Raw genomic sequence first — 53,488 nt, 5'->3', positions numbered from 1 at the left:
CGGTGGCAGGAGGCCCGCGCTCCGGTGACTGTCCGGGAGCGGCCGGGTGGGAATAGGGAGTGCGGTGGCCGAGTTGCTCGTTCGAACGCGTCGGCGGGGGCCGGGTGGTCGCCCGGCCCGCCCTCGGCATCATCGAAAGGATGGCCCCCAGCATGTCCGTAACGTTCGTGATCGGCGCCGGGCCCGGTATCGGCCAGGCAGTCGCCCGCCGGTTCGCCCGCGAGGGCTCGTCGGTCGCCGTACTGGCCCGCTCCCAGGCCACCGTTGACGGGGCCGTGACGGCCGTCGAGGAGGCCGGCGGCACGGCCCTCGGTCTGCTCGCCGACGCGGCCGACGAGGTGTCGCTGCGTTCGGCGCTGGACGCCGCCGTGGAGGGGTTCGGCGTCCCGGACGTGCTGGTCTACAACGCCGCCTGGGTCCGCTACGACCGGCCCGGTGAGCTCTCCGCGGCGGAACTGGCGGCGACGTTGCGGGTCAACGTGGTCGGCGCGGTGAGCGCGGTGGCGCACCTCGCCCCGCGGATGGCGGCCGCCGGCGGCGGCACGGTGCTGCTGACGTCCGGGATGCCGGCGCCCCTCGCCGCGGCGACCAGCCTGTCCATCGGCAAGGCCGGGCTGCGCGCGGCCCGTGCCGTGCTCGCCGAGGAGTTCGGGCCGCGAGGCGTCCACATCGCGGCCGTCACCGTCGCCGGCCCGGTGTCCCCGGGTTCGGCGCTCGATCCGGACCGGATCGCCGAGCACTACGCGCGGATCGCGGCGCAGCCTGCCGGGCAGTGGGAGGACGATGTCGTGTTCGACGGCGAGACCGTGAAGTAGGGAGCGGCCAGGGCGCCGGCAAGCGGGGCCCCGGCCGGGGCGCACCGTCCCGCAGGAAGCGGCGCGCCCTGGGCTGCCGGGCAGCGGCTCGGGTCAGTGCTCCTGGTCGGGCAAGTCGCGCAGGAAGTCCCGGAGGAGGTCGTTGAAGAGGTCCGGGCTTTCCATGTTGGGATAGTGGCCGGCGCCGGGGACGGCCGTCGCGCGGCCGTTGGCGACCAGGCCGATGAGGCGTTCGGCCATGCCGATGTGGTCCGGCGAGTCGCTCGCGCCGTTGATGGCCAGCACCGGGACCGTGATCTTCGTCGCGCGGTCCCAGGTGTCGGCCACCGGCACCCGGTGGTCCGGTTCGTCCGCGGTGTGCTTGGTGATGGTCCGCCGGGCCATTTCCCGCAGCCTGCGGACGACGTCGTGGTCCATGTCGTCGAGCGTGCGGTGCGGTCCGGCGCCGAGCCGGGTGAACGCCTCGACCCAGCCCTCGATGTCGCCGGCGGCCAGTGCGCGGGCCTCCTCGTCCCGCGTCTCGCGCACCCAGGGGTCCCGGAATTCCGGTTCGCTGGTGCCGACGCCGCTGACCACCAACGCCCTTACCAGCTCGGGGTGTTCGAGCGCGGTGTCGACGGCGATGGCGCCGCCCATGGACACGCCGACCAGGATGGCGGGACCGGTTTCGAGGTGGCGCAGCAGGGCCGCGAGGTCATCGGTGTAACGGAACGGCTTGGTCGCGTTGGCGGACGCGCCGTGCCCGCGGACGTCCGGCGCGATCACCCGGTGGTCCGGCGCCAGGGCCGGTATCTGGTCGTCCCACATGCGGTGGTCCAGGAAACCGCCGTGCAGCAGCACCAGCGGCGCCCCGTTTCCCGCCTCGCGGTAGGCGAGACGGCCATCGGACGTGTCGAGGAAGGACATGCCTCCAGCATCAGTCATGACAACCAAGGTGCCATCTTCACGAGCTGCTTGGCAACCAAGGTGTCAAAGATGTCATCCTGGTGGGGTGACTGATTCCCGCCCCCGCCCCCGTTCGCACGCCCACCCGGCGTCCGACACTCCCCTCCCTCCCGACGACCTCGCGCGCCGGCTGACCGAAGTGTTCGACCTGGTGGGCCCGTTGTACCGGCGCGTGCAGCGCAAGGTGGAACAGGCCGCGCCCATCGAGGGCCTCTCGGTCGGCGTGCGCGCCGTCCTCGTCATGCTGCTGGAGCACGGGCCGATGACCGTGCCGCAGATGGGCCGCGCCCAGGCACTGAGCCGCCAGTTCGTGCAGCGCATGGTGAACGACGCGGCGGCCCGCCACCTGGTCGAGACCATCCCCAACCCGGCCCATCAGCGGTCCTCACTGATCCGGCTGACCGAGGACGGCCGGGCGGCCATCACCGCCGCGACCGCCCGCGAACACGCCCTGCTCCGGCAGGTCGGCGGCGAGCTGACCGACGCCGACCTGACCGCCTGTGTGCGGGTGCTCACAGAGATGCTTGAGCTCTTCGATCACGTGGAGGTGAGTTGAGGCAGGCCGTCCCGAACGGCGGCGCCTGCCCCGTCAGGGCCGTTCGACGCCCGGCGTGCGCCAGTGGTGTTCGGGCAGGAACTGCACGTCGTACCGTTCCGGAACGGTGGCGAACGCCTGGGGAGTGGGGACGACCGGGCGGTGCGGAAGGCCGAACTCCTCGGTGGCGGCGCCCATGTTCTCGAAGAACCGCTCGAAGGTGCCGCCGGGGCCCGCCGCCACGCCGACGACCCGGGTGAAGTGGCGTTCCATGCGGTAGGCGTGCGGGCAGTTCTTCGGTACGAAGCCGAAGTCGCCCGCGCTGAGCAGCCGCTCCTGCTGGTTGCCGTCGGTGTCCTCGACGAACAGCCGCACCGCGCCCTGGGTGACGTAGAAGACCTCGTAGGTGTCCCGGTGCAGGTGGGCCGGGATGATGTCGCCCTTGGGGCCCTCGCAGGTGAAGAAGTTGAAGGCGTTCTCGGTCTGCTCGCCGCCGGCGTAGACGGTGACCAGGTCCGCGAAGAGGTGGGCGCGATCGCCTTCACCCTGCTCGATGAAGTACGGGCGGCCCGGTTCGGCGGGGATCCGGGAGGCCCGGCGGTAGCGGGTGGCGAATTCGATGGTCATGGGGCGCCGCCTTTCACGGGGACAGGGAAGGACACGGGCACAGACAGGGGACCTTTAATGTCAGGTAGCCTGACATGGGAGAGTGTGGCACGGCAAGCGGCCGTCCCGAAACCGCGCCGCCCGGCCGGTCCCGCCCCGGCCCGCCACTCACCCGCCGGCCCGCCCGTCCAGTCACCCCGCACCCGCCAGGAGAGGACCCTTGGAATCCCGACACCCCGACCACGGCACACGCCCGCCCGCCGGCCGCCGCAGCCTGGCGCAGCTGCTGGGCGACGCCCGCCGCTGGTTCGATGACGCGCTGCTGGCCGCGATGGACGACGCCGGAACCCCGCCGGTCACCCCGACCCAGGTCCAGCTCTTCGCCGTGCTGGACGACGCCGGGACCACCGTCTCCGAGCTGGCCCGGCGGATGGGGGTGACCCGGCAGACCGCGCACCAGGCGGTCCACGGCCTGGTCGCCGCCGGACTGCTGGAGCAGATCCCGCATCCCGCCTCCGCCCGGCAGCGGCTGATCCGGCGCACCGCGGACGGCGAACGCGCCCACCGCCAGGCCGAAGCCGTCCTCGCCCGGCTCGAGGAGTGCCTGGCCGAACGCATCGGTCCGCAGGCCGCCACCGCCCTCCGCGCCGCCCTGGAACAGCCGTGGGGCCAGGCACCGGGGCCGGGAGGCCGGGCACCGGTCAGCCCGTAGCCGGGACGCTCCCTCCCCCTGGAGGATCCGCAACGGATCGAGGGGCACCTTGTTGTGCGCGACGGTGGTGCAGCGGCGGCGGGGCCGTGCGGTGGGCGGTCGGCTGACCGGGCTGCTCGCGCCGCTCCAGGCCATCGCGGCGATCATGGCGGTGTCCACCACCGCGCCGAGGGCGGCGCCGCGGCGGCGCACTTCCCGCGCGGAGTGGTGCAGGGGTCGTTCGCGTTCGCCGGCTTCTTCGTCGTCCTGACGCCGGCGCTGCCGCGCTGGGGCGCCGTCCCCGCGGTGCTGCTGGCGTGCAGTGCCGCCGTGCCTGTGCTCAGCCGGCCAGTTCGCCGAGGAGCTGCCAGGTGCGGCGGCGGGCGGCCTCGCCGGCCACCTCCGTGGCGGAGAAGACCACCTCCGTGGCGCCCGCGTCGCGGTAGCGGCGGATCTCCTCGGCGACCGCCTTCTCGTCGCCGACCACCGCCACATCGGCGGCCCGGCGGCCTCCGGACAGCTCGATCACCCGGGCGTAGGAGGGTATCTGCTCGTAGAACGCCAGGTGGTCGGTGAGCCTCGCGCGCACCGCGTCGGCGTCGTCGGTGACGATGCCGTTGACGAGCGCGACGATCCGGGGGGCCGGCCGGCCGGCGGCCTCGGCGGCGGCGGTGACCGCCGGGACGATGTGGTCGGCCAGGGCGCGCGGTCCGGCGATGTAGGGCAGGATGCCGTCCGCCAGCTCGCCGCTGACCCGCAGTGCCTTGGGTCCCATGGCGGCGACGAGCAGCGGGACGCCGGCCTCCGCGCCGGGCACCCGGGCCGGGAGCGGGGTGGTGGCGGTGAGCAGCTCGCCGTGGAAGTCGGCGCTGCCGGTCTCGGTCAACTGGCGCAGGGCGGTGAGGAATTCCCGCAGCCGGGCGACGGGCCGGGTGTACGGGATGCCGAAGCCCGCCTCGGTCAGGAGCTTGGTGCCGAGGGCGAGCCCGAGGTGGTAGCGGCCGTGGGTGGCCGCCTGGGCGGTCTGGGCCTGGCTGGACAGGACCAGGGGATGGCGTCCGAAGACGGGGACGGCGGACGTGCCGACGTGCAGCTCCGGCACCTCCCGGCCGACGACCGCGGCGAGCAGCGGCGAGTCCGCGCCGAAGGTCTGCCCGAACCACGCCGAGCACAGGCCCGCGGCCGCGGCCTCCTTGGCGAGGCGCACGCTGGCGTCGATCTGGTTGGCGGGGTCGGTCGGGTTGAGGGCAACTCCAATGGTCATGTCTGGTGAAAACGCCGGGGGTTGGCCACGCATTCCCGAAGGGGGCGTTCCCGGGCGGGTGTTCCCGGGGCGAGTGCCTCCGGTGGGGCGTTCCCGAGGGCGGACGCGCCGCGAGGGGCGCGCCCGCCGGCCCGCTTCCGGGCAGACCCGCCCCCGTCAGTCACGATCCCGCGTCGCCGCCGCTACACCCCGTCGGCGGCCGGTCGGCGCGGCTCGCGCCACATCGACCACAGCACCGGGCCACCGTCCGGCAGCCGCACCTCGCCGCGCACGGTGAAGCCGAAGTGCTCGTAGACGGGGAGGTTTTCCGGCTTGGAGGACTCCAGGTAGGCGGGCTGCCCGGCCGCGTCGGCCTTGGCCAGGCCCGAGCGCAGCAGGGCGGCCCCCTGCCCCTGGCCCTGGGCGGCCGGGTCGGCGCCGATCACGGCGAGGTACCAGTGCGGTTCCTGGGGCGTGTGCTGCGCGGCGGCCTCGACGGCGCCCTGGAACGCCCCGGCCCGGTCACCGAGGATGTCCAGGAGTTCCTTGATGGTCTCCTCGTCGGGCACGGCCTTGGCCTGCGCCTCCGGCGGCACCCAGAACGCGGCCGCCGCGCCGGTCCGTTCGCAGACGCCGTGGTGGGCGTACTGCCGGGTGAAGAGGGTGGTGTAGTAGCGGCCGAGCGCCGCCTCGCGGGAGGCGTCGTCGGGGAAGAACCAGCGCATCATCGGGTCGTCGACGAAGGCGCGGGCCAGGGTGCGGCTGACCATGGGGGCGTCGTCGAGCATCGCCGTCTCGGGCGTGTTCATTATCGGCATACGGGTCATTCTGCACCCGATGATCTTCGGCACCCGGACCGGGTCCGGGTCAGCCGAGCTGGTCCAGCAGCGAGGTGAGGAAGGCGCCGGTCTGCTGCGGGGTGTCGGCCTCGGTGCACAGCCGGTCCATCACCGCGGTGTACTGGTCGACGGCCTCCTGCTTGTCCAGATACAGCGCGCTGGTCAGCTGCTCCAGATAGACCTTGTCGGGGAGTTCCGGTTCGGCGAAGCGCAGGATGCTGAACGGTGCCCCGGCCGCCGCGTTGGCGCCCACGCTGAACGGTGCGATCTGGAGGGTGACGTTGGGCATCTCGATGGCTTTGAGGAGGTGGCGCAGCTGGGCGGCCATCACCTCGGTGCCGCCGAACGGGCGCCGCAGCACGGCCTCGTCCACCACCGCCCACAGCCGCGGCGCCTCCGGCCTGGTCAGCAGCTTCTGGCGGTCCATCCGCAGCTGGACGAGGCGGTCGATCCTGGCCTCGGGGGCGTTGGGGTAGCCGATGCGGGTGACGGCGTAGGCGTACTCCTCGGTCTGGAGCAGGCCGGGCAGGAACTGCACCTGGTACGTGCGGATCAGCGCGGCGGCTTCCTCCAGTCCGAGGTGGAGCTCGAACCAGTCCTCCAGGACGTCGCTGTACTCGTGCCACCAGCCCGGGGAGTTGGCCTGGTCGGCCAGCTCGACGTATTCGGCGCGGCGGTCGGGGTCCAGGATCTTGTAGAGGGTCAGCAGATCGGCGAGGTCCTGTCTCTTGAAGCCGACCTGGCCTCTTTCCAGCCGGGTGATCTTGGCGTGCGAGCCCCGGATGGCCTTGCCCGCGTCCTCGCGGGTGATGCCGGCCGCGGTGCGCAGCTTCCGGAGCTGGGCTCCCAGCACGATACGCGCGGCGGTCGGCCCGACCTGCGATTCCCTGAGGTAGCGCGTTATCGGCCGTTCGCCTTCCGGCCGCATCATGGCGGTCATCCCAACTCCCGTGTGCGACAGTGCTGATCCCCCAGTGTCGCACTTACCGGCCGTCAGGTACAGAAACAAGCCAACGTCACCGGGACCGCGAACGGGCCCGCCGCAGCGGCGCGACGGGCCCATGGCGTCCGGGCTCAGCCCATACAGGCTCGACCCAGACGGGCTCAGCCCAGCATGCCGTCGAAGTCGCCGTCCTTGGCGCCGCCGACGAACGCGGCCATCTCGGAGCGGGTGTAGATCAGCGCCGGCCCGTGCGGATCACGGGAGTTGCGGACGGCGAAGCCGCCGTCGGCCAGCTTGGCGACCTCGACGCAGTCGCCGCCGGGCGCGCTGCGCCGGCTCTTCCTCCACTCCGCCCCCTCGATGAGGTCCGCGGCCACACCGTTGTCGAACTGCTGCATACCGCCAACTCCTCTGCTCTCCGCACACGTTTCCCATGGGCACCGGAAGCCGCCGTACGCGCTGGCGCACGTACCGCTGCACTTACCGATGCAATTACGTTCGCTCCGAATGTAATTGCAGATGCACTTGCAGCGCTACAGATCCCCGGGAGATAGTGGTGCCGGATCACCGTTCGTGACGAAGGTCTGAGAGGCGACGCGGAGTTCGTGATGACCATGCGCCCGGCAGGACCGGCTGCCGTCCCCTTCCCCGCCCAGTCCTTCAGCCACTGGCTCGCGCAGGCACCCCGGCACCTTCCGCTCGACGACAGCGGCGGCACGGCCCGCCCGGACGGCCTGGCCGCCCGCGCGCTGACCGCGGACGGGCGGGCGGCCGCGGAGGCCCGCCGGTTCACCGGCACCACTCTCAGCGGCTGGAATCTCGGACCGCTGGTCGACAACGCCGTCCTGGTCGTCACGGAGCTGCTGTCCAACGCGCTGCGCTACGGCCTCGCCAAGCCCGCCGCCCAGCCCCGGGGCGGTGCCGCGCATCCGCTGTGGCTGGGCCTGCTGCGCTGCCGGGACCTCGTCCTGTGCACGGTCTGCGACCACAGCAGCGACGTCCCGGTACTGCGGGAGCCGGATCACTTCGCGCAGAGCGGGCGGGGGCTGCACATCATCGACTGCCTCAGCGCGTCCTGGGGCTGGACCACCCCCACCGCCGCCGGCAAGGCGGTCTGGGCGGCGCTGCCGGCCGCCAACTGACGTACAGCGCCGCCCAGTTACTTACTTACCCTGACTCCTCGTCAGGACTTCCGGGCAAGTCCCGCGTAGAGCGGGATGTCCTCGTCGGACAGGGCGTCGGCGCCCACGTCCACCGGGTCCGGGCGCCAGCGGTGGACGACGGTCAGGCCGGGGTCGGCCAGCTCCAGGCCGTCGAAGAAGCGCAGCACTTCCTGCTTGGTGCGCGCGTTCACATGGGAGCCCTTGGCCTCGAAGGTGTCCGACACCTCGCGCAGCGCGGCCGGTTCGAAGTCGGCGGTGACGTAGGTCAGAGCGAGATAGCTGCCGGGCGCGAAGGCGTCGAGGAGTTCCCGCACGATGGCGTACGGATCGTATTCGGCCGGGAGCCAGTGCAGTACGGCGATCAGGGTCAGCGCCACGGGCTGGGAGAAGTCGAGGGTCCGGCACAGGGTTCGGTCGCGCAGTATCTCCCCGGGGTGGCAGAGGTCGGCCTGGATGTAGGCGGTCCGGCCCGCGGGGTGACTGGTGTGCAGGGCGCGGGAGTGGGCCAGCACGATCGGGTCGTTGTCGGCGTAGACGATCCGGGACTCCGGCGCGATGGCCTGGACGATCTCGTGGAGGTTGGGGGAGGTCGGGATGCCGGTGCCGATGTCGAGGAACTGCCGGATACCGGCCTCGGCCGCGAGGTGGCGGGCGACGCGCTGCATGAAGGCGCGGTTCTGACGGGCGATCATCGCCGCGTTGGGCAGCGCGGCGAGGGTCTGCCGGGCCGCCTCGCGGTCCGCGGGGTAGTTGGTCTTGCCGCCGAGCAGTACGTCGTAGACCCGGGCGGCGTGCGGCCGGTCCGTGTGCAGTTCGACCGGCTGCTGAGGCCGGGCGCCCATCCAGTCCTCCGGCACCGCCATATCCAGCCCATCCCTTCCGTTCCCGTCGCGCACTTCCGCAACTCCCCTGCGTACCTTAGTCCGTTGGCCAGGGGCTTACGGGAATCCGCCCGAACTCCGGGCTACCGCTGGGCGGTCAGGAAGCGGCTGTGGACGGCGGTGCGCGCCGCACCGTGGGCGGGCGCCGAGCCGGTCGAGTACCGCGTCCTTGAATTCCAGCACCGTCGCCCGGTCGATCTCGAACAGGTCGACGCCCGGCGGCCACTCCAGGCGGAACGCGCGGACGTCCAGCCCGGCGGCGACCACCACCTGGCCGGTCCCGCCGAGCGCCGCCTCCATGAGGTACTGGTCGCGGTCAGTCCGACTCCGGTGACGATGTCCCACTCCTCGGACTGCGGCATGGGGTCCTCCTGCACCGGCGGCGACGGGTGAGAGCAGCTGACTGGGGGCGCGGCCCCGGTGGCGCCTGCGCGGCCCCCACTCCCCCGCCCCGCCTTCCCCGTGTCAGCCGCGCAGGAACGCGAGCACCGGCGTGGTCTGCCCGAAGAGCGAGTGCCCGGCCTCCGGCAGCACCCGCACGGTCGCCCCGGGCACGCACTCCCGCACCCGCCGGGCCGTCTCCGCGGAGTCGAAGAGCACGTCGCGGCCCCCGACGATCACGAGCAGCGGCGCGGCCAGCCGGCGCAGCTCCTCGTCCGGGAACACCGGCAGCCGTTCCGTACGCGGCTTGAAGTGGGTGAAGGTCAGCACGACCGTGTCGAGGACGGGCTCCAGCTCCGCCCCTTCGAGGCCCGCGACCATCCGCGCCGACCGGCGCACCCCGCGCCGCCCGAGGGCGCGCAGCAGCAGCGCCTTGACCAGCCAGCCCGTCTTCTGCCGGCCCACACCGCCCGGGCAGAGCAGCGCCAGCCGGGTCACCCGCTCCGGTCGGCGCAGCGCGTAGTCCAGCGCCAGCCAGCCGCCGAACGAGGTGCCGACCAGCGCGGTCCGGGTGAGACCGAGGCCCGCCAGTACGTCGTCCAGCCACTGCGCCGGGGCTTCGGAGGCCAGGGCCGGGCGGGACGGGGCGCTGTGGCCCGGTTCGCCGACGAGGTCGACGGCGTAGGTGCGGAAGTGCCGCGACCAGGCGGCGATATCGCCCTGCCACATGGTGGCGTTGGCGCCCGAGCCGTGCAGCAGCACCAGCGGCGGTGCGTCCGGCGGACCGGAGACGACGACGAAGGTCTCCCCCTCCCTGGTCGGCACCCGGACGTGCTCGGCGGGCACCGGCCAGTCCGCCAGTGCCTGGCGGTAGCGCCGCAGGATCGCTTCGGCTCCGGCCGCCGTGGTGTAGATCCGGGACGCGCCGGCGGGCGGGGCCGGAGCCGTGCCTGTGCCGGTCCCGGTGCCGGTGTCTGCCCCGTTGCCTGCCCCTGCGTTCGTGCTCACGAGGCGAGCACCCCCTCCACGTAGTCGAAGAGCCTGGCCGTGTCGGCCAGACCGCCGAGAACGATCACCTTCATCCGCGCCCGGTCCGGGTCGTAGACCGTCTGGATCCGCAGCGGCCGTTCGCCGCTGCCGCGACCGGCGGCCGCCGCCGTGAGCAGGGTGGAGAGCCGGTCGGCCGTCCTGGCGTCGACGTCCTCGATCTCCACGATGCTGGACGCCTCGGCATACCGCGCCCGTCCCGCCGTACCGCTCTCGGGGACGTCCATCGGGCGGCCGGTGAAGGACTCCAGATCCTCCCGCGCGATGCGGTACTGCTTGCCGATGCGGACCGCGGGCAGCCGGCCGTCCCGTACGTAGTTGCGCACCGTCCGGACGTGCAGTCCCAGCCGCTCGGCCACCTGCTCCACGGAATAGAAACGTTCTCGATCGGTCATGAGATTACCTTAACCTTCCCTATCGAGCGGCTGGATAGGGAACTTTACGGAAGTCAGCGGGAGGGGAGGGAAGCTGAGGGGCGCGGGCCGGGTAGGGCGCGTCGCGGCAGGGCGGGCGGATATTTCGGATATCGGTGTGGCGGACGTTGTTCCGGGTGCGAATGGCGGGAAAGGGACGAGGAGTGCGTGAGGTAACCGATCCCCTGCTGGACCTCGTCCGGCGGCACCGCGAGCCCGTGGTGGCCCAGACCCTGCGGTCGACGGTCGCCGCCGTGATCTCGTACGTCGTCGCCCGGCTGCTGAGCAGTGAGCCGGCCCCGCTGACCGCGCCGCTGACCGCGCTGCTCGTCGTCCAGGTCACCCTCTACACCACGCTCACCACCAGCATGCGCCGGGTGAATTCGGTGGTGGTCGGGGTGCTCATCGCCATCGGCTTCAGCTCGCTGGTGGGACTGACCTGGTGGAGCCTGGGGCTGATCATCCTGGCGTCGCTGGTGATCGGCCGGTTCGTCAAGGCCGGGGAGTTCGTTCCGGAGGTGGCGATCAGCGCGATGCTGGTGCTGGGCGTGACCACGACCCGGGTGGCCGCGACCGCCTGGGACCGGGTGCTGGAGACGCTGATCGGCGCGGTCGTCGGGATGCTGTTCAACGTGCTGTTCGTACCGCCGGTGTGGGTGCAGCCGGCCAGTGAGGCGATCGAGGGACTGGCCGGGCGGATGCGGGACCTGCTGCTGCGCCTCGGCGACCAGGTGCTCGGTCATGTCGCGGTGGCCGACGCGGCGGACCGGCTGCACGAGGCGCGGCGGCTGGACCACGACGTGGTGCAGGTGGACGAGGCGCTGCGGCAGGCCGAGGACAGTCTGCGGATGAACCCGCGCGTCAAGGAGGGCCTGCTGTCGCGGGTGGTGCTGCGCACCGGGCTGGACACGCTGGAGATCTCCGCGGTGGTGCTGCGCACCGCGTGCCGGACGCTGACCGATCTCGCCAAGGCCCGGACCGGCGAACCGCTGTTCCGTGGCGACATCGCCCACGCGCTGCGGGAGCTGTTCTGCCATATGGCACGCGCCGTGGAGAGCTTCGGGGTGCTCATCACCACCCAGGTCAGCGCCAGTGCGGAGGAGGCGGAGGACCGGCTCGTCCGGGAGCTGGCCGCGAGCCGCGCCAGCCGCGAGGTGGTGGCGCATCTGCTGCTGGACGGGGTGCGCCGGCATCCGCGCCAGTGGCAGTTGCACGGTGCGCTGCTGGCCGAGATCGACCGGATCCTGGACGAGTTGGACGTCGCCAAGCGTTCGGAACGGCTGGTGGAGGAACTGAACCGCCACTCACGGGAGCAGCGGGAGAAGTACCCGTGGGTGGCGAAGCTGCGCGCGCGGCTGGGCGCCTCCCCGGAATACGGCCTGGAGCCGCACCGGCTTCCTCCGGAATAGCGGATGGCGGTGCCTGGAGATCCCTCGGACTCGGCTTGTCCGGGAGTGCCTCGGGGTGCCTGAGCATGCCTCGGGGTGCCTGGGAGCGGTCGTTCCTCTACAGTCCTGTGCCATGCTGCGGAAGCACATCATCGTGACCGGGCGGGTGCAGGGAGTCTTCTTCCGCGACACCTGCCGTCAGCAGGCCCTGGCGCGCGGTGTCGCGGGCTGGGTGCGCAACCTGCCCGGCGGTCAGGTCGAGGCGGTCTTCGAAGGCGCGGAGCCGGCGGTGGCCGGGATGGTCGACTGGGCGCGCCAGGGTCCGCCGGCCGCGCGGGTGGACACCGTGGACGTCCGCGACGAGGCGCCGGAGCGCCTGGCCGGCTTCGAGGTGCTGCCGACGCCGCGCGGCTGACCGGGCCGGTTCACCGCGCGGGCGCCCTGGTCACGCCGACGCACCGGGGGCCGGTGCCTGGGCGGCCCGCCGCCGTGCCTCCTCGATCTCCGCGTATGCCTGGTCGCGGCCTTCCCAGTGCGACCCCTCCACCGACTTGCCTGGTTCCAGGTCCTTGTAGACCTCGAAGAAGTGGGTGATCTCCAGGCGGTCGAATTCCGGTACGTCGCCGATGTCCTGGACCCCGCCGTAGCGCGGATCGTGCGCGGGCACGCACAGGATCTTCTCGTCCGGGCCCTTCTCGTCCCGCATCACGAACATCCCGACCGCCCGGCACAGGATCACGCACCCGGGGAAGGTCGGCTCGCCGACCAGCACCAAGGCGTCCAGCGGATCGCCGTCCCGGCCGAGGGTGTGGTCGATGTAGCCGTAGTCGGCCGGGTACTTGGTGGAGGTGAACAGCAAGCGGTCGAGCCGGATCCGCTCCAGCGTGTGGTCCATCTCGTACTTGTTGCGCGACCCCTGGGGGATCTCCACAGTCACGTCGAATTCCACCACTACCTCCTCGACGACCGCGGCGGACGACGGCCGCGGCGGTCAGAGTTGACTGGCAGCCGCCCGCCCGGCCGGTGTCACGGCCGCAGCAGCGTCTTGATCATGCCGTCCTCCTTCGCCTGGAACGTCCGGTACGCGTCCGGCCCGTCCTCCAGCGGGAGTTGGTGGGTGGCGAAGCCCTCGACGCCGAGCGGGTCCTCGTCGGTGAGCAGCGGGAGGATGTCGTCCACCCAGCGCCGGACGTTGGCCTGGCCCATCCGCAGCTCGATCTGCTTGTCGAACAGGGTCAGCAGCGGCATCGGGTCCATCGCCCCGCCGTAGACGCCGACGATGGAGATCGTGCCGCCCCGGCGCACCACGTCGATCGCGGTCTGGAGGGCCGCCATGCGGTCCATCCCGATCCGGGTCATCAGCTTCTCGGCGATCGCGTCCGGCAGCATGCCGACGGCCTGCTGGGCGGCCCGGATGAGGGGCGCGCCGTGCGCCTCCATCCCCACCGCCTCGATCACCGCGTCGGCCCCGCGCCCGCCGGTCAGCCGGCGGATCTCGTCGCCCAGCCCGTCCCCGTACGCCGTCAGGTCCAGGGTGTGCACCCCGCGTGCCTGGGCGCGGGCCAGGCGCTCCGGCACCAGGTCCACGCCGATGACCTGCTCGGCGCCGCGGTGCAGGGCGATCCGGGCGGCCATGTCGCCGATGGGGCCGAGCCCGAGGACGACGACGTTGCGGTGTTCGGGGACCTTGGCGTACTCGACCGCCTGCCAGGCGGTGGGCAGCACGTCGGAGAGGTAGACGAACCGCTCGTCCGGGGGCCCGTGCGGCACCTTGACCGGCAGTGTGTTGCCGAACGGGACGCGCAGGTACTCCGCCTGGCCGCCGGGTACCTGCCCGTAGAGCTTGGTGTAGCCGAACAGCGCGCCGCCCGAGCCGTACTCCTTGACCTGGGTGGTCTCGCACTGGGAGTGCAGTCCGCGGTCGCACATCCAGCACGAGCCGCAGGAGACGTTGAACGGCACCACCACCCGGTCCCCGGCCGACAGCGCGGTGACCTCGGGGCCGGCTTCCTCGACGATGCCCATCGGCTCGTGGCCCAGGATGTCGCCGGGTTCCATGAACGGCGCCAGCACCTCGTACAGGTGCAGATCGGAGCCGCAGATGCCGGTGGAGGTGACTTTGACCAGGACGTCGGTCGGCTCCTTGATCGTGGGGTCGGGGACGGTGCTGACGCGGACGTCCCGCTTGCCCTGCCAGGTCAGTGCCCGCACGGTGATCTCCCCTTCGGTTCGCCTGTCTGCGTCGGGTTCGGCGGTCTGCGTGGTGGTGCGCGCCGGTTCCTGCCATGCACCGCTTTGCCGGGTATCGCGGGTGCCACACGTGGGGGCTGGTGGGGCGGCGCGCGGGGCCGCGCGATGCCAGGGAACGGACAAGGCCGCGCGCGCTCAGCGGGCGGCCGCGGACGTCCCGCCCGGCCCTCCGGGGCCATCCCCTCAACGATAGGTTCGGCGGCCGGGGATCGCATGGCATCGGGCGCTGACCTCGGAGAACGCCGATCGTCCGCCGCCGTCCCGGCACCCGCCGTCCGCCCGATTCGCCGCCGACCGCCGGATCGGGTGGAGTGGAGTGGAGGAAACGGGGGAGCGGAAAATGGAGGAAGGGAAGGAGGCTGTGATGCCTGGTTCCGAAACTCCGGACGAACCTCCCAAGGTGAGCAACCCGCCGCCCATGACCGGCCCGCTGGTACCTCCGTACGCCGACCGCGGCGCGGACGACGACGGCCACGGTCACGGCACCCGCGGCCGCGAGCACGGCTCGCTGAAGTTCGCCGAACTGGCGCGCCGGAAGGCCCGCCAGGCGATGGAGAAGCTCCGGCCGCATCAGCCCGGCGGCGGTCGGAAGCCGGCGGGGGATTGACCTCCGGCACCGACCCACCGAACAGACACCGATCCATCCACCGAAGGACAGATTCCGAACACCGGCCCACCGATGGAATACGCCGGGAATACGGCCCACCGATGGGAATACGCCGGGAATACGCCCCGACTGCGCGTGACTGCTGAGCGGACGCTACGGTTGCGCGGACGCTACGGCAGCATGCCGTCGGGGCGTCCGCGCTGGTTGAAGCGGTCGGCGGCCCGCTCGTTGAAGACTCCCAGCACACCCCGGAAGCGCGGTGCGGGTGACTGGTCCTGGCCCTGGATCTCCGCCCCCTCGGACGTGCCCGACCCGCCGCCGCTCGGCAGCAGGCGGCCCACGGCCGTGGTGAGCCGGGTGGTGGTGGCCGGCGCCACCCCGTGCGCCAGCGCGCCGAGCTTGGCGGCCGGGGTCAGGACGATCCGGGCGCGCCGCCGCTGGACCGCGGTCACGATGCGGTGCGCGGCGCGTTCGGCGTCCATGGACAGTACGGGCGCCCCGGCCAGTGCCTGGAACCACGCGTACTCGCGGCGCCGGTCGCCGCCGAACCGCGCGTGCAGATGCGATCCGGTCCGCATCAGCCCGGGGTGCACACCGGTCACCGACACACCGTGCGGGGACTCCTCGGCGTGCAGCCCTTCGGCCAGCGCGGCGACCGCGGCCTTGGCGCAGGAGTACGGCAGGAGGTGCGGCACCGCCAACAGGCCGCCGACCGAGCCGACCAGCGCCAGCCTGCCTCCCGCCGGGCTGCGCCGCAGATGCGGCAGCGCGGCGAACGCGGTATTGAGCGTGCCGTTGAAGATGGCGTCGATGGCGTCGTGGAAACCCTCGGTGCCGAGTGCGTCCGCCGGTCCCACCTGGATGATCCCGGCGTTGGCGATGACGATGTCCAGGCGGCCGCGTTCGGCCACCGCCTCGTCCAGGCACCGCTGGACCGCGTCCTTGTCCCGCACGTCGCAGACGGCGCTGCGGACCGATCCGGTGCTGCAGGGGGTGAGCCGGCCGATGGCCCGGTGGAGTTCGGCGTCGTCCCGGGCGAGCAGGACGACATGGCAGCCGCGGGCCATCAGTTCGCGGGCCATCAGCAGGCCGAGCCCGCGCGAACCGCCGGTGACGACCGCGGTCAGTCCCTCGATCGAAGGCGGGGTCGGAAGAATTCCCATGACGTGACGTCCCTTTCCGCCGGCCGTTCACCGGCGCGCGTCGGTGTGTGCGCGTTCGCCGCTTCCCGGTCCGGCCGTCAGCTCGCCGCTTCCCGGTCGTCCGGGCTGTGCGGCCGTGACCGCGACCGTGACCGCGACCGCCGGCACAGCAGCCGGGCCAGGCAGGCGAGGGCCAGTCCCGATACCGACGCGCACGCCGAGACCAGGGCCGTAGCGGTGGCCCTGGCGGCCGGGATCAGCACTCCGCGGGTCACGGCTCCGCATACGCGCACGGCCAAGCAGCCGTCACGCCACGGTGGGGTCTGGGGCGCGGGCGGTGGTGGTGGCGGCGGGACGTCCCATCGCATGGTCGTCAGACGACGGTCCAGCTCCGCGTCGTCCGCACGCAATTCCTGCTCGATCTGTGCCAGGAGAAAGCGTTCCCGGCGGGACAGTGCCTCAGTCATGGCGGTCGCCTCCGTGAGAAAGCGCCAACGCCTCCCGTCCTCCCTCCACTCTGGTCCCGGGCGGCCCTCCCGGCAATCGGGCCGGTGGGCCGGGCACGGGCCCCGTGTGCCTGGCCGGTCCCGGGGAAGGTGCCAGGCATGCGTGACCGCTACGGGACGGTGTGTTGCTCTGCGCGTGGGCGCCTGGCCCCCCGCGTGCGGACGTCCGCGAACGTTCGTACGGTCGAAGTCGAAGAGGCCGGGCACATCCCCTCCACTCGCGCATTCACTCCCCCTCACACCCCGTCACTCACCCCGCTCACCGCTCGGCCCACGCCCCCCGCCTTCCCCGGCAGCACACCGACCCGAAGCAGGCCGCGCCCGAGCCCGAAGCCCGAAGGCCCGCAGCCGCCCCTCGTGGAGGACGCCCCATGCCCGACTACGGCTACTTCCTCTCCTGCGAAGAGCACGGACCGGCCGCTCTCGTCGAGCAGGCCAGGATGGCCGAACAGGCCGGATTCACCTCGCTGTGGATCTCCGACCATTTCCACCCGTGGAACGACGAGCAGGGCCAGAGCCCGTTCGTCTGGTCGGTGATCGGGGCGCTCTCCGAGGCCACCTCGCTGCCCGTGGAGACCGCCGTGACCTGCCCCACGGTGCGGCTGCACCCGGCGGTCACCGCCCAGGCGGCCGCCACCGCGGCGGTCCAGACCGGCGGCCGCTTCCGCCTCGGGGTGGGCAGCGGCGAGGCGCTCAACGAGCACATCCTCGGCGACCGCTGGCCCCAGGCGGCGGTCCGCCTGGAAATGCTGGAAGAGGCCGTCCAGATCATGCGGCAGCTCTTCACCGGCCGGGAAGTCAGCCACCACGGCAAGCACTACACCGTCGAGAACGCCCGGCTCTACACCGTCCCCGCGAAGCCGATCCCCATCGACGTCTCGGGTTTCGGCCCGGCCGCGACCGAACTGGCCGGACGGATCGGCGACGGCTTCGTCACCATGGCTCCGGACGCCGAGGCAGTGGAGCGTTTCCGGCGCAGCAGCCGCGGGACGAAACCGGCCATGGGCGGGCTGAAGGTGTGCTGGTCCGCCGACCGCGAGGAGGCGGTACGCACCGCCCACCGGCTGTGGGCCAACGAGCAACTGCCTGGCGAACTGCCGCAGATCCTGCCCACCCCGCGCCACTTCGAGCAGGCGTCCACGCTGGTCACGCCGGAACGCGTCGCCGAGAACGTCCCCTGCGGAGACGACCCCGACACCCACCTCAAGGCGATCAACGCCTACACGGAGGCCGGTTTCGACACCGTGTACATCAACCAAATCGGCCCGGACCAGCGGGGCTTCTTCGACTTCTACCGCACCAAGGTGCTACCGCAGCTGACCGGCTGACGGCACGGAGCCGGGTCCCGCGCCGGTCCTGCGGCGGGGACGCGACCTGCGGCGAGGGCGATACCGCCGACGATATCGACGAAGACGATATCGACGAACGGGACCGGGAGACCTTCCGTATCTGGCAGCGGCTGACCCGCAAAGCAGGGACGAAAGTTGTGATCGATATCGTCTCGGGCACCTCCGCGGGCGGCATCAACGGCCTGATCCTGGCCACGGCGATGCCCCGCGGTGCCAGACTCCCCGCGCTCAGCGACCTGTGGACCCATGCCGCTTCATTGAACCGGCTGCTGAATCCGCCGTCGGAGAAGAGTGTGCTGAACGGCGACACCTTCACCGCGGAGGTGGACAAGGCGGTGCGAGGTATGCGGGGCAGCCCTGGCAGCAGCCCCCATCCGGTCACGCTTTTCGTCACCGCGACGGCGCTGGACGGGCGCAATCAGACCTACCGGGACGGCTTCGACACGGAATTCCAGATCCGCGATCACCGGCGGCTCTACCGCTTCCAGCAGGAGGACGTCCACGTCACCTACGAGACCGACGATCTGCGCAACTGGGGATTCAAGAAGCGGCCGGTGTCGCATTTCACGAATGACGACCTCCCGGCGCTGATCCAGGCCGCCCGGGCCACCGCCGGTTTCCCGGTGGCTTTCCAGCCGGTTTCGGAGTATCCCATGCTGGACCGCCGGGTCATGCCGGACCCGGATCTCGACTTCCCGGCGAGCTGTGTGATGGACGGCGGCGTCCTCAACAACGCACCGTTCGGACCGGTGCTCGCGGAAATCACCCGTCGGAAGCTCGACGGCCCCATGAAGCGGGTCGTGGTGTACGTCGTCCCGTCCGTCGGACGACTGGCCCAGGAGAACACCAAGCAGAACCTGTGCGGAGAGGTCGGGTGGTACGTCGCGGCGATGAACGCGATCCGCTATCCGCAGGAGGTGAATCTCCGCTCCGGAACAGAAGACCTCGCCGCGCGCCTCGGATCGAGCATCCGGGATCAACAGCTCGACCTCTTCCAGCGGTTGAGCGACCCGCGGAACCACGGCGAAGGAAATGTCTACCAACACCTCCGGAACGTGGCCCGGAATCTCAACAACGAGTACCGCCACAGCCGGGCCGCCGCGCTCCTCTACGATCTGCGCAGACGGGTCAGCGAGAGCAGCGATATCAGTGCCCTGATCGCGGCGCCGGAACTGGACAGTGCGCGGCTCGAGGCCATTCTCGGCGCGTGCCGGGGCGACGACGATCAGTGGACGCATCCGAGCTGGATCCCGCGCTACGACCAGCCGTTGGAATTCCATGCGGATCAGCCGTGGAACTGGGGAATCATCGCCGCGGAACGCGTCATCCAATGCCTCATCGGCCACCTTCTCGATTTTCTCGACCGGGAGAACGGCGAAGCCGAGCGGACAGCGCTGTCCGAGGGCGGGCAGCACATCAGTGAATGCCTGCGCGAAGTGATGGCTCTCGGGGACGCGTTGGATTCCGGGATACGGTCGGCCGCCGATCCGAACGATCTCGCGGAGGAGGGCGCCGCCCACCTCTACGACGAGGTCTTCACCCGGCTCGGCGTACCGGAACGCCTGCGCGGGATCGTCGTAACGGCAAGCGAAAGCTATGTGCGTGCGATGTCGTCGGCGGGTCTCCACAACGGCTGGAGCAGCGAGGAAGTCGTAACGGCCGGTCTGACCGTGGAAGTCCTCACCCGGGTCTATGCACCACCATCGAAACTGGTGGAACCGCTCACCCCGAAGTTCGCCTTCCTGCGACTCGGCCCGGACACCATGAGCCCGCTGTTCCATGAGGACCATCTGGATGATTTCGGCGACCGGAAGCTGTACGGGACACGCCTTTCCCACTTCGGCGCCTTCGCCAACCCTTCCTGACGGAAGTCCGATTTCACCTGGGGACGTCTGGACGCCGCCCACCATCTGCTCTGCCTGCTCGGCGGCCTGAGCAAGGAAGAACGCAAGCAGGCGGAGAAGGAGCTGCATTGGGCCATCCTGACTTCCGAGGCTCCCCCGGACGAGGCCGCTGGAGGGCGGCGGACCCCGGAAGACGCCCGGACGTGGATGGAGCAGCATCTCCGGGAACTGCGGCAAAGTGATGGCGAATTGATCTCGCAGCACGCCGGGACACCGGAGGGGAAGACCAATATCACGCAGACCGCCGCTGCCGTGTTGAGGTTGCTCGATTACGCGGGGAGCCCGGACGAGCCCGGAATTCCCGGTTGGCGCAAGGTGTGGCGGATGGCCGTGGAATACGGCCGGTCGGCCTTCGCCGAACGGACCGATCTGCGCAGTGCCGACCCGGAATTGGCACGCCGCCGGCAGAGCCCGCTGCGCCGGGTGCCGACGGCCTATGTCCGCCACTGCGCCCGGGAAGCGTACAAGCGCAACCCGCGCGACGTACCGCTGGCGGTGAAGAAGGCCGGCGAGCGGACCGCCGGGGCACTGCTCGGTCTCTCCTTCCTGGGCGGCGGCCTGGCCGCGCGCCTCCGCCGCGCCTCCCGCCCCGGCCACGCCAGTAGCAACACGCCGTCCCGGGGGCGGTCAGCGGGCCCCTGAACGCCGGCAGGCACGGCCACAGCCACACGTGCCGTTTACGGAGAGGCCGGGACAGCAGCCGCCCGGTGCGCCCCGCCTCGACCAGCCCGTTCCGCCGCGTTGGCCGCGTGCGCTGGTGGCCGTACGGCCGCGACCGCCTGCCCGGGGCGGCGGGCGCTCAGGCATCGGGGCCGGGCGACTTCCCCCAGCGCAGGGTCACGGCGAAGTTCACCTCCGTGGTGCCCTTGGCGACGATCACCGTGCCGCTACCGCCCACCTTGAGCCCGAAGGTGATCTGCGTGTCGTCCGGATCCAACTCCCGTACGGTCTGCGCGACCTTGGCCAGCGCCGGACGGACGTGCGCGAGTGCCTCCTCCAGGGTCACTTTGGCGCGGGCGATGTCCCCTTCCTGGCCGGCGAAGTCCTCCCGTTCGGTCTCGGCCGGTTCGGCGTCGGTCTCGAAGACCACCACCTCCCCGTTGCCCTCACCGTCAACCGGAACGGCTACCAGTTCCGCCACGTTGCTCTCCCAGGGATCGTCGCTTCCACTCCACGCGGGGAGCGCGGCCCGCCCGCAGCATCACGGTGGGTTGCGCCCGCCAGGGTAGGCGACGGCCTCCGGCCCCACAGCCGCTTCCCGGCCCTCGTCCGCCGCACCGTCCCCTCGCGCCACCGGACTGCCGCTGAGGCGCCCCACCCCTCAGCCGAACATCCCCGCACAGGGGTCCGGTTCCCCCGTCATCCCGGCGGTCCGGATCGGCGTCGTTCATCAGCCAGCCCAGCTCATTGGCGTTGCACCCGGTGCTCGCAGCGCCTCGACGTCCCCGCGACCCGCCATGGCTCTCGCCCTCCCTTGCCCGCCCGCATCCCTCTGCCGGGATCTGTCCGCTGGAACCCGTCTGCCGGAATTCCTCTCCCTGAATTCATCTGCCTGCCACCGTAACGGCAGCCACTGACAATGCCGCTCCGATGCCCGCGCCCGCGCCGGGAGTTGGGTCGGCCCCGCCGTGATCCGCGCGCCGGATATAGGGTCATGACCATGACGACCCGACCCGAACCCACCATCCTCGCCACGTCCGGAGGGCACCGCGCGGGGGGCCGCACCATGGTGACGTTCAACTCCCTGGTGCACCATGCGGTCGAGCTCTCCGGTGCGCACGGCCGGCGCCCCCGCGTGCTGTACGTCGGCACCGCCATCGGGGATGCCGAGCACTTCACCTCCCGGATGACCGAGGCCGCCAGAGTGGCGGGATTCGATCTGACACCGCTGCATCTGTTCCCCATGCCCAATGTCGAGGACGTGGAGGGCACCGTTCTCGACCAGGACGTGATCTGGGTGATGGGCGGCTCGGTGGCCAATCTGCTGGCCGTGTGGCGGGTCCACGGATTGGACCGCGTCATGCGGCGCGCCTGGGAGGCGGGGGTGGTACTGAGCGGGGTGAGCGCGGGGTCGCTCTGCTGGTTCCAGGGTGGCGCGACCGACTCGTTCGGACCGGAACTGCGTCCCCTCACCGACGCGCTCGGCTTCCTCCCGTACGGCAACGGCGTGCACTACGACGTCGATCCGGGCCGGCGGCCGCTGATCCACCGGATGGTCGCGGAGGGCGCCGTACCGTCCGCGCACTGCACGGACGACGGGGTGGGCCTGGTCTACCGCGGCACCGAGCTGGTCGAGGCGGTGACCGAAGTCCCGGGCAAGGGCGCCTACTTGGTCACCCGGGACAGCGACGGCACGGTGGTGGAGGAACGCATCGAGCCGCGCCGGCTGCCCGCGGTTCCGTAACGCGCTCCGCAACGCGCGTCGTCGTATCGCCCCGGGCACTCACACTCCAAGTGGCCGGCAGTCACGCGGCGTGTCGTAACGAAGGCGGCCAGGTAGTCCCGTGACGCGGAACGAAGTGATCACGTGAGGAAGACGTGACGGGGTGAAGAAGAAGTGACGGAGTGAGGACCGCGTGGGGGCGGTTGGGTGCGTAATGGGGTCGTCATGAGGGTGTGGTGAGTGCGCCGCGGTCGGGGTTCCCGGCCGCACCGGCCGTACGCACGCGGGGGCGCCTGCCCGGGGTAGGTATCCGGGAAGGTGGAGGTAAGCGAGGGGAGTTGACCGGCGGTGATCGCCGTCGTTGGGCACAGTGATCTCACCGCGCCGACGCTGAAGCTGCTCCAGGACGACGTGCGGGAAACGCTCCGGCGGATCGCACCACCGGGCGCGACCGTCGTGGTCCGCGCCGGCCGGGGGCTGCCGCTGGCGGTCGGGCGGGCGGCCCGGAGGAGCGGCGTGCCGATGGTGGCGGTGCTGCCGGCCCAGGAGTCCGAGCCCGCGCTGCTCCCGGAGGCCGACCGCGCGGCCGCCGGGGAACTGCTGTATCTCTCCGCGCACGTCCGGCTCATGGCGTACGACCCGGCCGACCCGGTGGAGTGCGTCGCGGCCGATGAGCGCCTGATCGCCTCCTGCGCCACCCTCCTCGCGGTCTGGGACGGCTCCCCCGATGGCGAACGGGACGCCATGGCACACCTGGTGCGGTACGCCCGCCTCCAGGGCGTCACGACGGAAGTGCTGTGGTCGCCGGAGTACGCCCGGGAGGGCACGCCCACCCGGTCACCGTGACCGGGGCCCGTAGCGGGTAGCGGTGCCGGCGCTGCCCGGCCTCGTACCCCGGGTGTGCCGGGCCGGTGCCGGGGCTCCGCCGTGCGGACGGGCGTGGGCGCGGCCATCCTGGGGTGCATGGCGGGTCGCACCGGCGCCGACGGCCGTGCGGACGGCCCGGAACGGGGCCGCGACGGGACGGACGGCCAGGGTCGCAACGGCGCGGGCGGTCATGGCCGGGAGCGGGCCCGGCGCAGGCGGTCCGATTACGGGGGCGCGGTCTACGGGTCCTTGCAAGCGGCGTCCGTGGTGGCCGGGACCGCCGCCTTCGGTCCGTTCCCCCGGCTCGGGCTGATCGTGCTGCTGCTCGTCACCGGGCTGGTGTTCTGGGCCGCGCACATCTACGCCCGCCTGGTCGGCGGCCTGGCGTCGTACCGGGAGCTGTCGTGGGCCACGGTCCGGCGGGTGGCGGGCCATGAGTGGCCGATCGCGCAGGCATCGCTGGGCCCGGCCGCCGCCGTGGCGATCAGCCCCCTGCTGCGGCTGGATCTGGCCGGCACCGCGTGGTTCGCGCTGTCCGTCGCCGTCGCCGAGCAGATCGGCTGGGGGACCACGGCCGCCGTCCGGGCCGGGGCGTCCCGGCGGCTGGTGCTGGTGTCGGCCGCGGTCAACCTGGTGCTCGGGCTGGCCATCGTGGTGGCCAAGGCGGAGTTGCATTGAGGATGCGGTGAACTGGGGCGGGGGGTGGGTCGTCCGGGCACGCGGGGTGGTGGGGCGCGCCTGGATGGCTCCGGAAGGCTCAAGCCGGGGGCGGTGAGCCGCCCTGCGTACCGCCCGGATCGCCCGGGTCGCCCGCCGCGCCCGTTCCACCGGGTCCGCCCCAGCGATCCTGCCTACCGGGGCCACCGGGCCCGCCTGGGCCGCTCGGCGCGGCTGCCTGCCCCGGTCCGGCCTCCCCACCCGGCGCCCCCGGTCCCGCCGCCGCCCCGCCGTGACCGGCCCCGCCATGCGACGACGTACGGAGGACGGACAGGCGCCGGTGGTACTCCTCGTCCTCGATCTCGCCGCGGGCGTAGCGCTCGGCGAGGATCTGCTCGGGGCCGGGCGGTCCGGCCGCCGGGGTGCCGGGCTGGGTCCCGGGGTGCCATCCCGGGAAGCGGCGGGCCTGTTCGTCGCCAACGGGCGGCCCCGGACGCGCCAGGGCGCGGAACACCAGAATGCCGACCGTGATCACCAATGCCCAGAACAGCACCATGCCGATCATGGCGGCGAGCCACCCCCAGCCCCCGCCGCCGTGGCCGTACCAGAACATCATCGGGCGTCACCTTCCCAGCTCGGGGCGGGCGCGGGCCCTGCCGTGGGCCGCCGTCCGGCCTTGCCGAGGGCCACCGTCGGACCCCGCCGAAGACCGGCTCGGGCGGGGCGGTCGAGGGCCACTTTCGCGCAACCGCCCTCCCCTCGATTCTCACTCGCCGCGGGCCGGACAGGCGCATGCTGGAGGGGAGGGGCGGCGGCCCCCGTGCGCGGGACCGGTGGGACCGTGCCCGGCGGGCCGCTACGCCCGCGGGCCGTCCTGGTGGTGGCGATGCGACTGTCCTTCCTGGAACCGCTCTACAAACAGCCGGGCCCGTTCGCGTCCGTCTACGTGGACACCTCGCGGGCCGGCGCCCAGGGCGACCCGGACGCGGCCCTGGCGCTGCGCTGGCGGCGGCTGCGCAACGTCCTACTGGCCGAGGGCGCCGACGAGAACTCGATCGCGGCGGTGGCCGGCACGGTGGGCAGCGACGCCGACGTGCCGGGGCTGCACGGCCAGGCGCTGTTCACCGCCCACGGCGCACTCGTGCTCCAGGGGGAACTGCCGGATCCGCCCGTCCGGGACTCCGCGCACTTCGGCGCGCTGCCGGACACCATGCCGCTGATCGCCCAGCACGCGCCCGAGATCCCGTACGTGGCCGTCTACGTCCACTACTCGGGGCGCCACACGACGGACGCCGGCGGCACGGTCCGGGTGGAGTCCGAGGCGGGCAGGTGGCCGCTGACGAAGGTGGCGCCCGGCGAACGGTGCGACGAGCGGGTCCCGGTCGCCGACTGGCCGCGCGCCGCCGAGCGGTTCGGGCGGCGGCTCGCGGCGCAGGCCGACCGGATCGGTGCGGACGCCCTGGTGCTGGCCGGTGACACCTGGGCCCGGGGCATCCTCGCCCGCCGGCTCCCGGCGCGGCTGCGCGGGCGGCTGACCGCCGTGGGGCCGGGCGGAGCGCCGCGGCCGGGCCGGGCGCTGCTGGAACACCGGCTGGACGGCCTGTTCAACGGCCGGCTGGCGGCCCACGACGAGGCCCTGCTGGACGCCTTCCTGGCCCAGCGGGCCCAGCGCGGGGCGGCCGCCGAGGGGCTGCCGGCCACCATCGCGGCGCTCCAGCGGGGCCAGGCCGCCGCGCTCTTCGTCAACGAACGCCGCGAGCCGCCCGCCGCCCTGTGGGTGGGCCCGGAGCCGGCCCAACTGGCGCTGACCGAGGGCGAGCTACGGTCGTACGGGGTCGGGCCGGTGCGCCGGGAACGCGCGGACGCCGCCCTGGCCCGGGCGCTGGTGGGGACGGGCGCGGAGCTGGTCCTCGTACCGGAACGGCGGCTCCGGCTGCGGGACGGGGCGGGCGCGTTGCTGCGGTACGCGGACCCGCCGGGGGCCGGACGCCCCGCACAGCCCGCACCCGGCGGCGGCCGTCAGCGCCTCTGAGGGGCGGCCTCAAGCGCCTTGACGCCCGGCACGATCGGGAGGCCGGCCGGGAGGGCCGCCGGGATCCTCGCCGGGAGGCACCTCGGGAGGAGCCCCACCGGAATGGCCACCGGAATCGCCACCAGCCAGCCCCGGGCCCGGCTCCGGCCCCCGCCCCCGCAGGACGTCGAGGACCGCCGAGCCGTCGACGGTCTCGCGGGTGGTGAGCAGATCGGCGAGGTGGTCGAGGGCGGGGCGGTGGTCGCGGAGGAGGTCGGTGGCGCGTTGTTCGGCCTGGCGGACCAGGCGGGTGATCTCCTCGTCGATGAGGCGCTGGGTCTGCTCGGAGTACGGGCGGTGCAGGGTGTCGCCGGAGGGTTCGTCGCCGAAGCGCTGCGTGAGGCCGGTGGTGGCGTAGCCGACCGGGCCGAGGCTCGGCGAGAGGCCGAACTCGCGGACCATCCGGCCGGCGATCTGGGTGGCGCCGGCCAGGTCGTCGGCGGCGCCGGTGGAGCCCTCTCCGAAGACGACGAGTTCGGCGGCCCGGCCGCCCAGCCGGACGGTCAGCAGATCGGTCAGATAGCCCTCGCTGTAGAGGCGCCGCTCGGCCTCCGGGAGCTGTTCGGTGGCGCCGAGCGCCGGTCCCGAGGGCAGGATGGTCACCTTGGCGACCGGGTCGGCGTGCGGGCACAGCGCGGCGACCAGGGCATGTCCGGACTCGTGGACGGCGACCGCGTGCCGCTCCTCGGGGAGCAGGGCGTTGGAGGTCTCCCGCCGGCCGAGCAGGACCCGGTCCCGGGCGCTGTCGAGGTCCCGGGCGGAGAGGACCGAGCCGCCCGCGCGGACGGCGTGGATGGCGGCCTCGTTGACGAGGTTGGCCAGGTCGGCGCCGGAGAAGCCGGGGGTGGCGCGGGCGACCACGTCCCAGTCGACGTCGGTGGCGAGCTTCTTGCTGCGGGCGTGGACGGCGAGGATGGCCGCCCGTTCGGCCTGGTTGGGCAGCGGGACGGTGACGTGCCGGTCGAAGCGGCCGGGCCGCAGCAGGGCCGGGTCGAGGGCCTCGGGGCGGTTGGTGGCGGCGAGGACGACGATGCCGCTGCTCTGGTCGAAGCCGTCCATCTCGGCCAGCAGCTGGTTGAGGGTCTGCTCGCGTTCGTCGTTGCCGCCCAGGTGGACGCCGCTGCGGCGGCTGCCGACGGCGTCGATCTCGTCGATGAAGATGATCGAGGGGGCGCGTTTGCGGGCCTCGTCGAAGAGGTCGCGGACGCGGGAGGCGCCGACGCCGACGAACATCTCGACGAACGCCGAGCCGGTCACCGACAGGAACGGCACCGCCGCCTCGCCGGCCACGGCCCGGGCGATCAGGGTCTTGCCGGTGCCCGGCGGCCCGACCATGAGCACCCCGCGCGGGCCGGTCGCGCCGACCACCGCGTACCGCTCGGGGTTGCGCAGGAAGTCGACGATCTCGCTGATCTCCTGCTTGACGCCCTCGTAGCCGGCGACGTCGCCGAAGCGGGTGGTGGGGCGTTCGGCCTCGATGATGCGGGCCTTGGAGCGGCCGATTCCACCGAGGCCGCCGAGCCCGCCGGAGAGGGTGCGGGCCGCCTGGCGCCCGGTCCACAGGAACAGCGCGCCGAGCAGCACCAGCGGCAGGAGGAGCGCGGCCAGCGGGCCGACCCAGCCGGTGCCGCCGCCGCTGCCGGAGGCGGTGATGTCGACGTGCTGGGCGCGGAGCTGCTGCGCCAGGCCGGTGTTGCCGAGCGCGGTGGGGATCCGGGTGGTGAACTTCCGGCCGTCCTTCAGCGTGCCGTCGACCCCGCCCTTGTCGTCGATGTCGACGGTCTTGACCTGGCCGGCGTTGACCTTCCCGAGGAAGGCGCTGTACGTGAGGGCGGTGCCCGAGGAGCCGTGGGTCCGGCTGAGCAGCAGGACGAAGACCGCGAGCAGGATGATCGGCAGCAGCCACGGCCGCCTGGCCGGCGGGCGCGGTTCGGCCGGTGCCTTGGGCGGCTCGCGGGGCGGCCCGGGCTTGGCCGAGCGCGTGGCGTGGCGCCCCGGCGCACGGCGGCGGTCTCCGGTGATCACGATGGCTCCTGAAGGTTCTCCTTCCACCATCCGCGCTCGGGGCGGGTTCCGCAGGGCGGTGGGGGCGCGGGCGGTGTTCGGCGGGCAGGAGCCGATGCTTGCGGGTTCGGGGCCGGTGTTCGTTGGGGGGTGGGGCGATGTTTCACGTGAAACACCGCCGGCTCACCGCCGCCTCGTTGTGAAACACCGCCGCCTGGTTGGGACACACTGCCGCCTCGTTTCACGTGAAACACGGCCGTCCTGGGGTCCCGGCGCTCGAAGTCGCATGGCCTTGGCGTGGGAGCGGACGGCGAGGTGTGCGACGCTCGAAGTGCAGGCGAAGGGGGTGCGTGCGTGATGCCTTTCGGGAAGCTCCGTCCGCCCTGGCGGCGCGGTCCGCTGCGGCGGGGGACGGATGTGGCCCAGTCGTGGATGGCCCTGGTCGCGGGGGTGTTGATCGCCGTGTCGGCCCCGGCCGCGGGCGTACTGACCGCGGACGCGGTGGACGCGGCGGCGCACCGCCAGAGCGCCGGCTGGCACTCCGTGTCGGCCGTGGTGGCGAAGGAACCCGCGGCCCGGATCGGCGTCGACAGCGGGAACGGCGCGGGCGGCCGGGTGCAGGCCGTGGTCCGCTGGACCGCCGCCGACCACTCCGTACGGTCCGGCGAGACGACGGTGCCGACGGGGGTGCACGTCGGGGACCGGACGACCGTCTGGCTGGACCGCGGCGGGGCGCTGGTACGGGACCCCGGCAATCCCGCGGACTCGCTGGCCGAGAGCGTGGTGGCCGGCAGCGTGGCCGCGACCGGCACCGGGCTGCTGGTGTTCGGCGCGCACCGGGCCGGCGTCCGGCTGCTGAACCGGCGGCGCTACGCCCAGTGGGAGAAGGAATGGGCCGAGGCCGACGACCGCTGGCGGCACCACCAGCAGTGAACGGAAGCGGTGGCGGCCCGGAACCGTCCCTGCCAGGCTGAAATGAGGGCCGGCGGTCCGTGCGGCGCGGCGCGCGGAGCCTGCGCCCGGCGCCGCCCAGGTGGCGGCCGGACGGCCCGGCCGGCGCCCGGCGCTGCGTGCCCGTTGGCACGGCCGCTCGCGCGGCTGCTGCTGCCCGGCCCCGCTCGGCTTGCCCCGCTCGGCCGACCACGCGCCGGCCGCGGCGCAACCCTCGACCGCACATCCCTCAACCGCGTCCCCGACCAGGGAGGTTCCCATGACTTCAGCGACCGGGCATCCGTCCGGCACACCCCACCCGGGCTACGGGAGAGCGGCCGCACCGACCGCGGGGCACCAGCGCCACGGTCTGGTGATGTTCGCCGGGGTGATGCTGGCCCTGCTGGCGCTCTTCAACGGCCTCGACGGCATCGCGGCGATCGCCAACTCCCATGTCTTCGTGGGCAACGTCCAACTCGTGCTGGGCGATCTGCGGTCCTTCGGCTGGCTGATGCTCGCCCTGGCCGTCCTCCAGGCCGCGGCGGCGGTCGGCGTGCTGTCGAGGGGTTCGGAAGCGGCCCGCTGGTTCGGGGTCGTGGTGCTGGGTCTGAACGCCTTCGCCCAGATGTTCTTCATCCCCGCGTACCCGGTGTGGTCCGTGCTGATCATCGCGCTGGACGTCCTGGCCCTCTACGGACTGAGCGTGTACGGAGGGCGCGCCCCCGGTACGCCGGAAGGCCGGCCCCCGGAAGCCTGACGGCGAACGGGCCGCCGAGGCGCGGGCCAGGCGGCCCGGACCCCCAGCACCGGGCGGCACCGGCCCCCGGCCACCGGCCCGCGTCGAGCGGAAATTGCCGTGCGGCCGCCCCGCCCGGTCCGCATCATGACGATCATGAACAGTTGTGTCACCGCCCCCGCCCGCCTCGGTGAAACGCCCTTGCCCGACGGGCGGTTGCTCGCCTGGGCCGAGTGGGGGCCGGAGGACGGCATCCCGGTCCTGCTGTGTCCCGGTGCGGCGACGAGCCGGTGGCTGGGGTGCGGCCCGGACGCGGTCGCGGCGCTCGGCGTACGGCTGGTGTCCGTGGACCGGCCGGGCCTCGGAGCCTCCTCGCCACTGCCCGGGCGCACGTTCGCGGACTTCGCCGCCGATATCGGCCGGCTGGCGGCGGCGCGCGGCCTGGGCCGCCCGCCGGTGATCGGCAACTCGCAGGGTGCGCCGTTCGCGTTGGCCTGTGCGGCGGCGGGCGCGGTCGGCGCGGTGGCGGTGGTCTCGGGTGCCGACGAGATCGCCGCACCGGAGTTCGCCGGCGCCCTCCCGGCCGAGGTACGGGGACTGGTCGAGCGAACGGCCGCCGACCCGGGCGGCGCCGAGGAGTTCTTCGCGGGTTTCACGGCGGACGCGATGGCGCGGCTGGTGCACGGGAACAGCCCGGACTGCGACCTCGCCGTCTACCGCGAGCCGCCCTTCGCGGCCGCCTACCGCCGCGCGCTGGACGAGGGCTTCGCCCAGGGGGCGGCGGCCGGATACGCCCGCGACACCGTACTGGCCATGAGCCGCTGGCCGTTCGCCCTCGACCGGATCGCCGTCCCGGTGGACCTCTGGTACGGCGCGCATGACACCAGCCACTCCCCCGACCACGGCGCCTTCCTCACCACCCGCATCCCCGGCGCCCGCCGCCATCTGATCCCGGAAGCCGGCGGCGCCCTGCTCTGGACGCACACCGAGCCGATCCTCACGACCCTGCTGCACCGGGCCGCGGGGACGGCCTGACCAGGCACGCGCGCGGGCCGCCCGGGTCAACCAGCCCCAGGCGGCCCGCACCGGCCCGCACCGGCCCTCACCGCGTCGTATAGCCACCGTTGGCGAAGACCGTCTGCCCGTTGAGCCACCACCCATCCGTGAGGAGGAAGAGCACACACGGGGCGATGTCCTCGATCTTCGTCAACTCCCCGTTCATCGAAGAGGACTTGTGGTATGCGACGGAGTCGTCGGTCTCGGCCGGGTAGAAGAACGAGGTGTCCATCGGGCCGGGAGCGATGGTGTTGACGTTGATGTTGCGGCCGAAGAGTTCCTTGGAGAGCGCGCGGGTGAAGTGCTCGACGGGGGCCTTGCTGCCGGCGTAGACCGAGTACAGGCCGGTGTAGGCGGCCAGCAGCGAGGTGACGACGGTGATGATCGAACCGTCCCGGTCGATGCGTTTGGCGGCCTCGCGCATCATGAAGTAGGCGGCCTTGGAGTTCACCGCGAACATCCGGTCGTACTCGTCCTCGGAGGTCTCGGTCACCGGCTTCTTGATGACCATGCCCGCGGTGTTCACACTCGCGTCCACCCGCCCGAACGCGTCCGTGGCCGCGTCGAAGAGCCCCTCGACGCCGGACACCCGCGTCAGATCGGCCTGGTGGGTCACCGCGTCGCCGCCGGCCTGCTTGACCGCCGCGGCCGTCTCCTCGGCGTCGGCGCGCGAGGAGTCGCTGTTGTAGTGGACGACGACCTTCGCGCCGTGTTCGCCAAGTTGCCGGCTGATCAGGCCACCGAGATTCCTGGAGGCGCCGCCGACCACGACGACCTTGTCCTTGAGCGTACGAGCGGGCATGGCGGAACTCCTCATCAGCGGCGGTATCGGTCCCCGCGCGGGCCCGGCGGCGTACGCCCGCGCCCGCCCGCCCAGGCCCTGCCCCCGCGTGCCACGCGCGGCCACCCCGACGCTAAGCAGCCGCCCCCGTGATCGCATCCGCAGCCGCCGGCCGCTCACCCACCCGGGTCACCGCCGGCCGGCCGGACCCGTCACGCCCCTCCCTCATGCCGTTCACCGCCTCTGACCGGAACGGTGGTGGCCAGCAGCCCGGTGAGCGCGGACCGGGCGTCCTGGAGGGTGGAGATCTTGGCCTCCAGATCGCGGAGTTGTTCCCGGAGGGTGCCCGCCGCGCAGTGCTCCAGCTCCGGGCCCGGCCCGGCGACGCACGGCAGCAGCTCGCGGATGACGCGGGTGGGCAGCCCGGCGGCGAGCAGCGCCCGGATGTGCCCCACCACGGCGGGGGCGTCGTCGGCGTACCGCCGGTGGCCGCCGTCGCCGCGCCGGTACGCGGTGAGGAGCCCCTGCTCCTCGTAGTAACGCAGCAGGCGGGGGCTGACGCCGGTCGCGCGCGCCAGCTCCCCGATCTTCATCGTCATGTGATCCCCGTCACCGGCACTTGAATCTCACATCCATGTCAGATCCTACGGTGCGGGGTGAGCACAACGACCGGACGATCCTGGAGCCCGCACCCCATGCCAACCGACACACCGACCGACACACCCCATGACGCACCGAAGCCCCCAACTGCCCCTCCCCTCTTCGCAGTTCAACGGAACGGACGGGCGGCGACCGCCGCGGAGCTGGCGCCCCTCGCGTTCGCCGGCTACGCCCACTTCACCGCGGCGCAGGTACGCGGCGGACGGCTGCGGGGCCTGGACCTCCATCTGGCGCGGCTGCGGCACGCGTCGGTGGAACTGTTCGGCCGGGCGCTGCCGGACGACCAGGTGCGGACGTGGCTGCGAGCCGCACTGGCGGCCGGTCCAGCGGACCTCTCACTGACCGCCACGGCCTACCCCCCGGCAGGCGAGTTCACCCGGACCGGGGACCGTGCCGAACCCGACCTGCTGGTGCGCACCGGCCCGCCGGCCACCGGCCCGGACGGCCCCCTGGCGCTGGCGGCGGTCGCCCACGAGCGCGTCCTGCCGGAGCTCAAGCACGTCGGCGAGGTGGCCAAGACGTACTACCTCCGCCAGGCCGCGGCCCGGGGCTTCGACGACGCGGTGTTCGTCGACCGGCGCGGACGGCTCAGCGAGGGCACGATCTGGAACCTGGCCTTCTGGGACGGCACGGCCGTGGTGTGGCCCGATGCCGGAATGCTGATCGGTACCACGATGGGCGTCGTCCGCCGCCAACTGGACCGGCTCGGCATCCCCCAGCGCGTCCAGGAACTCACCGTCGCCGACCTCCCGGACCTGTCCGGCGCAGTCGTCATGAACTCCTGGACGCCGGCCGTCCCGGTCAGCCGCATCGACTCCGTACCCCTCCCCCAGGCACCCGCCTTCGTGGAACTGCTGCACCGCGCCTACCGATCCGAACCGGCCATCGCCCCGTGAACGACCGCGGCGGCCCGCCCCGCGCACAGGTGCTGCCACCGGCCTCCGCACCGGCCCGGCAGGTGGCAGCATGCCGTGCCATGGCAGACGACGACAGCACAGGTGGCTTCCAGGCCGGCCAAACGGGGCTCATCGTCCGGGTCCCGGAGGCGGAGTCGGTGGTCGGCACATGGCGTGAGCGGTTCGATCCGTCAGCGCGAGCGGGGGTCCCCGCGCATGTCACGGTGGTTTTCCCGTTCCTGGACGGGAGTCGAGTGGACGCGCGGGTCTGCTCGGCTCTCGCTGAGCTGATCGGCAGGCACAACGCCTTCGCGTTGCGGTTTGAGCGGTGCGGGCGGTTTCCGGGGGTGCTGTTTCTGGTGCCTGAGCCGGACGCGCACCTGCGGCGGCTCACCGAGGCGATCGCCGAGCGATGGCCCGAGGCTCCTCCCTACGGCGGCCAGTTCACCGAGGTCGTGCCCCATCTGACCGTTGCCGATGGTCCGGATGACGCCGTTCTGGACGAGGTTGAGACCGGCCTGCGCAGCCGACTTCCCATCGCGGCCCGGGTGGTCGGGGAGGGCTGACACACCACCACGCGCGCGTCAGGCACCGGCTGACGTAACGTTCGCTGGTATGGCAGTCATTCACGAGACCACTCTCACGCCCACCAAGTTGGAACTGCTGGCCGACTGGCTTCCCGGTCAGCCGTGGTACACCGGCACCCAGGCATCACCGCGGCTCGACAAGGCCGGTGGCTTCCGGATCGATGATCCGGAGGGCGAGGTGGGCATCGAGTTCATGGTGGCCACCGACCGGTCCGGGGCCGCCGAGGTGGCCTACCTCGTACCGCTCAGCTACCGCGGGGCGCCCCTGGACGGGGCCGAACAGGGCCTCATCGGCACCACCGAGCACGGGGTGCTGGGGCGCCGCTGGGTGTACGACGGTGCCCACGACCCGGTGCTCGTGGGCCAGTTGCTCGCGCTGCTCCAGGGCCGTGCCGAGGCCCAGGCACAGAACGCTTCCGATACCCGTGACGAGTCGGTCATCGCCCATCCCGGTGCCACGGCCGGCGGGCTCGGCGTCCTGTCGTCGGCCGTCCGGCCGCCGCGGGTGGTAAGTGGGCCGCACGGCACGGAGATCCATGTGGAGACCGGCGTGGCGGAGGACGCGGCGGGCCAGTCGGCGGGCGGGCGGCCCGCGCGTACGGTGGCCGTGACGCTGCACCTCGCCCGGGTGCTGGCGCCGGTGACGGCCGGGGACGGTGCGTCCTCCGAGCCGGTTGGGGACCGGGAGTGCCTGGCGACGCTGACCGCCGGCTGGCAGGCGGCCGATGGGGCGGAGTGCCGCGGACGGTTCGTCACCCTGCTCGGCCCCGGCCACACGTCGGACGGCTGAGCCAACGTCACGGGCCCGCGGGCCCGCCGGCCGCGGTCGCCGCGCCGCTCGACCGCGGGGTGATCGCGGTCGGTCCGCGGGGCGCGGCGGCGGGCGAGGTCGTCAAGCCGGTGCTCCGCCTCCCCTGACCGGTGCGGGAAAGCCGTAGTCGGCCCAGTTGTCCAGCACTCTCTGCCGGATCGCGGGCGGGTAGGAGTGGTGGAAGTCGGTGGGGATGCCGCGGGTGCGGCCCTCGAAGTTCTCCGGCAGCAGGCAGCTGATGACGGCCTTGCCGCCGCGGCCGGAGCGCACCTCCTCCGGGGTGAGGTAGGGGACCAGCGGGATGCCGGGCGCGTCGGGGTAGGGGTACTCGCCGGTGCCGGGGTGGTAGCGGGTGGCCAGCGCCCACACCACCTGGTCGGTGTCGGTGATGTCGATGTCGTCGGCCACGAGGAGCACCTTGGGCACCAGCCATCCGGCGTGCGAGGTGAACAGGCTCGCGGCCACGGCGTCCGCCAGCCCCCGTTCGTCCAGGCCGGTCGCGGCCAGCCGCCGGATGTCGACGGAGACCACGAGCCAGCAGGTGGCGGCCTCGTACGAGCACCAGGCGAGATCGACCGGGAGGCCGTCGGCGCGGAGCTGGTCCAGGGCCGCGGCGGAGATCATGGTGCCCCAGATGGTGTGGTTCTCCTCGGTGGGGCGGCCGGCCACGCACATCGGCAGGATCGGGTCGGTGCGGTGGGTGATCGCCTCGACGTGGAAGACGGGCTGGGGTTTGGGGTCGGCGGCGGTATAGCCGTGGTATTCGCCCATCGGCCCTTCGGGCGCGGTCTCGTCGGGGCTGATCCAGCCCTCCAGGACGATCTCGGAGTTGGCCGGGACGTAGAGGTCGTTGGTCTCGGTGCGGACGACCTCGACGGGGCTGCCGGCCAGCGCGCCGACGTAGCCGTCCTCGCTGACCTCGGCGGGCAGCGGCATACCGGCGGCGGCCAGCGCCGCGGGCGGGGCGCCGAGCACCATCGCCCACGGGGTGGCTTCGCCCCGTTCCCGCCACATCTGGTGGATCATCCCCAGGTGCTGCTGCGGCATGGCCGGGCCGACGAGCGTACGGGGCCCGTGCAGCATGCTGCGGCTGACCGACCAGCTCGTCCACCGCCCGTCGGGCGTACGCACCACGTGGAAGCCGTACGTGCCGACGTACCGGCCGCCGTCCTGCTCGTGCAGCAGCGGCACCGGGAACCGCTCCAGGTCCACCGCGTCGCCGCGCAGCACGTGCTCCTTGCAGGGCCCGGAGTCCACCACGCGCGGCGCGACGGGCTCGGCGTGCATGGCGGCGATCAGCTTCTCCAGCAGGTGGCGCGGGGTGGTGCCGGGCGCGAGGCCGAAGTGGGCGGCGAGCCGGCCGTACGTCTGCCCGGGGACGCCGCTCAGGCCGGCGGGCGCGCCCAGCAGCCGGAAGCCGGGGGCCGCGCCGAGGAGGTTGGCGAACAGCGGGGCGGGGCTCCGGGTTTCGTAGACGCGCCGGGTGACGGCGGCGGCTTCGAGCAGCGGGTCGACGGGGCGGCGGATGTCGATCGCGTCGCCCGCGGTGAGCAGGCCGTCGACGAAGTCCCGGAAGTTCAGCGCACTGCCGTGTTGGGTCATGTGGTCTGTCCTGTCCCTTCTGCGGCCGGTCAGCGGGGCGTCCTCCGGCCGGCCCGGAGGAGGGCTTCTCCAGCCGACCCGGAGCAGGGGCTTCTCCGGCCCGCCTGCCGGCATTTATGACGTACACGTCTTACCTCGCTCCCACGGTAAAGTACGTGTACGTCCTGTTCAATGGGGCGGGTAGGGGACGGGGGCCGCGCGGTGGGGGGCGTGACGGCGGAGGGTGAGTGGCCGGGGAGGGGACGGGCCGGATGGACGGAGGCGGAGCGATGACACCGAAGCAGCGGGACGCGGCCGAGGTGGCCGCCGCGATCAGCGGGGTCGGGCCGCTGGCCCGCCGGCTCAGCCAGGTGCACGCCCGGCTGTGGCACGAGCAGGTGGACCGGGACCTCACCGGGCCGCAGTTCACCGTGCTGAGCCTGCTGCACACCCACGGGGACATGGACCAGGGCACCCTGGGCGCCCTCGCCCATCTCGACAAATCGACCGCCGCGCCGCTGCTGGACCGGCTGCGCCGGCGGGGCCTGGTGGAACTCACCAAGGACCCCGCCGACCTGCGCCGCAAGATGATCCGGATCACCGGCGGCGGCCGCGAGGCGGCGGTCCGCCTGGCGCCCGCGATCCTCGCGGTGAACGAGCAGATCCTGGCCGCCTTCTCCCCCGAGGAGCGGGAGCAGTTCCTGACCTTGCTGCGGCGGGCGGTGGAGGGGGTGCCGGGAGAGGACGGACCGGGCGAGGGCCATCGGTGAGGGGCTGGGGCTGGAGTGGCCGGGGACGGGTGAGCCCGGCGGACGGTCCTACGGGTCCTACGGGTCCAGCCCCGGTGGCCGCTCCGCCGGTCTCAGCCGGTCTCGGCCGGGCTGCGCTCCTGAACGGCCACGGCCGCGGTCGGCCCGGCCTGCGCCGCGGCCGGCGCGGATTCCGGCTCCAGCCCCGTATCCGACTCCCCGGTCCGGCCGCCCGTACGCGTGGCCCCCACCCCGGCGGCGACCACGCACACCACCCCGGCCGCGGCGGACAGGCCCGGCACCTGGCCGAGCACCAGCAGGCCGATCAGCAGCGCGATGGCCGGTTCCAGGCTCATCAGGGTGCCGAAGGCCGCGGTCGTCAGCCGCCGCAGGGCGAGGAATTCCAGCGCCAGGGGCAGCACCGGGCTGACCGCGGCCAGCAGCAGCATGGTGGCCGCCGCCTGCCAGCTCACGCGGCCGGCCAGGGACGGGGCGGCGATGAGGGTGCCGAGCAGACCGGCGACCGGCATGGACACGGCGAGGCCGCTCAGCCCGGTGACCCGATCGCCGACGCGCTGGGTCAGCAGGATGTAGAGGGCCCAGCAGCCCGCGGCGGCCAGGGCGCAGAGCAGGCCGATGGCGTCGAGGCCGCCATGCCAGGGCTCGGTCAGCAGCAGTACGCCCAGCGCGGCCGGTACCGTCCACACCTTGCGCCCGGCACCGCGGCCGCACAGCGCCACGGCCAGCGGGCCGAGGAACTCCAGCGCGCTCGCCGTACCCAGCGGCAGATGCGCGACGGCCAGCATGAAGAACAGCATCATCCCGGCGGTCGCCGCGCCCAGTACGGCGCAGGCGAGCAGGTCGCGGCCGGTGAAACCGCGCAGGCGCGGGCGTATGAGGACCAGCATCAGCAGCCCGCCCCAGCCCAGCCGCAGGCCCGCCGTGCCCACCGCGCCGAGCTGGCCGAACAGCGGAACGGCCAGGGCCAGGCCCAGCTGGATCGAGGTCATCGAGGCCACCGCCATGAGGAAGCCGGTCTCGGCGCCGCCGAGGCGCGGTCGGCCGCCGGCGGCGGTACGGGGGCGGGGCACGGTGCACTCCCTGAGATGGGTGGGACGGGTGGGACTCAGGGGGACAGTAGATGCTCTGGACATCGTTCGTGTCCACGTGCCGTTCATGGACATTCCGTTCGGGAATCCTGGACAATAGGCCGATGGAAACCCGCCGACTGCATCTGCTGGTGGAACTGGCCCGGCTGGGCTCGATGCGAGCGGTCGCCGAGGCGACCGGCACGACCACCTCGACCGTCTCCCAGCAGATCGCCGTCCTGGCCCGCGAGATGGGCACCGCCCTGATCGAACCGCACGGCCGCCGGGTCCGCCTCACGCCCGCCGGCCGCCGGCTCGCCGAGCACGCGGTGAGGATCCTGGGCGCCGTGGAAGCCGCCCATCTCGACCTCGCTCCCGGGGCCGAGCCGCGCGGCACGGTACGTATCGCCGGCTTCGACACCGCGATCCGCGCCCATCTGCTGCCCCTGGTCGCCGAACTCGCCACCAGCCACCCCGGCCTGCGTCTCCTCGTCCGGGAACACGAGCCCACCGAGGCCCTGGCGCTGCTGGCCGCGGACGAGACGGACCTGGCCCTGATCTACGACTACAACCTCGCCCCGGCCGCCGTCGAACCGGCCGTGCGGACCACCGGGCTGTGGACCGCCCGGTGGGGCCTGGGCGTCCCGGCCCGCTCCGCCACCGGCCCGGGAACCACCCCCGAGGTCTTCGCCCGCTTCGCCGGCCACGACTGGATCGTCAACTCCCGCAATACCGCGGACGAAACGGTCATCCGCACGCTCGCCTCCATGGCGGGCTTCACTCCGCGCATCACGCACCGGGCCGACACCCTCGACCTCGTCCAAGGAATGATCACCGCGGGCCTCGGCGTATCCCTGCTGCCGGCCGACATCGCCACCGCCCCGGACGTCCGGCTGATCCCCCTCTCCTCCCCCGACGTGGTGCTGCGCGCCCACGCCGTCGCCCGCCACGGCCGCCTCAACTGGCCCCCGCTCGCCCTGATCATCGACCTGCTCACAGCCCGCTCGGCCACGTCCGAGCCGTCTCGGTAGCCGTCCGCCGTCCGGCCCGCCCCGGTAGCCGTCGGCCCGTTACGGGCACCGCGGCACGGCCCCGGGGCGCTCGCCTCGTCCGCCCCGACCGCGGCACCGGCGAGGAGCCGGGTCAGCGATATCCCTCGGGCGCGGCCGGCTTGCCGGCGTCCTGGATCTCGCGGAGGTACCGCCAGGCATCGGGGCGGCTGCCGTCGAGGTCGGTGAACCCGTAGATCCGCGCGAGCTGTCCGCTGGAGAGCGACTGGCCGTTCCAGCGGCGCACCTCGGGATCGCCCGCCAGCGCGGCGACCGCGCGGCCGACGTAGCGCGGGGTCTCGGATATACCGAAGTGCGGTTCGCCCGCCAGCGCGTCGCGCCAGGTCTCCTCGGTCACCCCGAAGTGGTCGAGCATCATCTCCGAACGCATCCAGCCCGGCGTGAGCGCCACCGCCGTGCCGCCGCGGGAGCCGAGTTCGTGGCCCAGGCTGAAGGCCATCCGGAGCACGGCCGTCTTGGCCAGGTCGTAGAAGAAGGAGTTCCGGTACGTCTCGCGGTTGTACTCCGCGGTCCCGTCGGTCATTTCGACCACCAGTCCGCCCGGATTGCGTAGGAGGAGCGGCAGCGCGTGGTGGCTGGTGATGGCATGGGTCTCCACGGCGAGGCGGAGCAGGCGCAGGCCCTTGTCGAGATCGTGCTCCCATACGGGGGTGTCCCAGGCGAAGAGGTGCTCGCCGCCCCAGATGTCGTTGACCAGCAGATCGAGCCGGCCCTCTTCGGCGGCGATCCGGTCCACCAGGGCGCGGACCTGGTCGGGAACGAGGTGGTCGGTGGGTACGGCGATACCGCGCCCGCCCGCCTCGGTCACCAGCTCCGCGGTGTCCTCGATGGTCTCGGGGCGGTCGTACTCCGAGCGCCGTGCGCGCGTGCTGCGGCCGGTGACGTACACGGTGGCCCCGGCGGCGCCGAGCTCGACCGCGATGCCCCGGCCGGCACCGCGCGTCGCTCCGGCGACGAGCGCGACCTTCCCCGTGAGTGCCGCGTCCATCTGCGTCATAGGTACTGTGTCCATCTGCGTCCTTCCGTCTCCGCGGCGGCCTGTGGGCCACCTGCCACGGCCCGGCTGCTGCGGGGTGACGGCTGCGATCCTGCTGCGGAAACCTGCCATCTTCTGACGTGTTTTACGGAGGGGTGCGCGTGGGCCCGGCCACAGTCCCCGCCGCGGAGTGCTATTCGGTGGAGGGCAGCGCTCACCGAGTGGCGCCGACCGTGGCGGTGGCCCTGGGGAACGTCGTGGCGATGGCCGTGGCCGGGCCGCGCGAGCCCCAACGCTCGACGGACGGCGGAGCGGGAGTTGCCGGTCATGGAACGCTCCCTTCACGAGCGAGCGCGCGAGCGGGCGGACGGACGGACAGGCTGGCGGCGAGGCGCGGGCCGGTCCCGGCCGATGCCCGCACTCCGCGGCTCGTTTCCGATCGTGGCACGCCCCACTGACAACGCCCGCCCGCACGATCATTCGCCCGGCCGTCCGCACGGGATCCGTCCGCCCGCCACGCCCCGTAGGGCAGCGGCAGTCAGCCGCCCCAGCCGGCGAGAACGGCCCGCAGCCGCTCCTCGCCGGTGAAGTGATGGCCGCGCATACCGACCGCTTCGGCGGCCCGGACGTTCTCCGGGCGGTCGTCGACGAACAGGACGTTCTCCGGCGGGCCGGGCAGCGCCTCCTGGCACCAGCGGTAGGCGGCCGGTTCGGGCTTGGCGTGCCCGATGCGGCAGGAGAAGGCCCGGACCCGGAAGTGGCCGAGCCAGGCGTGCCGGCCCTCGTAGTGGCGGGCCAGTTCCTCGGGAATGTTGGAGAGCAGGCCGAGCGTCGTCCCCCGGGCCGCCAACTCCCCGACCAGCGCCACCATGGCGCCGTCCACCGCGCTCCAGCTCTCGATGTCGGCGGCGATCAGCTCCGCGATACGGGCGTCGTCCAGGCGTATGCCCATACGGGCGGCCACCTGGCGCCAGTAGGCCGGGCCGTCGCTCTCACCGCGGTCGTAGGGCGGGCGGAGCGCCCAATAGGCGTCCCAGAAGCCGCTTTCCTGACCGCCGACCGCGCGAACGAGGCGCTGCCGGCCGGCGGGCGACTGGTGGCGGGCGAGGACGCCGAAGAGGTCGAAGAGGACGGTGCCGCCGGGCGTCGGGGCGGCTGCGGGCCGGCGCATCGTCACACCGTCCGTACGGCGGCGCCGGCCGCGGTCAGCCGCTCAGTGCGCTCGTCCGGGGCCGCGTCGGTGACGACGGCGTGCAGGGCGGAGGCGGGGGCGACATGGGCCAGGGCCGTGCGGGAGAGCTTGCCCGCCTCGGCGACCGCGATGACGCGGCGGGCGCAGCCGATCGCGGTGCGCTTGACGGCGGCGTCGTCCAGGTCGAAGGCGGTCAGGCCGTCCTCGGCGGTGAGCCCGCAGCAGCCGATGACGGCGGTGTCGAAGCGCAGCGCGGACAGGGACGCCTCGGTCAGCGGCCCGGTCAGCGCGAGCTCCCCGGGGCGGGGCCGGCCGCCCGGTACGAGGAGGGTGAGGTGCGGGCCGCCGGTGAGGGCGTTGACCGCGTGCAGCGACAGCGGCATGACGGTCAGCCGGCGGTGCGCCAGCGCGCGGGCCACTTCCAGACAGGTGGTGCCGCTGTCCAGGACGACGGACTCGCCGTCGGCGATCAGCCCGGCGACCTCGGCGGCGATGCGCCGCTTGGCCTCCAGCCCCTCCTGGGCGCGCAGCGCGAAGGGCGGTTCCGTACCGCGCAGCAGCAGGCTGCGGGCGCCGCCGCGGTAGCGCTCCAGGACGCCCTGGGCGGCCAGCGCCTCCAGGTCGCGGCGGATGGTCATCTCCGAGGCGCCGGTGAGTCCGGCGAGTTCCGCGACACCGATGCGCCCCGCCTCCCGTACCGCCTCGGTGATCCGCCGCAGTCGTTCACTATCAGCCATGCCCGAATTGAACATCCGTAGTGTTCATTACGCAAGCTTTCGAAACCAATCCTTGTTCGTTATGGTCGCCGCATGGAGAGAATGATGCGGGCGGCCGGGGAGTCGGACACGGCGGTAACGGGTCGGAGGGCGTCCGGGCCGGGGCGACGCCTGCGGGCGGGGCGGGTCGCCACCTTCGCCTACTTCGCCCTCAACGGCTTCCTGATGGGGATGTGGATCGTCCATATCCCGGGTGTCGAGCACCGGGTCGGCATCGGCCATGCGGTGCTCGGCTGGCTTCTGCTGCTGCTCGGCGCGGGGGCCTTCGCCGGGATGCAGCTCGTCGGGCCGCTCACCGACCGTTTCGGCGCCCGCGTCGTCGTCCCGGGCAGCGCCGCGCTGTGCGGCCTCACCCTGATCCTGCCCGGCCTGGCCGGAAACGCCTGGACCCTGGGCGCGGCCCTGCTGCTGCTCGGCCTCGGCAACGGCTGTCTGGACGTCAGCATGAACGCCCACGCCGTCCAGGTGGAGCGCGGCTACCGACGCCCCGTCATGTCGGCCTTCCACGCCACCTTCTCCCTGGGCGGCGTGCTCGCCTCCCTGGTGGGCGCCCGCACCCTTGCCCTCGGGTGGCAGCCGGCGACGACCCTCGGGGCGGCCGCCCTCCTCGGCCTGGTGGTCACCGGGCTCGCCGCGCCCGCGCTGCTGCCGGCCGCCGAACGGGACACCGACGCCACCGGGCCGGCCGGCCCGGAAGCCGCTACTCCCTCCACCGCTCCCGGCCGTCGCACCACTCCCCGCCACATCTGGGTACTGGCCGGCCTGGCTCTGATGATCATGCTCTGCGAGGGTGTGGCCAACGACTGGAGCGTGCTGCACCTCCGTACCGTCCTGGACGCGCCCGCCGCCACCGCCGCGCTCGCCTACGGGGCCTTCGCCACCGCCATGACCCTCGGCCGCCTGCTGGCCGACCGGGCGGCCGGCCGCTTCGGCCCGGTCGCCCTCCTCCGCTGGGGTGCCGCCGCGGCCGCCACCGGACTGGCCGCGGCGGCCGTCTCCCCCTGGGTGCCGCTGGCCCTGGCCGGCTGGGCGGTGTTCGGCGCCGGTCTGTCCGGCTGCGTACCGCAACTCTTCAGCGCAGCGGGCCACTTCGACCCGGACCGCGCCGGCGCCAACGTCTCCCGGGTCGCCGGCCTCGGCTACCTCGGCATGCTCGCCGGCCCCGCCGTCATCGGACCACTGACCGAGGCCGTACCGCTCAACCTCGCCCTCTTCCTCCCGGTGGCGTGCTGCGTGGTCGCCGCCGCCACGGCCGGCGTCCTGCGCAGCGGGAACTCCGAGGCGGGTGCGCGACGTTGAGACCGATGACGAGGCACGAAACAGACGAGGGAACGACAGACATGACGGAACACATCGTCCGGCCGGACGGCGCACCGCCGGTCAACGGCTACAGCCACGCGGTGGCCTTCTCCGGGCCGATGGTCGTGGTCTCCGGACAGGTCCCGGTGGACGCGGCGGGCCGGCTGGTCGGCGAGGGGGATTCCGAAGCCCAGATACGCCAGATCTACGCGAACCTCGACACCGCCCTCAAGGCCGCCGGTTCCGGCCTCGACCATGTGGTGAAGCTGACCGTCTTTCTGACCGATCTCGCGGACCTGGACACCTTCCGGCGGGTCCGCGACGAGCATCAGAACGCCGCGCGTCCGCCCGCCTGTTCACTGGTGCAGGTCGCCGGCCTGGTCAACCCGGCCTTCCGCGCCGAGGTCGAGGCATGGGCCGTGATCCCGCCGGCCTCCTGACCGCCACCCGCCCTCGTCCCCCATCGGCTGCCGCAGGCACGCGACGGTGCTGGGGCCGGGGGCCTGGGGGCCGGTGGCCCGGGGGCTACCCCCAGCCCGGCCCTCCGGATCCCAGCAGGAAAGGCCGTGGGGTCGGCGGGATTCTCCCTCCCCCCAAGGCATCCATAGCGTCGCTCCATGACGTACTCGCAACCCTTCTCGCAATCGTCCTCGCAGGCGGCCACACGGCGGCGCGGGCCGGTGCTGTTCCTGGCGCTGGCCTGCCTGGGCATGTGGCTGGCGATGTCACCGCTGCTGATCGGCGGCTTCCGGCGCGGTGACGCCCGCGAGGAGACCGGTGCGCTGGCGGAAGTCTGCATCGCCGCCGCGATGTTCGCGCCCGCCCTGGCCGCGCTCCTGGTGATCCGTTTCGTCGAACCGGGCGGCCGGGTGCGGGACGTGCTGGCCCTCCGCTGGCCCCGGCCCTGGGGGCGCGGCGTGCGCGCGTGCCTGGTGGGGCTCGCCGTCCCCGCGGCTCTGACGATGGCCGCCCTCGCTCTCGGCAGCGCCACCGGGAACTACCCACTGGGCGACCTCAGTTGGCCCTCGACGGTCAGCTGGGCAACCGGAACGCTCCTCAGCCTCCTGACCTCCCTCCCCCTCTTCTTCGGCGAGGAACTGGGCTGGCAGGGCTACCTGTTCCCGCGCCTGGCCCGGGCCGGGCATGGCCGCCGGCTGGTGACGGCCTACCTCCTCACCGGCGCCGCCTTCGCCCTCTGGCACCTGCCCACCCTGCTGATGGGCGGCCAGTACCCGGGCCGGCCGTGGTACGTCTCGGTGCCCGCGATGGTGATCAGCTGCACGCTGATCCTGCCGGTCTTCACCTGGCTGCGACTGCGTTCGGGCTCGGTGCTCCCCGCCGTCCTGGCCCACGCCTTCGTCAGCACCGCGAGCGTCGGCATGGTCAAGGCATTCGCCGACCCCAACGCTCCGCTGGACCCGCTGCGGATGGGCCTCACCGGCTGGCCCGGCTGGATCACGCTCGCCGCCCTGGTCGCCTTCCTGGCCCTGACCGGCCGCCTCCGCCTCCCGCCCAACCACCCGGCGCCCGCCCCCCTCGGTGCTCACCCCGCAGAAGAGCCGGCCGCCCGGAACCACAGCCCCCTCACGCCCCACCGTGCCGTTCGGAGCCGTACCGAACAGTAAAGTCATCAGCGTCCCACTCAAGAGCAAGAAGCCTCAGGAACGGTAATTGACTCCCTATTCCCTCGCGTTCTATGTCGATGTGGTGTCCTCCGGTACGGTTCTCGGTGCCCGGCCGACGGACAGTCCCGATCAGGTCACCGGCGTCCTGGGGCCGGAATTCGCCGAGAACTCCTTTGATCCAAGCGATATGTGGCGCGATTACGGGTTGGCGGAATTCTTCTGGTCTCGGGAAGATTCGGGACAGCCGTGGACCGGCCACCATTTCACACTGCAGGTGCACCGCCTGGCCCACGGCCGATGCGGAGCGCAGGTCAATGCGGAGATCCGCGACCGGTACGGCCGGTTCGCCCGCCGGCTGCGCTTCGACAAACTCCAGCGGTTGCTGCTCAAGCGCGGTACGCCACTGGTGGAAGTCCCCGAAGCACGGGCCAACTCGCCGTACTACCGCACCTATTGGCAGCCGGATTCCCTCGTTTCCGTCACGACGATCGCCGCTCACGGGGAGTATTCGACACCGGACAATCTGCGGATCGGCGATGTGTACAGCATCGGCGCGTTGATGACCCCCGACGAGGTGGAGTGGCGCCGGAAAGCCGACGCGTCCGGCTGAGCCCGAGGACGGCAGGGCGCGCGGCTCGGGCCACTGAGCTGCGACGAAGTGACCCATCCAGGGTCCTGCCAGCGCGAAACGGGGTCACAGGTCCGGCCGGGAGTCGTTCTTCTCGGCGTTCCCGAGGTGGGTGTCGAACCAGTCGATCGCGACCGTGGAAGAGAGTTCGGACTGCTGCGTGTAGGACAAGAAGTGGTTACCGTCCGTGAGAACGAGCTTTTTCGGCTCGCGGGCGCGGCTGAAGCCGTCGAGGGCAATGTCGGCGGGGGCGACGTCGTCGTCCTTGGCCACGAGCATCAGCAGGGGGGTGGGGGCGATGCGGGAGATCCACTGACCGGGTTCGTAGGCGCGGGCGCGGCGATTGGACTGAAGGGTCACCTCGTTCGTCCACGTGTCGTCCGGTGCCCGGTGCAGGTAGAAGTCGGCGGCGCCCTGCTGTGGGTAGACCGCCGGGGAGCCATGGTTCGTGCCGGTGTCGACGAAGGGTATGTAGACGGGCGGCTTGCCGGCCAGCTGGTCGCGTTCGTCCTGGTGGAATCGCTCTTCCAGGGCGCGTACCTCGTGGGGCGGGACGCGGCGCAGTCCGGTCTCGTAGCCGCTGATGGTGGGGGCCTGGGCGTAAACGGCTTTGATACGGCGGTCGGTGGCCCCGAGGACCAGGGCGTGACCACCGGCGTAGCTGAATCCCCAGATGCCGATGCGCTGTTCGTCGATTTCCCTGCGTGTGCCGAGATAGGTGATGGCCCATCGCCAGTCGGCGATCTGCTGGTACGGGTCGATGTCCTGACGAGGTGTGCCGCCGCTGTCGCCGAAGTTGCGATGGTCGTGGAGGAGAACCGCGTAGCCGGCCTCGCTGAAGCGGCGGGCTGTGTGCTCGATGCCGTGATGGCGGGTGCCGCCGAAACCGTGGGCCATGGTGATGGCGGGCAACGGCTTTTCGGCGTTCTCGGGAAAGAACAGCCAGGCGGCCAGTTCGATGCCGTCGGGCAGGGGAATGCGCACGTCGATGCGCTCAACCATGGTTGATACTCCTTCACCAATCGATCGCGCTCGCATGCGCGAGAGAGCGTTCTTCAGCGGCCTGGGTGGTCCCCTGCCCATACCGTGGGGGTTCGGCCTGACCACGGACTTGCCTGTTCCAGTTGTCCGGCGAGGCGGAAGAGCCGGCTTTCCAGGCCATATCCGGCAGCGAACTGCATACCGACCGGGAGCCCCGTCCCGGCGTCGGCCGTCACGGGTACGGACATCGCGGGCGTGCCCGCCACGTTGAACGGCATGGTGAACGGCGACAGGTCATTGATGCGCTCGATCCAGCCGAGGCCGTCCAGTGTCTCCGCGCCCTCGGTATGGGTGCCCAGAGGCAGTGGAAGCTCCGGCAGGGTGGGCGTGAGGAGGATGTCGTACGCGTCGAAGTACCGCGCCAGGCTTCGGGCCACCCGGTTCCGCATCGCGAGAGCGGTGAGGAATTGCGCGCCGCCGACCCGCTGCCCGTAGTGGTAGCCGGCGAGGGTCGCCGGCTCAAGGGTCGAGGAGTCGATGGGACGGCCGAAGGCGGCGGCCAGCCCGTCGACCAGGGTGGTGAGGTTCACTGTCATGAGTCGGGCATTGGCCAGGACGAATTCCTCCCAGTCGGCGCCGAGGTCGACCTCAGCCTCGTTCACCTGGTGGCCGAGGGATTCAAGCAACCGCACGGTGCGGGAGAGGGCGTCGGTCACCGGTGCGGCAGTGCGGCGTCCGCCCCACGCCTGGGCGAGGACACCGATGCGCAACGAGCCCGGATCACGGGTGACTTCCTCCGCGTACGGCCGTGACGGCTGCTGGGCGAAGTAGGGGTCGCCCGATTCCGGGCCGCGTATCTGGTCGAGCAGTACCGCACTGTCGCGTACGGTGCGGCTGACGCTGCCGTGCACGGCCAGGCCGTTGAAGACCTCGTCGATGTCGGGCCCCATGGAGACCCGGCCACGGGTGGGCTTGATCCCGAAGAGGCCGTTGCAGGCGGCGGGGATGCGGACCGATCCGGCGGCGTCGGTGCCATGGGCCATCGGGACCACTCCGGCGGCGACAGCGGCGGCCGCGCCTCCACTGGAGCCGCCCGCGCTCCGCTCCAGGTCCCACGGGTTGCGGGTCGCGCCGTACAACGCTGATTCCGTCGAGATGCCGTAAGCCATCTCCGGTGTCGCGGTGCGCCCGAATGTCACGAGGCCGGCCCGACGGAAGCGCCGCATCAGTGAGGAGTCGGCGCCGGCGACGTTACCGGCCGCCAGACGGCTTCCCAGCTCCATTCGCCTCCCGGTCATGGCCACCGCGATGTCTTTGATCAGAAAAGGGACGCCGGCCAGTGGTGTGCTGCCGGGGACAGGTTCGTCCTCGGTCGGCCAGGTCTCCACGACGGCGTTGATCTGCGGATCCACTGCCTGTACCGCCTCGCGTGCGGCTGCCTCCAGTTCGGCGGGGAGTACCTCGCCCTTGGCCACCAGCTCCGCCAGCCCGACCGCGTCAAAGCTCACGTATTCGGAAACTCTCACTGTCACTCCCTGACAAGAACGATACCGTCGAGCACCGAACGATACCCTACGGTATCGAAAGGGTCGGGCTGGTACCGTAAGGGGTGCGAACCCCACGATCGACCAGCCGGAGTGACGGAGTAGTCATGGCATCGACCCTCAGAAGGCCGAGCAGAGTGGCGAAGCTGCCGCCTCGTGAGCGCATTCTCGACGCCGCCGAAGAGCTCTTCCAGAGAGAAGGGATCCGGCAGGTGGGGGTCCAGGCGATCGCCGACAAGGCCGAGACCACCAAGATGGCGATCTACCGGCACTTCGAGACCAAGGACGCGCTGGTCGCGGAATGGCTGCGGATCGTCGCCGCCGACTATCAGGCGGCCTTCGACCGCGTGGAAACCGAATACCCCGACCAACCCGAGGAGCAGATTCTGGGCCTGGCCCGCTTCATCGCCGAGGGGCTGCCGGCGATCTCCTACAGGGGCTGCCCGTTCATCAACTCCCTCGCCGAGCTGCCCGACCGCCATCATCCGGCACGGCGAGTGATCGAGGAGCACAAGGCCCACCAGACCCGCAGGCTGACCGGCATGTGCGCCAGAGCCCGGATGCCCGACCCCGCACAGGCCGCGGCCGAGATCACCTTCGTACTCGAAGGGGCGCAGGTCAGCACACAGAACGGAAGCATCGATCAGACGGGAGACCGACTGATGAAGATCGTCGAGGGAATCGTGGACCGGCACCGCTCCCACCTCGGCGCACAGAGGGCGGCCAACTGACCGCCCCGCGGCGCCGGATCGCCGCCCTCGTGGCCTAACGCCCGGTTTCCGTCGCCACTGCCTGGGACATGTGGGCTCCGGGCGTGTGGCCGAAGGCGCGGCGGAAGACGTCGATGAACGCGCTGGCGGAGGCCCAGCCGCACAGGTGCGCCACGGTGGTGACCGGGGTGCCCTCGGCCAGCAGGACCAAGGCGTGGTAGAGGCGCAGTTGGGTGCGCCACTGCGGGAACGTCATGCCCAGTTCATCGCGGAAGAGCCGGGACAGGGTGCGGTCGCTCGCGCCGATCCGGCGGCCGAGGGCGGCGAGCGTGCGGTTGCTCGCCGGGTCGGCGCGCAGCAGGTCGCACAGCGCCGTCAGCCGGGGCGACCTGGGGGCGGGGAGATGGACGGGCTGCTGGGGCGAGGCCCGCAGCTGGTCCAGCAGAACGGCCCGCAGGCGTCCGCGTTCGGGGCTGTCGTCGTGCGGGGCGCGGGTGTAGGCGAGGATCAGCTCGCGCAGCAGGGGGCCGACGGCGAGCACGGTCGGCTCGTCCAGTCCGAGCGGATGGTCGGTGGCGGGCAGGCCGACCAGGTGCAACTCCAGGGTGCCGTGGGCCTGGTGGGCATGGACGGCGCCGGCCGGCACCCAGAACGCGCGGGTGGCGGGCGCGCCGAGACACCTCTCAACGAACTCACCGATGAACGCGGCGACGAGCGGAGCGGCGAACGCGTCGCCAGGCCCCTCGGCGAACGCGTCGCCAGGCCCCGCGGAGAACGCGGCGGTCCTGCTGCTGGCCGCCGGGCATGCCTGTGTCGACGTCCATCAGGGCGCCGTGGCCTCGCTCGTACCGTTCTTCGTCGCCGAACGCGCCTACTCCTACGCCGCGGCCTCGGGCATCGTGCTCGCCGCGTCGCTGCTGTCGTCGGTCGCGCAACCGCTGTTCGGCGCGCCCACCGACCGCAGGGCGCTGCCCTGGCTGCTGCCGGTGAGCACGCTGCTGGGCGGACTGGGCATCGCGCTCAGCGGGCTGTCCGGTGCGTACGCCTGGACGCTGGCGTTCGTGGTGGTGTCCGGGGTCGGGGTGGCGGCGTACCACCCGGAGTCGGCCCGGGTGGCGCGGATCGCGGGCCGGGGCAGCCATACCGCGATGGGGTGGTTCTCCCTGGGCGGCAACCTCGGCTTCGCGGCCGCGCCGCTCCTGGTCACCGCCGTGGTCTCCAGTGGCGCTCTGCACCGGTCTCCGCTGCTGGCGATACCGGCCCTCGCCGGCAGCGTGCTCTGCCTGCCGGTGTTGCGCATGGTGGCCGCGAGGGGGACGAGGGCCGAGGAACTGGGCGGTGCATCAACTCCCTTCAAATGCAAGGTGGTTGATGGCGATGCGCATCAAACGTGGGATGACCGGGCGTCGTGCGTCCGGCTGGCGCTGGCGGTGGTCTGCCGCTCGATCGTCTTCATCGGGCTGATCACCTTCATCGCGTTTTATGTGCGGCAGCGCACGGGTGGCGGGCCGGCGGCGGGTACGGCGGCGCTGTGCGTGCTCTACCTGGGCGGGGCGGTGGGTACGGTGCTGGGCGGCAGTCTGGCGAACCGCTGGGACCGGGTCACCGTCGTCCGCCGGTCGTATCTCCTCACGGTCGCGGCGGTCGCGGGCGTGGTCTGCGTCCCGGGGCCGGCGGTGTACCTGTTCGTGGCGCTGGCCTCGGCCGGTCTGTACGTCCCGTTCTCGTTGCAGGTCACGCTGGGCCAGGACTACCTCCCCAGCCGGATGGGCACCGCCAGCGGCATCACGCTGGGGCTGGCCGTCAGCGTCGGCGGGCTCGCCAGTCCGCTCATCGGCGGCCTCGCCGACGCCACGTCGCTGCGTACGGCCCTCACCCCGCTGATCGCGCTGCCCGCGGTGAGCTGGCTGCTCCTCCGTACGCTGCCGGAGCCGGTTCCGCCGGCCTCGCTGACCGCCGCGCCCGGCCCGGCGGCCGCCGCCCCCGAGCCTCGTACATGACGGCGTACTGGGACTGGGGGCGGGGTCAGGTCGCGTCGCCGTCGTCCGAGGCCGGGGTGCCGCGGCGGCGGCTGAGCAGCGTGGTGCCCAGGACCACGAGGCCGATGGCCACGACCTTGGCCGCTCCGTAGAGGCGGGTGTCGGCCAGGGAGCCCCCGCCCCAGAGGAAGACGTACGCGGCCAGGCCCAGGCCGAGGACGAGGAGCGCGGCGCCGCCGATCGGGCCCAGACCCGCCCACCAGGGGCCGTGGCCGACCGGAGTGCGGTCGGGGTCGGCGGGGGCGGCGGGCTGCTTGTCGGTCACCGGTTCTCCTCGGCGGCGGGGGACGGAGGCGTGGGGGCGGCCCGCCCAACGGCCGGTGCTCCCATGATCAAGACGCGGTGGGCCGTCCGGCGGTTGCCCCGCCCACGGCCGCCCTCGGCCCCGGCACCCACGGCCGCCCTCAAAGCCCTTCCTCGCGCACCCGCTCGACCAGGGCCGCCGCCTCCGCGCGTCCGCTCACCCGGAGTTTGCCGAAGAGGTTGTTCACATGGGTCTTGACGGTGGCGACGGAGACGTGGAGGGCCTCGGCGATGGCGCGGTTGGTGCGGCGTTCGGTGAGGAGCTGGAGGACCCGGGTCTCCTGGACCGTCAGGGAGTGGGCCGCGGCGAGGCGTTCCAGGGCGGTGCGGTGGGTCAGGCCGCGGACCATGGCGGAGGCGATCTCGGGGGCGAAGGTGCGGTGGCCGTCGGCGGTGGCGGTGAGCGCGGAGACGATCTGGGCGCGTCCGGCGCTCTTGGTGAGGTAGCCGGCCGCGCCCGCGGTGAGCGCGCCGGCGATGGACTCGTCGTCGGCGTAGGTGGTCAGCACCAGGACCGCGGGCGCCGGGTCGAGGGCGGACAGGGCGCGGGTGGCGGTGATGCCGTCGGTGCCGGGCATCCGCAGGTCCATCAGCACCACGTCGGGATCCAGGCGGCGGGCCAGGTCCAGGGCGGTGGCGCCGTCGGCCGCGGCGCCGACGACCTCGATGCCGGGTTCGTGGGCGAGGATGGTCACCAGGCCGTCGCGCACCGCGGCCTGGTCGTCGGCGACGATCACCCGGATCGGTCGGTCACGCATAGGGCACCCGGCATTCCACGATCCACTCTCCGTTCGTCGGGCCGGCGGACAGTCTGCCACCGACGATCCGGGCCCGCTCCCGCATCCCGGGGATGCCGTGCCCGCCCGCGAGGCGGGGCTCGGGCGCGGTGCCGGGCGGCGCCAGCGGGTTGGTGACGCGCAGCAGTACGGCGTCCCGGCCGGCCTCGACCAGGACGCCGGCCGGCCGCTGCGGGGCGTGCTTGCGGGCGTTGGTCAGCGCCTCGACGGTGACGGAGGCCAGGACCTCGCTGACCGGGCCGGGCACGCGGGCGGCCTCGCCGCGTATCTCGACGTCCACCGCCATCCCCTGGGCGCGGACGCCCGCGGCGATCTCGCCGAGCGCCGCGTCGATCCCGGCCGGCAGCCGGCGCAGCGCGTCCACCGCGTGCTTGGCGGCCACCAGGCCGTCCGCGGCCATCTCCCGGGCGGTACGCACCCGTCGCAGTACGTCGGGGTCGGCGCCGCGGGCGGTGGAGACCGCGTCCAGCGCGTCCAGCTGGATCACCAGGCCGCCGAGCGAGTGGGCGAGGACGTCGTGCAGATCGCGGGCGATCCGGGCGCGTTCCGCCAACACCGCGGTCTCCGCCCGCCGTTCGGCCCGGTCGCGTTCGGTGCGGCGGTCCAGGCCGTTCACCCGGGACAGCAGGCCGAAGCCGAAGCCGGTCACGGCGGAGATCAGGACCGCGACGGCGACCGGGGGCCCGCCGCCGGCCGCGCCGTGCGCGAGGACGAAGCCGAGGATGCCGGCGGCGAGCACACCGGCGATCCACGGCGCCGGGGTCTCGACGGCGGAGAGGAGGAGGAACAGTCCGGCCGAGCCGACGAACGCCGGTGCGGACGGGTTGGCGGGGCTGAAGCCGGCGCACACCGCGCCGCCGATCAGGAGCACGCTCCACGCCACCGCCGGCCACGGCCGGGGCAGCACGTGCCGGACGGCCGTGGTGGCCGCCCACAGGCCGAGCAGGGCGCCGAACGCGGCCGTGACGCCCGGCGGGTGGTCGGACGGGTGGTAGAAGACCACGGCGAAGGCGATGGCCAGGGCGTTCAGGGCGATCCGGCGGAGCCGGGACGCGTCGAGGCCGGCCCGGAAGCCACCGGCCCTCGGGCCGCGGGTCCCCAGGGCGGGGGCGTGATCTTGATCGTTCGGCACCCGGACATTGTGGCGGCGGTGGCCCGGCACCCCTGCTCCCGGGGACGGGACCCCGCTCCCGGGGGACGGGCTCACCGTCCCCCGGGCCGGCGATCTCCACCCTTTTCTCCACCCCGGTGGCTGATCCGCCGGCCCGGGTCCGGGGCGCAGAGTGGGAGGCGGGCGGGCTCATCCGCCCGCGCGCGGACGCCGGTTCGCGCGCCGTCACACGTACCGGAAGCCGGAGGCCATGAACGATCCGACCACCACCGATCTCGTCCTCACCGCCGCGGTGCTGCTGTGGCTGCTGTCCCGGCAGCTGCGCGAACGGCCGCTCCGGGAACAGCCGGTGGCGGGCCTGGTGCTGCTGGCCATCGGCGCGGTGCAGACCGGCTGGTACGCCACGGTCCGGCCGCTGTCCGTCCGGGACGGCGCGCTGGTGGCGGCGAGCCTGGTCATCGGGATCGCGCTGGCGGCGGTACGGGCGTACACCGTGCGGCTGGCGGTGCGCGACGGCCGGGTGACGCGGCGCGGGACACCGCTCACCGCGGTGCTGTGGGTCGCCGGGCTGGGGCAGCACTTCCTGATCGATACGCAGGTGGCGGCCGGGCTGGGCGCGGTGACGGTGCTGTGCTACTTCGGGGTGGTGCTGCTGGCGCAGCAGTGGGTGCTGGTGGCGCGGGCCGGGGCGGCGGGGCTGCGCGGGCCGTCCCGGGCGGCGGCGGCCGCGGCGGGCCTGCCCGGCCGCTGAGACCGGGGGCGACCCGCCGCCGGCCGAGTCGGACCAACTCGGCCTCCCGGCGGCGGGTGCGGTCCGCGGTTCAGCGCGGGTCGCCGCCGTCCGCCGGGGACGGTGCGAAGTGGCGGACGCTGCCGGGGGTGCCGGGCTCATAGGCGGCGATGCCGTGCGGGACGCCGGTGGTGACGAAGCC

General features: G+C 72.8%; 58 protein-coding genes and 1 pseudogene (1 of these 59 cut by a window edge). 29 read left to right on the top strand and 30 right to left on the bottom strand.

Annotation, left to right across the window (positions count from 1 at the left end):
* The first annotated feature begins 152 nt into the window (after positions 1 to 152).
* Entirely contained in the window at positions 153 to 815 is a 663-nt protein-coding gene (locus tag ADL22_RS16635) for an SDR family NAD(P)-dependent oxidoreductase (RefSeq protein WP_066979404.1), read from the top strand.
* Positions 816 to 908: 93 nt separating this feature from the next.
* Here the strand turns inward: ADL22_RS16635 and ADL22_RS16630 are convergent, their stop codons facing one another.
* Positions 909 to 1,739: an alpha/beta fold hydrolase gene (locus tag ADL22_RS16630; protein ID WP_066979402.1), complete on the bottom strand. Its 831-nt coding sequence runs from the start codon at positions 1,737 to 1,739 to the stop codon at positions 909 to 911.
* Positions 1,740 to 1,806: 67 nt separating this feature from the next.
* Between ADL22_RS16630 and ADL22_RS16625 the strand changes: the two genes are divergently transcribed.
* On the top strand, positions 1,807 to 2,316 hold the full coding sequence (locus ADL22_RS16625) for a MarR family winged helix-turn-helix transcriptional regulator (RefSeq protein WP_066979400.1): 510 nt from the start codon (positions 1,807 to 1,809) through the stop codon (positions 2,314 to 2,316).
* A gap of 33 nt (positions 2,317 to 2,349) precedes the next feature.
* Here the strand turns inward: ADL22_RS16625 and ADL22_RS16620 are convergent, their stop codons facing one another.
* The gene (locus ADL22_RS16620) at positions 2,350 to 2,922 is read right to left on the bottom strand and encodes a quercetin 2,3-dioxygenase (RefSeq protein WP_066979398.1); all 573 of its coding nucleotides are present in this window, start codon (positions 2,920 to 2,922) and stop codon (positions 2,350 to 2,352) included.
* 199 nt (positions 2,923 to 3,121) lie between these two features.
* On the opposite strand from ADL22_RS16620, the gene ADL22_RS16615 reads away from it, so the two are divergent.
* Positions 3,122 to 3,613, top strand: a complete 492-nt coding sequence (locus ADL22_RS16615; protein ID WP_066979395.1) for a MarR family winged helix-turn-helix transcriptional regulator — start codon at positions 3,122 to 3,124, stop codon at positions 3,611 to 3,613.
* Between the two features lie 319 nt (positions 3,614 to 3,932).
* Here ADL22_RS16615 and ADL22_RS16610 read toward each other — a convergent pair whose 3' ends face one another.
* From ADL22_RS16610 to ADL22_RS16595, 4 genes are all read right to left on the bottom strand, one after another.
* Positions 3,933 to 4,856, bottom strand: coding sequence for an LLM class F420-dependent oxidoreductase (locus ADL22_RS16610; protein ID WP_066979392.1), 924 nt, complete (start codon positions 4,854 to 4,856; stop codon positions 3,933 to 3,935).
* Positions 4,857 to 5,038: 182 nt separating this feature from the next.
* The gene (locus ADL22_RS16605; protein ID WP_066979389.1) at positions 5,039 to 5,653 is read right to left on the bottom strand and encodes a GNAT family N-acetyltransferase; all 615 of its coding nucleotides are present in this window, start codon (positions 5,651 to 5,653) and stop codon (positions 5,039 to 5,041) included.
* Positions 5,654 to 5,702: 49 nt separating this feature from the next.
* The gene (locus ADL22_RS16600; RefSeq protein ID WP_066979387.1) at positions 5,703 to 6,614 is read right to left on the bottom strand and encodes a helix-turn-helix domain-containing protein; all 912 of its coding nucleotides are present in this window, start codon (positions 6,612 to 6,614) and stop codon (positions 5,703 to 5,705) included.
* Between the two features lie 164 nt (positions 6,615 to 6,778).
* Entirely contained in the window at positions 6,779 to 7,015 is a 237-nt protein-coding gene (locus ADL22_RS16595) for a DUF397 domain-containing protein (protein WP_066979384.1), read from the bottom strand.
* 210 nt (positions 7,016 to 7,225) lie between these two features.
* Here ADL22_RS16595 and ADL22_RS16590 point away from each other — a divergent pair, with 210 nt between their 5' ends.
* The gene (locus ADL22_RS16590) at positions 7,226 to 7,759 is read left to right on the top strand and encodes an ATP-binding protein (protein WP_066979378.1); all 534 of its coding nucleotides are present in this window, start codon (positions 7,226 to 7,228) and stop codon (positions 7,757 to 7,759) included.
* 41 nt (positions 7,760 to 7,800) lie between these two features.
* On the opposite strand, the gene ADL22_RS16585 is transcribed toward ADL22_RS16590, so the two are convergent.
* From ADL22_RS16585 to ADL22_RS16570, 4 genes are all read right to left on the bottom strand, one after another.
* Complete coding sequence (locus ADL22_RS16585) at positions 7,801 to 8,643, bottom strand: SAM-dependent methyltransferase (protein ID WP_066979375.1); 843 nt, start codon at positions 8,641 to 8,643, stop codon at positions 7,801 to 7,803.
* A 75-nt stretch (positions 8,644 to 8,718) separates the two neighbouring features.
* Positions 8,719 to 8,961 (bottom strand): class I SAM-dependent methyltransferase, encoded by a 243-nt coding sequence (locus ADL22_RS36995; RefSeq protein ID WP_066979372.1) that lies wholly within the window; start codon positions 8,959 to 8,961, stop codon positions 8,719 to 8,721.
* A gap of 165 nt (positions 8,962 to 9,126) precedes the next feature.
* The gene (locus ADL22_RS16575) at positions 9,127 to 10,050 is read right to left on the bottom strand and encodes an alpha/beta fold hydrolase (RefSeq protein ID WP_079064182.1); all 924 of its coding nucleotides are present in this window, start codon (positions 10,048 to 10,050) and stop codon (positions 9,127 to 9,129) included.
* A complete protein-coding gene (locus ADL22_RS16570; RefSeq protein WP_066979369.1) occupies positions 10,047 to 10,484 on the bottom strand; it encodes a helix-turn-helix domain-containing protein in 438 nt (145 codons plus the stop codon). The genes ADL22_RS16575 and ADL22_RS16570 overlap by 4 nt, the downstream gene beginning before the upstream one ends.
* A 182-nt stretch (positions 10,485 to 10,666) precedes the next feature.
* Between ADL22_RS16570 and ADL22_RS16565 the strand changes: the two genes are divergently transcribed.
* Together ADL22_RS16565 and ADL22_RS16560 are read left to right on the top strand one after the other, a co-directional pair.
* A complete protein-coding gene (locus ADL22_RS16565; RefSeq protein ID WP_107116317.1) occupies positions 10,667 to 11,911 on the top strand; it encodes an FUSC family protein in 1,245 nt (414 codons plus the stop codon).
* A 112-nt stretch (positions 11,912 to 12,023) separates the two neighbouring features.
* Positions 12,024 to 12,305 (top strand): acylphosphatase, encoded by a 282-nt coding sequence (locus tag ADL22_RS16560; RefSeq protein ID WP_199836312.1) that lies wholly within the window; start codon positions 12,024 to 12,026, stop codon positions 12,303 to 12,305.
* A gap of 30 nt (positions 12,306 to 12,335) precedes the next feature.
* Here ADL22_RS16560 and ADL22_RS16555 read toward each other — a convergent pair whose 3' ends face one another.
* Together ADL22_RS16555 and ADL22_RS16550 are read right to left on the bottom strand one after the other, a co-directional pair.
* Complete coding sequence (locus ADL22_RS16555) at positions 12,336 to 12,839, bottom strand: inorganic diphosphatase (RefSeq protein WP_066979363.1); 504 nt, start codon at positions 12,837 to 12,839, stop codon at positions 12,336 to 12,338.
* A 77-nt stretch (positions 12,840 to 12,916) separates the two neighbouring features.
* Positions 12,917 to 14,101 (bottom strand): zinc-dependent alcohol dehydrogenase, encoded by a 1,185-nt coding sequence (locus ADL22_RS16550; RefSeq protein WP_066979360.1) that lies wholly within the window; start codon positions 14,099 to 14,101, stop codon positions 12,917 to 12,919.
* 403 nt (positions 14,102 to 14,504) lie between these two features.
* Here ADL22_RS16550 and ADL22_RS16545 point away from each other — a divergent pair, with 403 nt between their 5' ends.
* Positions 14,505 to 14,747 carry a hypothetical protein gene (locus tag ADL22_RS16545; protein ID WP_159048679.1) on the top strand — a complete coding sequence of 81 codons (243 nt, stop codon included), beginning with the start codon at positions 14,505 to 14,507 and terminating at the stop codon, positions 14,745 to 14,747.
* Positions 14,748 to 14,917: 170 nt separating this feature from the next.
* On the opposite strand, the gene ADL22_RS16540 is transcribed toward ADL22_RS16545, so the two are convergent.
* Positions 14,918 to 15,910 carry an SDR family NAD(P)-dependent oxidoreductase gene (locus tag ADL22_RS16540; RefSeq protein ID WP_066979355.1) on the bottom strand — a complete coding sequence of 331 codons (993 nt, stop codon included), beginning with the start codon at positions 15,908 to 15,910 and terminating at the stop codon, positions 14,918 to 14,920.
* A gap of 856 nt (positions 15,911 to 16,766) precedes the next feature.
* Between ADL22_RS16540 and ADL22_RS16535 the strand changes: the two genes are divergently transcribed.
* The 3 genes from ADL22_RS16535 (at position 16,767) to ADL22_RS35390 (ending at position 20,290) form a co-directional block, all read left to right on the top strand.
* Positions 16,767 to 17,723, top strand: a complete 957-nt coding sequence (locus tag ADL22_RS16535; protein ID WP_066979354.1) for a TIGR03557 family F420-dependent LLM class oxidoreductase — start codon at positions 16,767 to 16,769, stop codon at positions 17,721 to 17,723.
* Entirely contained in the window at positions 17,720 to 19,609 is a 1,890-nt protein-coding gene (locus ADL22_RS16530; protein ID WP_267890181.1) for a patatin-like phospholipase family protein, read from the top strand. The genes ADL22_RS16535 and ADL22_RS16530 overlap by 4 nt, the downstream gene beginning before the upstream one ends.
* A 186-nt stretch (positions 19,610 to 19,795) precedes the next feature.
* On the top strand, positions 19,796 to 20,290 hold the full coding sequence (locus tag ADL22_RS35390; RefSeq protein WP_159048678.1) for a hypothetical protein: 495 nt from the start codon (positions 19,796 to 19,798) through the stop codon (positions 20,288 to 20,290).
* Between the two features lie 157 nt (positions 20,291 to 20,447).
* Here ADL22_RS35390 and ADL22_RS16520 read toward each other — a convergent pair whose 3' ends face one another.
* Entirely contained in the window at positions 20,448 to 20,789 is a 342-nt protein-coding gene (locus ADL22_RS16520; protein WP_066979350.1) for a CU044_2847 family protein, read from the bottom strand.
* Positions 20,790 to 21,308: 519 nt separating this feature from the next.
* On the opposite strand from ADL22_RS16520, the gene ADL22_RS16515 reads away from it, so the two are divergent.
* From ADL22_RS16515 to ADL22_RS16505, 3 genes are all read left to right on the top strand, one after another.
* Positions 21,309 to 22,052: a peptidase E gene (locus tag ADL22_RS16515; protein WP_107116321.1), complete on the top strand. Its 744-nt coding sequence runs from the start codon at positions 21,309 to 21,311 to the stop codon at positions 22,050 to 22,052.
* A gap of 327 nt (positions 22,053 to 22,379) precedes the next feature.
* Positions 22,380 to 22,877 carry a hypothetical protein gene (locus tag ADL22_RS16510; RefSeq protein WP_066979347.1) on the top strand — a complete coding sequence of 166 codons (498 nt, stop codon included), beginning with the start codon at positions 22,380 to 22,382 and terminating at the stop codon, positions 22,875 to 22,877.
* Between the two features lie 117 nt (positions 22,878 to 22,994).
* A complete protein-coding gene (locus tag ADL22_RS16505; RefSeq protein ID WP_066979628.1) occupies positions 22,995 to 23,576 on the top strand; it encodes a hypothetical protein in 582 nt (193 codons plus the stop codon).
* 79 nt (positions 23,577 to 23,655) lie between these two features.
* Here the strand turns inward: ADL22_RS16505 and ADL22_RS36820 are convergent, their stop codons facing one another.
* Positions 23,656 to 24,171, bottom strand: a complete 516-nt coding sequence (locus tag ADL22_RS36820; protein WP_066979345.1) for an SHOCT domain-containing protein — start codon at positions 24,169 to 24,171, stop codon at positions 23,656 to 23,658.
* 204 nt (positions 24,172 to 24,375) lie between these two features.
* On the opposite strand from ADL22_RS36820, the gene ADL22_RS16495 reads away from it, so the two are divergent.
* Positions 24,376 to 25,587: a hypothetical protein gene (locus tag ADL22_RS16495; protein WP_234430726.1), complete on the top strand. Its 1,212-nt coding sequence runs from the start codon at positions 24,376 to 24,378 to the stop codon at positions 25,585 to 25,587.
* 9 nt (positions 25,588 to 25,596) lie between these two features.
* On the opposite strand, the gene ftsH is transcribed toward ADL22_RS16495, so the two are convergent.
* A complete protein-coding gene (gene ftsH, locus ADL22_RS16490; RefSeq protein WP_234430725.1) occupies positions 25,597 to 27,651 on the bottom strand; it encodes an ATP-dependent zinc metalloprotease FtsH in 2,055 nt (684 codons plus the stop codon).
* Between the two features lie 336 nt (positions 27,652 to 27,987).
* On the opposite strand from ftsH, the gene ADL22_RS16485 reads away from it, so the two are divergent.
* The 3 genes from ADL22_RS16485 to ADL22_RS16475 all read left to right on the top strand — a co-directional run bounded on the left by ADL22_RS16485 (position 27,988) and on the right by ADL22_RS16475 (position 30,331).
* On the top strand, positions 27,988 to 28,563 hold the full coding sequence (locus ADL22_RS16485; protein ID WP_234430724.1) for a hypothetical protein: 576 nt from the start codon (positions 27,988 to 27,990) through the stop codon (positions 28,561 to 28,563).
* A gap of 277 nt (positions 28,564 to 28,840) precedes the next feature.
* A complete protein-coding gene (locus ADL22_RS16480; RefSeq protein ID WP_159048677.1) occupies positions 28,841 to 29,317 on the top strand; it encodes a DUF7144 family membrane protein in 477 nt (158 codons plus the stop codon).
* A 135-nt stretch (positions 29,318 to 29,452) separates the two neighbouring features.
* Complete coding sequence (locus tag ADL22_RS16475; RefSeq protein WP_066979623.1) at positions 29,453 to 30,331, top strand: alpha/beta fold hydrolase; 879 nt, start codon at positions 29,453 to 29,455, stop codon at positions 30,329 to 30,331.
* Positions 30,332 to 30,398: 67 nt separating this feature from the next.
* Here the strand turns inward: ADL22_RS16475 and ADL22_RS16470 are convergent, their stop codons facing one another.
* Both ADL22_RS16470 and ADL22_RS16465 read right to left on the bottom strand, forming a co-directional pair.
* Positions 30,399 to 31,154 carry an SDR family oxidoreductase gene (locus tag ADL22_RS16470; protein WP_066979321.1) on the bottom strand — a complete coding sequence of 252 codons (756 nt, stop codon included), beginning with the start codon at positions 31,152 to 31,154 and terminating at the stop codon, positions 30,399 to 30,401.
* A gap of 191 nt (positions 31,155 to 31,345) precedes the next feature.
* The gene (locus tag ADL22_RS16465; RefSeq protein ID WP_324615568.1) at positions 31,346 to 31,732 is read right to left on the bottom strand and encodes a MerR family transcriptional regulator; all 387 of its coding nucleotides are present in this window, start codon (positions 31,730 to 31,732) and stop codon (positions 31,346 to 31,348) included.
* 96 nt (positions 31,733 to 31,828) lie between these two features.
* Between ADL22_RS16465 and ADL22_RS16460 the strand changes: the two genes are divergently transcribed.
* The 3 genes from ADL22_RS16460 to ADL22_RS16450 all read left to right on the top strand — a co-directional run bounded on the left by ADL22_RS16460 (position 31,829) and on the right by ADL22_RS16450 (position 34,066).
* Positions 31,829 to 32,689, top strand: coding sequence for an aminotransferase class IV family protein (locus ADL22_RS16460; protein WP_079064176.1), 861 nt, complete (start codon positions 31,829 to 31,831; stop codon positions 32,687 to 32,689).
* An 80-nt stretch (positions 32,690 to 32,769) separates the two neighbouring features.
* Positions 32,770 to 33,255 carry a 2'-5' RNA ligase family protein gene (locus tag ADL22_RS16455; protein WP_066979312.1) on the top strand — a complete coding sequence of 162 codons (486 nt, stop codon included), beginning with the start codon at positions 32,770 to 32,772 and terminating at the stop codon, positions 33,253 to 33,255.
* A 49-nt stretch (positions 33,256 to 33,304) separates the two neighbouring features.
* Complete coding sequence (locus tag ADL22_RS16450) at positions 33,305 to 34,066, top strand: maltokinase N-terminal cap-like domain-containing protein (RefSeq protein WP_066979310.1); 762 nt, start codon at positions 33,305 to 33,307, stop codon at positions 34,064 to 34,066.
* Positions 34,067 to 34,168: 102 nt separating this feature from the next.
* On the opposite strand, the gene ADL22_RS16445 is transcribed toward ADL22_RS16450, so the two are convergent.
* The gene (locus ADL22_RS16445; RefSeq protein WP_066979308.1) at positions 34,169 to 35,689 is read right to left on the bottom strand and encodes a UbiD family decarboxylase; all 1,521 of its coding nucleotides are present in this window, start codon (positions 35,687 to 35,689) and stop codon (positions 34,169 to 34,171) included.
* A 269-nt stretch (positions 35,690 to 35,958) separates the two neighbouring features.
* Between ADL22_RS16445 and ADL22_RS16440 the strand changes: the two genes are divergently transcribed.
* The gene (locus ADL22_RS16440) at positions 35,959 to 36,438 is read left to right on the top strand and encodes a MarR family winged helix-turn-helix transcriptional regulator (RefSeq protein WP_079064175.1); all 480 of its coding nucleotides are present in this window, start codon (positions 35,959 to 35,961) and stop codon (positions 36,436 to 36,438) included.
* A gap of 92 nt (positions 36,439 to 36,530) precedes the next feature.
* Here the strand turns inward: ADL22_RS16440 and ADL22_RS16435 are convergent, their stop codons facing one another.
* Positions 36,531 to 37,508, bottom strand: a complete 978-nt coding sequence (locus tag ADL22_RS16435; protein ID WP_234430723.1) for an EamA family transporter — start codon at positions 37,506 to 37,508, stop codon at positions 36,531 to 36,533.
* A gap of 122 nt (positions 37,509 to 37,630) precedes the next feature.
* Here ADL22_RS16435 and ADL22_RS16430 point away from each other — a divergent pair, with 122 nt between their 5' ends.
* Complete coding sequence (locus tag ADL22_RS16430; RefSeq protein WP_066979306.1) at positions 37,631 to 38,536, top strand: LysR family transcriptional regulator; 906 nt, start codon at positions 37,631 to 37,633, stop codon at positions 38,534 to 38,536.
* 112 nt (positions 38,537 to 38,648) lie between these two features.
* On the opposite strand, the gene ADL22_RS16425 is transcribed toward ADL22_RS16430, so the two are convergent.
* From ADL22_RS16425 to ADL22_RS16415, 3 genes are all read right to left on the bottom strand, one after another.
* Positions 38,649 to 39,563, bottom strand: coding sequence for an SDR family oxidoreductase (locus ADL22_RS16425; RefSeq protein WP_066979611.1), 915 nt, complete (start codon positions 39,561 to 39,563; stop codon positions 38,649 to 38,651).
* A gap of 526 nt (positions 39,564 to 40,089) precedes the next feature.
* Positions 40,090 to 40,722 (bottom strand): HAD family hydrolase, encoded by a 633-nt coding sequence (locus tag ADL22_RS16420; protein WP_066979304.1) that lies wholly within the window; start codon positions 40,720 to 40,722, stop codon positions 40,090 to 40,092.
* Between the two features lie 2 nt (positions 40,723 to 40,724).
* Positions 40,725 to 41,480 (bottom strand): DeoR/GlpR family DNA-binding transcription regulator, encoded by a 756-nt coding sequence (locus ADL22_RS16415; RefSeq protein ID WP_066979609.1) that lies wholly within the window; start codon positions 41,478 to 41,480, stop codon positions 40,725 to 40,727.
* Between the two features lie 204 nt (positions 41,481 to 41,684).
* Here ADL22_RS16415 and ADL22_RS16410 point away from each other — a divergent pair, with 204 nt between their 5' ends.
* The 4 genes from ADL22_RS16410 to ADL22_RS16395 all read left to right on the top strand — a co-directional run bounded on the left by ADL22_RS16410 (position 41,685) and on the right by ADL22_RS16395 (position 45,053).
* The gene (locus tag ADL22_RS16410; RefSeq protein ID WP_234430733.1) at positions 41,685 to 42,818 is read left to right on the top strand and encodes an MFS transporter; all 1,134 of its coding nucleotides are present in this window, start codon (positions 41,685 to 41,687) and stop codon (positions 42,816 to 42,818) included.
* 41 nt (positions 42,819 to 42,859) lie between these two features.
* Complete coding sequence (locus ADL22_RS16405) at positions 42,860 to 43,258, top strand: RidA family protein (RefSeq protein ID WP_066979302.1); 399 nt, start codon at positions 42,860 to 42,862, stop codon at positions 43,256 to 43,258.
* Between the two features lie 177 nt (positions 43,259 to 43,435).
* A complete protein-coding gene (locus ADL22_RS16400; RefSeq protein WP_199836311.1) occupies positions 43,436 to 44,443 on the top strand; it encodes a CPBP family intramembrane glutamic endopeptidase in 1,008 nt (335 codons plus the stop codon).
* Positions 44,444 to 44,489: 46 nt separating this feature from the next.
* Entirely contained in the window at positions 44,490 to 45,053 is a 564-nt protein-coding gene (locus ADL22_RS16395) for a hypothetical protein (protein WP_066979301.1), read from the top strand.
* 84 nt (positions 45,054 to 45,137) lie between these two features.
* Here ADL22_RS16395 and ADL22_RS16390 read toward each other — a convergent pair whose 3' ends face one another.
* A complete protein-coding gene (locus ADL22_RS16390) occupies positions 45,138 to 46,073 on the bottom strand; it encodes an alpha/beta hydrolase (protein ID WP_066979299.1) in 936 nt (311 codons plus the stop codon).
* A gap of 53 nt (positions 46,074 to 46,126) precedes the next feature.
* The gene (locus ADL22_RS16385) at positions 46,127 to 47,578 is read right to left on the bottom strand and encodes an amidase (protein WP_066979295.1); all 1,452 of its coding nucleotides are present in this window, start codon (positions 47,576 to 47,578) and stop codon (positions 46,127 to 46,129) included.
* Between the two features lie 125 nt (positions 47,579 to 47,703).
* Between ADL22_RS16385 and ADL22_RS16380 the strand changes: the two genes are divergently transcribed.
* The gene (locus ADL22_RS16380) at positions 47,704 to 48,327 is read left to right on the top strand and encodes a TetR/AcrR family transcriptional regulator (protein WP_066979293.1); all 624 of its coding nucleotides are present in this window, start codon (positions 47,704 to 47,706) and stop codon (positions 48,325 to 48,327) included.
* Positions 48,328 to 48,361: 34 nt separating this feature from the next.
* On the opposite strand, the pseudogene ADL22_RS16375 reads toward ADL22_RS16380, so the two are convergent.
* A pseudogene (locus ADL22_RS16375) lies at positions 48,362 to 48,976 on the bottom strand (AraC family transcriptional regulator); the annotation flags it as partial.
* A 28-nt stretch (positions 48,977 to 49,004) separates the two neighbouring features.
* On the opposite strand from ADL22_RS16375, the gene ADL22_RS16370 reads away from it, so the two are divergent.
* Positions 49,005 to 50,306 (top strand): MFS transporter, encoded by a 1,302-nt coding sequence (locus tag ADL22_RS16370; RefSeq protein WP_079064173.1) that lies wholly within the window; start codon positions 49,005 to 49,007, stop codon positions 50,304 to 50,306.
* Positions 50,307 to 50,331: 25 nt separating this feature from the next.
* On the opposite strand, the gene ADL22_RS16365 is transcribed toward ADL22_RS16370, so the two are convergent.
* The 3 genes from ADL22_RS16365 to ADL22_RS16355 form a co-directional block, all read right to left on the bottom strand.
* Positions 50,332 to 50,610: a hypothetical protein gene (locus ADL22_RS16365; RefSeq protein WP_066979291.1), complete on the bottom strand. Its 279-nt coding sequence runs from the start codon at positions 50,608 to 50,610 to the stop codon at positions 50,332 to 50,334.
* Between the two features lie 139 nt (positions 50,611 to 50,749).
* Positions 50,750 to 51,406, bottom strand: a complete 657-nt coding sequence (locus ADL22_RS16360) for a response regulator transcription factor (RefSeq protein ID WP_066979289.1) — start codon at positions 51,404 to 51,406, stop codon at positions 50,750 to 50,752.
* A complete protein-coding gene (locus tag ADL22_RS16355; RefSeq protein ID WP_159048676.1) occupies positions 51,399 to 52,577 on the bottom strand; it encodes a sensor histidine kinase in 1,179 nt (392 codons plus the stop codon). The genes ADL22_RS16360 and ADL22_RS16355 overlap by 8 nt, the downstream gene beginning before the upstream one ends.
* 229 nt (positions 52,578 to 52,806) lie before the next feature.
* Between ADL22_RS16355 and ADL22_RS16350 the strand changes: the two genes are divergently transcribed.
* Positions 52,807 to 53,307 carry a hypothetical protein gene (locus tag ADL22_RS16350; protein ID WP_066979284.1) on the top strand — a complete coding sequence of 167 codons (501 nt, stop codon included), beginning with the start codon at positions 52,807 to 52,809 and terminating at the stop codon, positions 53,305 to 53,307.
* 70 nt (positions 53,308 to 53,377) lie between these two features.
* Here the strand turns inward: ADL22_RS16350 and ADL22_RS16345 are convergent, their stop codons facing one another.
* Positions 53,378 to 53,488 carry the final stretch of a carboxylesterase/lipase family protein gene (locus ADL22_RS16345; RefSeq protein ID WP_234430722.1) on the bottom strand. 1,398 nt of this gene lie beyond the right edge of the window, so the window shows 111 of its 1,509 coding nt (coding positions 1,399–1,509); its start codon lies beyond the right edge, outside the window — the gene reads right to left on this strand; it ends in the stop codon at positions 53,378 to 53,380.

The sequence above is a fragment of the Streptomyces sp. NRRL F-4489 genome (assembly GCF_001509485.1).
In the GTDB taxonomy this organism is placed as follows: Bacteria; Actinomycetota; Actinomycetes; order Streptomycetales; family Streptomycetaceae; genus Streptomyces.
This window is presented reverse-complemented; position numbering and strand designations above follow the sequence as displayed.

Excerpts from the sequence above, each read along its gene's own strand:
- ADL22_RS16635 (WP_066979404.1), top strand. The coding sequence starts at position 153 with ATGTCCGTAACGTTCGTGATCGGCGCCGGGCCCGGTATCGGCCAGGCA.
- ADL22_RS16630 (WP_066979402.1), bottom strand. The coding sequence starts at position 1,739 with ATGACTGATGCTGGAGGCATGTCCTTCCTCGACACGTCCGATGGCCGT.
- ADL22_RS16620 (WP_066979398.1), bottom strand. The coding sequence starts at position 2,922 with ATGACCATCGAATTCGCCACCCGCTACCGCCGGGCCTCCCGGATCCCC.
- ADL22_RS16610 (WP_066979392.1), bottom strand. The coding sequence starts at position 4,856 with ATGACCATTGGAGTTGCCCTCAACCCGACCGACCCCGCCAACCAGATC.
- ADL22_RS16605 (WP_066979389.1), bottom strand. The coding sequence starts at position 5,653 with ATGCCGATAATGAACACGCCCGAGACGGCGATGCTCGACGACGCCCCC.
- ADL22_RS16600 (WP_066979387.1), bottom strand. The coding sequence starts at position 6,614 with ATGACCGCCATGATGCGGCCGGAAGGCGAACGGCCGATAACGCGCTAC.
- ADL22_RS16595 (WP_066979384.1), bottom strand. The coding sequence starts at position 7,015 with ATGCAGCAGTTCGACAACGGTGTGGCCGCGGACCTCATCGAGGGGGCG.
- ADL22_RS16590 (WP_066979378.1), top strand. The coding sequence starts at position 7,226 with ATGACCATGCGCCCGGCAGGACCGGCTGCCGTCCCCTTCCCCGCCCAG.
- ADL22_RS16585 (WP_066979375.1), bottom strand. The coding sequence starts at position 8,643 with ATGGCGGTGCCGGAGGACTGGATGGGCGCCCGGCCTCAGCAGCCGGTC.
- ADL22_RS36995 (WP_066979372.1), bottom strand. The coding sequence starts at position 8,961 with ATGGAGGCGGCGCTCGGCGGGACCGGCCAGGTGGTGGTCGCCGCCGGG.
- ADL22_RS16570 (WP_066979369.1), bottom strand. The coding sequence starts at position 10,484 with ATGACCGATCGAGAACGTTTCTATTCCGTGGAGCAGGTGGCCGAGCGG.
- ADL22_RS16560 (WP_199836312.1), top strand. The coding sequence starts at position 12,024 with ATGCTGCGGAAGCACATCATCGTGACCGGGCGGGTGCAGGGAGTCTTC.
- ADL22_RS16545 (WP_159048679.1), top strand. The coding sequence starts at position 14,505 with ATGCCTGGTTCCGAAACTCCGGACGAACCTCCCAAGGTGAGCAACCCG.
- ADL22_RS16540 (WP_066979355.1), bottom strand. The coding sequence starts at position 15,910 with ATGGGAATTCTTCCGACCCCGCCTTCGATCGAGGGACTGACCGCGGTC.
- ADL22_RS16535 (WP_066979354.1), top strand. The coding sequence starts at position 16,767 with ATGCCCGACTACGGCTACTTCCTCTCCTGCGAAGAGCACGGACCGGCC.
- ADL22_RS35390 (WP_159048678.1), top strand. The coding sequence starts at position 19,796 with ATGGAGCAGCATCTCCGGGAACTGCGGCAAAGTGATGGCGAATTGATC.
- ADL22_RS16515 (WP_107116321.1), top strand. The coding sequence starts at position 21,309 with ATGACGACCCGACCCGAACCCACCATCCTCGCCACGTCCGGAGGGCAC.
- ADL22_RS16505 (WP_066979628.1), top strand. The coding sequence starts at position 22,995 with ATGGCGGGTCGCACCGGCGCCGACGGCCGTGCGGACGGCCCGGAACGG.
- ADL22_RS36820 (WP_066979345.1), bottom strand. The coding sequence starts at position 24,171 with ATGATGTTCTGGTACGGCCACGGCGGCGGGGGCTGGGGGTGGCTCGCC.
- ADL22_RS16485 (WP_234430724.1), top strand. The coding sequence starts at position 27,988 with ATGCCTTTCGGGAAGCTCCGTCCGCCCTGGCGGCGCGGTCCGCTGCGG.
- ADL22_RS16480 (WP_159048677.1), top strand. The coding sequence starts at position 28,841 with ATGACTTCAGCGACCGGGCATCCGTCCGGCACACCCCACCCGGGCTAC.
- ADL22_RS16475 (WP_066979623.1), top strand. The coding sequence starts at position 29,453 with ATGAACAGTTGTGTCACCGCCCCCGCCCGCCTCGGTGAAACGCCCTTG.
- ADL22_RS16470 (WP_066979321.1), bottom strand. The coding sequence starts at position 31,154 with ATGCCCGCTCGTACGCTCAAGGACAAGGTCGTCGTGGTCGGCGGCGCC.
- ADL22_RS16465 (WP_324615568.1), bottom strand. The coding sequence starts at position 31,732 with ATGACGATGAAGATCGGGGAGCTGGCGCGCGCGACCGGCGTCAGCCCC.
- ADL22_RS16460 (WP_079064176.1), top strand. The coding sequence starts at position 31,829 with ATGCCAACCGACACACCGACCGACACACCCCATGACGCACCGAAGCCC.
- ADL22_RS16455 (WP_066979312.1), top strand. The coding sequence starts at position 32,770 with ATGGCAGACGACGACAGCACAGGTGGCTTCCAGGCCGGCCAAACGGGG.
- ADL22_RS16450 (WP_066979310.1), top strand. The coding sequence starts at position 33,305 with ATGGCAGTCATTCACGAGACCACTCTCACGCCCACCAAGTTGGAACTG.
- ADL22_RS16445 (WP_066979308.1), bottom strand. The coding sequence starts at position 35,689 with ATGACCCAACACGGCAGTGCGCTGAACTTCCGGGACTTCGTCGACGGC.
- ADL22_RS16440 (WP_079064175.1), top strand. The coding sequence starts at position 35,959 with ATGACACCGAAGCAGCGGGACGCGGCCGAGGTGGCCGCCGCGATCAGC.
- ADL22_RS16430 (WP_066979306.1), top strand. The coding sequence starts at position 37,631 with ATGGAAACCCGCCGACTGCATCTGCTGGTGGAACTGGCCCGGCTGGGC.
- ADL22_RS16425 (WP_066979611.1), bottom strand. The coding sequence starts at position 39,563 with ATGGACGCGGCACTCACGGGGAAGGTCGCGCTCGTCGCCGGAGCGACG.
- ADL22_RS16420 (WP_066979304.1), bottom strand. The coding sequence starts at position 40,722 with ATGCGCCGGCCCGCAGCCGCCCCGACGCCCGGCGGCACCGTCCTCTTC.
- ADL22_RS16415 (WP_066979609.1), bottom strand. The coding sequence starts at position 41,480 with ATGGCTGATAGTGAACGACTGCGGCGGATCACCGAGGCGGTACGGGAG.
- ADL22_RS16410 (WP_234430733.1), top strand. The coding sequence starts at position 41,685 with ATGGGGATGTGGATCGTCCATATCCCGGGTGTCGAGCACCGGGTCGGC.
- ADL22_RS16405 (WP_066979302.1), top strand. The coding sequence starts at position 42,860 with ATGACGGAACACATCGTCCGGCCGGACGGCGCACCGCCGGTCAACGGC.
- ADL22_RS16400 (WP_199836311.1), top strand. The coding sequence starts at position 43,436 with ATGACGTACTCGCAACCCTTCTCGCAATCGTCCTCGCAGGCGGCCACA.
- ADL22_RS16390 (WP_066979299.1), bottom strand. The coding sequence starts at position 46,073 with ATGGTTGAGCGCATCGACGTGCGCATTCCCCTGCCCGACGGCATCGAA.
- ADL22_RS16380 (WP_066979293.1), top strand. The coding sequence starts at position 47,704 with ATGGCATCGACCCTCAGAAGGCCGAGCAGAGTGGCGAAGCTGCCGCCT.
- ADL22_RS16370 (WP_079064173.1), top strand. The coding sequence starts at position 49,005 with ATGAACGCGGCGACGAGCGGAGCGGCGAACGCGTCGCCAGGCCCCTCG.
- ADL22_RS16360 (WP_066979289.1), bottom strand. The coding sequence starts at position 51,406 with ATGCGTGACCGACCGATCCGGGTGATCGTCGCCGACGACCAGGCCGCG.
- ADL22_RS16350 (WP_066979284.1), top strand. The coding sequence starts at position 52,807 with ATGAACGATCCGACCACCACCGATCTCGTCCTCACCGCCGCGGTGCTG.